This is a genomic window from Nocardioides sp. GY 10113 (assembly GCF_004919105.1).
Taxonomy (GTDB): Bacteria; Actinomycetota; Actinomycetes; order Propionibacteriales; family Nocardioidaceae; genus Nocardioides.
Genome location: NZ_STGK01000011.1, coordinates 1 through 57,358 on the forward strand (window position 1 = coordinate 1; position 57,358 = coordinate 57,358).

General features: G+C 73.8%; 50 protein-coding genes and 2 tRNA genes (1 of these 52 cut by a window edge). 18 read left to right on the forward strand and 34 right to left on the reverse strand.

Annotated elements, in window-relative coordinates:
* Positions 1–129: 129 nt before the first annotated feature.
* Positions 130–1,401: a tyrosine--tRNA ligase gene (tyrS, locus tag E8D34_RS13805; protein WP_136595237.1), complete on the reverse strand. Its 1,272-nt coding sequence runs from the start codon at positions 1,399–1,401 to the stop codon at positions 130–132.
* Between the two features lie 70 nt (positions 1,402–1,471).
* Between tyrS and E8D34_RS13810 the strand changes: the two genes are divergently transcribed.
* Both E8D34_RS13810 and E8D34_RS13815 read left to right on the forward strand, forming a co-directional pair.
* Entirely contained in the window at positions 1,472–2,488 is a 1,017-nt protein-coding gene (locus E8D34_RS13810; RefSeq protein WP_136595238.1) for a serine/threonine-protein kinase, read from the forward strand.
* Between the two features lie 56 nt (positions 2,489–2,544).
* Positions 2,545–4,029, forward strand: coding sequence for a serine/threonine-protein kinase (locus E8D34_RS13815; protein WP_136595239.1), 1,485 nt, complete (start codon positions 2,545–2,547; stop codon positions 4,027–4,029).
* A gap of 34 nt (positions 4,030–4,063) precedes the next feature.
* Here the strand turns inward: E8D34_RS13815 and E8D34_RS13820 are convergent, their stop codons facing one another.
* On the reverse strand, positions 4,064–5,134 hold the full coding sequence (locus tag E8D34_RS13820; RefSeq protein WP_136595240.1) for a DNA adenine methylase: 1,071 nt from the start codon (positions 5,132–5,134) through the stop codon (positions 4,064–4,066).
* A gap of 50 nt (positions 5,135–5,184) precedes the next feature.
* On the opposite strand from E8D34_RS13820, the gene E8D34_RS13825 reads away from it, so the two are divergent.
* Genes E8D34_RS13825 through E8D34_RS13835 form a run of 3 tightly spaced genes read left to right on the forward strand, consistent with a single transcriptional unit; the run spans position 5,185 to position 8,012 of the window.
* Positions 5,185–5,529, forward strand: a complete 345-nt coding sequence (locus tag E8D34_RS13825) for a hypothetical protein (protein ID WP_136595241.1) — start codon at positions 5,185–5,187, stop codon at positions 5,527–5,529.
* A gap of 35 nt (positions 5,530–5,564) precedes the next feature.
* Positions 5,565–7,214, forward strand: coding sequence for a glycoside hydrolase family 43 protein (locus E8D34_RS13830; protein WP_136595242.1), 1,650 nt, complete (start codon positions 5,565–5,567; stop codon positions 7,212–7,214).
* 54 nt (positions 7,215–7,268) lie between these two features.
* A complete protein-coding gene (locus E8D34_RS13835) occupies positions 7,269–8,012 on the forward strand; it encodes a PIG-L deacetylase family protein (protein WP_136595243.1) in 744 nt (247 codons plus the stop codon).
* Positions 8,013–8,055: 43 nt separating this feature from the next.
* Here E8D34_RS13835 and E8D34_RS13840 read toward each other — a convergent pair whose 3' ends face one another.
* The 8 genes from E8D34_RS13840 to E8D34_RS13875 form a co-directional block, all read right to left on the reverse strand.
* A complete protein-coding gene (locus tag E8D34_RS13840; protein WP_136595244.1) occupies positions 8,056–8,778 on the reverse strand; it encodes a PilZ domain-containing protein in 723 nt (240 codons plus the stop codon).
* Between the two features lie 80 nt (positions 8,779–8,858).
* Positions 8,859–9,332, reverse strand: a complete 474-nt coding sequence (locus tag E8D34_RS13845; protein WP_168929437.1) for a VOC family protein — start codon at positions 9,330–9,332, stop codon at positions 8,859–8,861.
* Positions 9,333–9,364: 32 nt separating this feature from the next.
* Positions 9,365–10,438, reverse strand: coding sequence for a low specificity L-threonine aldolase (locus E8D34_RS13850; RefSeq protein ID WP_136595245.1), 1,074 nt, complete (start codon positions 10,436–10,438; stop codon positions 9,365–9,367).
* A 216-nt stretch (positions 10,439–10,654) separates the two neighbouring features.
* Entirely contained in the window at positions 10,655–12,028 is a 1,374-nt protein-coding gene (locus E8D34_RS13855) for a DUF6421 family protein (protein WP_136595246.1), read from the reverse strand.
* An 83-nt stretch (positions 12,029–12,111) separates the two neighbouring features.
* Complete coding sequence (locus E8D34_RS13860; RefSeq protein ID WP_136595247.1) at positions 12,112–13,968, reverse strand: diguanylate cyclase; 1,857 nt, start codon at positions 13,966–13,968, stop codon at positions 12,112–12,114.
* Between the two features lie 229 nt (positions 13,969–14,197).
* Entirely contained in the window at positions 14,198–15,592 is a 1,395-nt protein-coding gene (locus E8D34_RS13865) for an MFS transporter (RefSeq protein ID WP_136595248.1), read from the reverse strand.
* Positions 15,589–16,455: an SDR family NAD(P)-dependent oxidoreductase gene (locus E8D34_RS13870; RefSeq protein WP_136595249.1), complete on the reverse strand. Its 867-nt coding sequence runs from the start codon at positions 16,453–16,455 to the stop codon at positions 15,589–15,591. The genes E8D34_RS13865 and E8D34_RS13870 overlap by 4 nt, the downstream gene beginning before the upstream one ends.
* Positions 16,452–17,825: an FAD-dependent oxidoreductase gene (locus E8D34_RS13875; protein WP_136595250.1), complete on the reverse strand. Its 1,374-nt coding sequence runs from the start codon at positions 17,823–17,825 to the stop codon at positions 16,452–16,454. Before E8D34_RS13875 ends, E8D34_RS13870 begins: the two co-directional genes overlap by 4 nt.
* Positions 17,826–17,962: 137 nt before the next feature.
* On the opposite strand from E8D34_RS13875, the gene E8D34_RS13880 reads away from it, so the two are divergent.
* On the forward strand, positions 17,963–18,631 hold the full coding sequence (locus E8D34_RS13880) for a TetR/AcrR family transcriptional regulator (protein WP_136595251.1): 669 nt from the start codon (positions 17,963–17,965) through the stop codon (positions 18,629–18,631).
* Positions 18,632–18,799: 168 nt separating this feature from the next.
* Here E8D34_RS13880 and E8D34_RS13885 read toward each other — a convergent pair whose 3' ends face one another.
* On the reverse strand, positions 18,800–20,050 hold the full coding sequence (locus E8D34_RS13885; RefSeq protein WP_168929438.1) for a hypothetical protein: 1,251 nt from the start codon (positions 20,048–20,050) through the stop codon (positions 18,800–18,802).
* 458 nt (positions 20,051–20,508) lie between these two features.
* Between E8D34_RS13885 and E8D34_RS13895 the strand changes: the two genes are divergently transcribed.
* The gene (locus E8D34_RS13895) at positions 20,509–23,733 is read left to right on the forward strand and encodes a PKD domain-containing protein (RefSeq protein WP_136595254.1); all 3,225 of its coding nucleotides are present in this window, start codon (positions 20,509–20,511) and stop codon (positions 23,731–23,733) included.
* A 222-nt stretch (positions 23,734–23,955) separates the two neighbouring features.
* Complete coding sequence (locus E8D34_RS13900; RefSeq protein WP_136595255.1) at positions 23,956–24,294, forward strand: hypothetical protein; 339 nt, start codon at positions 23,956–23,958, stop codon at positions 24,292–24,294.
* A 44-nt stretch (positions 24,295–24,338) separates the two neighbouring features.
* Here the strand turns inward: E8D34_RS13900 and E8D34_RS13905 are convergent.
* A tRNA-Ile gene (locus tag E8D34_RS13905) sits at positions 24,339–24,412 on the reverse strand.
* Positions 24,413–24,580: 168 nt separating this feature from the next.
* On the opposite strand from E8D34_RS13905, the gene E8D34_RS13910 reads away from it, so the two are divergent.
* From E8D34_RS13910 to E8D34_RS13925, 4 genes are read left to right on the forward strand one after another with little or no spacing between them, the layout of a single operon-like run.
* Positions 24,581–25,960 (forward strand): glutamate decarboxylase, encoded by a 1,380-nt coding sequence (locus E8D34_RS13910; protein ID WP_136595256.1) that lies wholly within the window; start codon positions 24,581–24,583, stop codon positions 25,958–25,960.
* Positions 25,961–25,970: 10 nt separating this feature from the next.
* Entirely contained in the window at positions 25,971–26,624 is a 654-nt protein-coding gene (locus E8D34_RS13915) for a YrhK family protein (RefSeq protein ID WP_136595257.1), read from the forward strand.
* A gap of 57 nt (positions 26,625–26,681) precedes the next feature.
* On the forward strand, positions 26,682–27,512 hold the full coding sequence (locus tag E8D34_RS13920) for a sterol desaturase family protein (RefSeq protein ID WP_136595258.1): 831 nt from the start codon (positions 26,682–26,684) through the stop codon (positions 27,510–27,512).
* Positions 27,512–28,195: a lysoplasmalogenase gene (locus E8D34_RS13925; RefSeq protein ID WP_136595259.1), complete on the forward strand. Its 684-nt coding sequence runs from the start codon at positions 27,512–27,514 to the stop codon at positions 28,193–28,195. Before E8D34_RS13920 ends, E8D34_RS13925 begins: the two co-directional genes overlap by 1 nt.
* A gap of 8 nt (positions 28,196–28,203) precedes the next feature.
* Here E8D34_RS13925 and E8D34_RS13930 read toward each other — a convergent pair whose 3' ends face one another.
* The 9 genes from E8D34_RS13930 to E8D34_RS13970 all read right to left on the reverse strand — a co-directional run bounded on the left by E8D34_RS13930 (position 28,204) and on the right by E8D34_RS13970 (position 39,321).
* Complete coding sequence (locus tag E8D34_RS13930) at positions 28,204–28,959, reverse strand: flavodoxin family protein (RefSeq protein WP_136595260.1); 756 nt, start codon at positions 28,957–28,959, stop codon at positions 28,204–28,206.
* Between the two features lie 52 nt (positions 28,960–29,011).
* Entirely contained in the window at positions 29,012–30,688 is a 1,677-nt protein-coding gene (locus E8D34_RS13935) for an LCP family protein (RefSeq protein ID WP_136595261.1), read from the reverse strand.
* 180 nt (positions 30,689–30,868) lie between these two features.
* Positions 30,869–32,836, reverse strand: a complete 1,968-nt coding sequence (locus E8D34_RS13940; protein ID WP_136595262.1) for a biotin/lipoyl-binding protein — start codon at positions 32,834–32,836, stop codon at positions 30,869–30,871.
* A complete protein-coding gene (locus E8D34_RS13945; protein ID WP_136595263.1) occupies positions 32,833–33,780 on the reverse strand; it encodes a DUF5666 domain-containing protein in 948 nt (315 codons plus the stop codon). The genes E8D34_RS13940 and E8D34_RS13945 overlap by 4 nt, the downstream gene beginning before the upstream one ends.
* An 89-nt stretch (positions 33,781–33,869) precedes the next feature.
* Complete coding sequence (locus E8D34_RS13950) at positions 33,870–35,096, reverse strand: ABC transporter permease (protein ID WP_136595264.1); 1,227 nt, start codon at positions 35,094–35,096, stop codon at positions 33,870–33,872.
* Positions 35,093–35,845, reverse strand: a complete 753-nt coding sequence (locus E8D34_RS13955; RefSeq protein WP_276606601.1) for an ABC transporter ATP-binding protein — start codon at positions 35,843–35,845, stop codon at positions 35,093–35,095. Before E8D34_RS13955 ends, E8D34_RS13950 begins: the two co-directional genes overlap by 4 nt.
* Positions 35,842–36,996, reverse strand: coding sequence for a biotin/lipoyl-binding protein (locus tag E8D34_RS13960; RefSeq protein WP_240771352.1), 1,155 nt, complete (start codon positions 36,994–36,996; stop codon positions 35,842–35,844). The genes E8D34_RS13955 and E8D34_RS13960 overlap by 4 nt, the downstream gene beginning before the upstream one ends.
* Positions 36,997–37,156: 160 nt before the next feature.
* Positions 37,157–38,614 (reverse strand): HAMP domain-containing sensor histidine kinase, encoded by a 1,458-nt coding sequence (locus tag E8D34_RS13965; RefSeq protein ID WP_240771353.1) that lies wholly within the window; start codon positions 38,612–38,614, stop codon positions 37,157–37,159.
* Positions 38,611–39,321, reverse strand: a complete 711-nt coding sequence (locus E8D34_RS13970; RefSeq protein ID WP_136595265.1) for a response regulator transcription factor — start codon at positions 39,319–39,321, stop codon at positions 38,611–38,613. Before E8D34_RS13970 ends, E8D34_RS13965 begins: the two co-directional genes overlap by 4 nt.
* A 142-nt stretch (positions 39,322–39,463) precedes the next feature.
* Between E8D34_RS13970 and E8D34_RS13975 the strand changes: the two genes are divergently transcribed.
* A complete protein-coding gene (locus E8D34_RS13975) occupies positions 39,464–40,138 on the forward strand; it encodes a hypothetical protein (protein ID WP_136595266.1) in 675 nt (224 codons plus the stop codon).
* A gap of 125 nt (positions 40,139–40,263) precedes the next feature.
* On the opposite strand, the gene E8D34_RS13980 is transcribed toward E8D34_RS13975, so the two are convergent.
* From E8D34_RS13980 to dnaG, 3 genes are all read right to left on the reverse strand, one after another.
* Positions 40,264–40,336: transfer RNA gene (locus E8D34_RS13980), tRNA-Asn, on the reverse strand.
* A gap of 108 nt (positions 40,337–40,444) precedes the next feature.
* A complete protein-coding gene (locus E8D34_RS13985) occupies positions 40,445–40,927 on the reverse strand; it encodes a hypothetical protein (protein WP_136595267.1) in 483 nt (160 codons plus the stop codon).
* A gap of 10 nt (positions 40,928–40,937) precedes the next feature.
* Positions 40,938–42,917, reverse strand: a complete 1,980-nt coding sequence (dnaG, locus tag E8D34_RS13990) for a DNA primase (protein ID WP_136595268.1) — start codon at positions 42,915–42,917, stop codon at positions 40,938–40,940.
* Between the two features lie 145 nt (positions 42,918–43,062).
* On the opposite strand from dnaG, the gene E8D34_RS13995 reads away from it, so the two are divergent.
* Positions 43,063–43,860, forward strand: coding sequence for a L,D-transpeptidase (locus E8D34_RS13995; RefSeq protein WP_240771354.1), 798 nt, complete (start codon positions 43,063–43,065; stop codon positions 43,858–43,860).
* A gap of 90 nt (positions 43,861–43,950) precedes the next feature.
* Positions 43,951–44,898, forward strand: coding sequence for a hypothetical protein (locus E8D34_RS14000; RefSeq protein ID WP_136595270.1), 948 nt, complete (start codon positions 43,951–43,953; stop codon positions 44,896–44,898).
* A 51-nt stretch (positions 44,899–44,949) separates the two neighbouring features.
* On the opposite strand, the gene E8D34_RS14005 is transcribed toward E8D34_RS14000, so the two are convergent.
* From E8D34_RS14005 to E8D34_RS14030, 6 genes are all read right to left on the reverse strand, one after another.
* Positions 44,950–46,227: a deoxyguanosinetriphosphate triphosphohydrolase gene (locus tag E8D34_RS14005; RefSeq protein ID WP_136595271.1), complete on the reverse strand. Its 1,278-nt coding sequence runs from the start codon at positions 46,225–46,227 to the stop codon at positions 44,950–44,952.
* 45 nt (positions 46,228–46,272) lie between these two features.
* Positions 46,273–47,217, reverse strand: coding sequence for an SH3 domain-containing protein (locus E8D34_RS14010; protein WP_136595272.1), 945 nt, complete (start codon positions 47,215–47,217; stop codon positions 46,273–46,275).
* A 133-nt stretch (positions 47,218–47,350) separates the two neighbouring features.
* Complete coding sequence (gene dusB / locus E8D34_RS14015; protein WP_346763611.1) at positions 47,351–48,475, reverse strand: tRNA dihydrouridine synthase DusB; 1,125 nt, start codon at positions 48,473–48,475, stop codon at positions 47,351–47,353.
* A 74-nt stretch (positions 48,476–48,549) separates the two neighbouring features.
* Entirely contained in the window at positions 48,550–49,314 is a 765-nt protein-coding gene (locus E8D34_RS14020) for a hypothetical protein (protein ID WP_136595274.1), read from the reverse strand.
* A gap of 32 nt (positions 49,315–49,346) precedes the next feature.
* Complete coding sequence (locus E8D34_RS14025; protein ID WP_136595275.1) at positions 49,347–50,744, reverse strand: glycine--tRNA ligase; 1,398 nt, start codon at positions 50,742–50,744, stop codon at positions 49,347–49,349.
* 66 nt (positions 50,745–50,810) lie between these two features.
* On the reverse strand, positions 50,811–51,131 hold the full coding sequence (locus tag E8D34_RS14030) for an antibiotic biosynthesis monooxygenase family protein (protein WP_136595276.1): 321 nt from the start codon (positions 51,129–51,131) through the stop codon (positions 50,811–50,813).
* A 65-nt stretch (positions 51,132–51,196) separates the two neighbouring features.
* Here E8D34_RS14030 and E8D34_RS14035 point away from each other — a divergent pair, with 65 nt between their 5' ends.
* From E8D34_RS14035 to E8D34_RS14045, 3 genes are read left to right on the forward strand one after another with little or no spacing between them, the layout of a single operon-like run.
* Positions 51,197–52,141: a metal ABC transporter substrate-binding protein gene (locus tag E8D34_RS14035; protein WP_206056725.1), complete on the forward strand. Its 945-nt coding sequence runs from the start codon at positions 51,197–51,199 to the stop codon at positions 52,139–52,141.
* Entirely contained in the window at positions 52,138–53,010 is an 873-nt protein-coding gene (locus E8D34_RS14040; RefSeq protein ID WP_136595278.1) for an ABC transporter ATP-binding protein, read from the forward strand. Before E8D34_RS14035 ends, E8D34_RS14040 begins: the two co-directional genes overlap by 4 nt.
* Positions 53,007–54,023: a metal ABC transporter permease gene (locus tag E8D34_RS14045; protein WP_136595279.1), complete on the forward strand. Its 1,017-nt coding sequence runs from the start codon at positions 53,007–53,009 to the stop codon at positions 54,021–54,023. The genes E8D34_RS14040 and E8D34_RS14045 overlap by 4 nt, the downstream gene beginning before the upstream one ends.
* 480 nt (positions 54,024–54,503) lie before the next feature.
* On the opposite strand, the gene E8D34_RS14050 is transcribed toward E8D34_RS14045, so the two are convergent.
* From E8D34_RS14050 to E8D34_RS14065, 4 genes are all read right to left on the reverse strand, one after another.
* Positions 54,504–55,256, reverse strand: a complete 753-nt coding sequence (locus tag E8D34_RS14050; RefSeq protein ID WP_136595280.1) for a peptidase — start codon at positions 55,254–55,256, stop codon at positions 54,504–54,506.
* A gap of 87 nt (positions 55,257–55,343) precedes the next feature.
* Positions 55,344–56,096 (reverse strand): isoprenyl transferase, encoded by a 753-nt coding sequence (locus tag E8D34_RS14055; RefSeq protein WP_136595381.1) that lies wholly within the window; start codon positions 56,094–56,096, stop codon positions 55,344–55,346.
* 100 nt (positions 56,097–56,196) lie between these two features.
* A complete protein-coding gene (gene recO, locus E8D34_RS14060; RefSeq protein ID WP_136595281.1) occupies positions 56,197–56,946 on the reverse strand; it encodes a DNA repair protein RecO in 750 nt (249 codons plus the stop codon).
* A gap of 52 nt (positions 56,947–56,998) precedes the next feature.
* A protein-coding gene (locus E8D34_RS14065) for an alpha/beta fold hydrolase (RefSeq protein ID WP_240771355.1) crosses the window boundary here: on the reverse strand, positions 56,999–57,358 show its end. It continues 543 nt past the right edge of the window; only the last 360 of its 903 coding nucleotides appear in the window; the start codon falls outside the window, past its right edge; it ends in the stop codon at positions 56,999–57,001.

The window sequence follows — 57,358 nt, forward strand, 5'->3', positions numbered from 1 at the left end:
TTGCCTCCCGCCGCACCCGGCGACAAAGAGAACATTACGCACACCCACACCCACACACAAATCGAGGGGGCGTGTCCGCGGCCACATGCCGCGGTCACGCCCCCTCGACGGGCTCTGACCTGCGCGTCCTCAGCTGACGCGGACGCCGGCGTACCGCTTCTTGCCGCGGCGCAGCACCAGCCAGGCGCCGCCGATCAGCGCGTCGCCGTCGGGGACCAGCTCCGGGTCCTCGACGCGCACGTTGTTCAGGTAGGCGCCGCCCTCGGCCACCGCGCGCCGCGCCTCGCCCTTCGACTTCGCCAGACCGGTGAGGGTGAGCAGCTCGACGATGTCGGGGACGGCGTCGCGCGGCACGTCGACCACGCCCGTCTCCCCCAGCGCCGCCGCGACGGTCGCCGCCGGCAGCGCGGTGATGTCGCCGCCGCCGAAGAGCGCCTGGGCGGCGGACTTGGCCAGCTCGGTCTCCGCGGCGCCGTGGACGAGCGTGGTCACCTCGTCGGCCAGCACCTTCTGAGCCTCGCGCAGGAACGGCTTCTCCGCGTGCCGGGCCTCGATCGCCTCGATCTCGTCGTGGCCGAGGAAGGTGAACACCCGCAGCAGCTCGCCGACCTTCTCGTCCTCGACGTTGAGCCAGAACTGGTGGAAGGCGTAGGGGGCCATCATCTCGGGGTCGAGCCACAGGGCGCCGCCCTCGGTCTTGCCGTACTTGGTGCCGTCGGCCTTGGTCACCAGCGGCGTCGCGAACGCGTGCGCGGTGCCGCCCGCGGCGCGCCGGATCAGCTCCGCGCCGCCGGTGAGGTTGCCCCACTGGTCGGAGCCGCCGAACTGCAGCGTGACGCCGTGCTCGCGGAACAGGTGCAGGTAGTCCATCGACTGGAGCAGCACGTAGGAGAACTCGGTGTAGCTGATGCCACCGGCCTCCAGCCGTCGACGCACGGTCTCGCGACCGAGCATCCGGTTGACCGGGAAGTGCTTGCCGACGTCGCGCAGGAAGTCGATCGTCGACAGGTTCGCGGTCCAGTCGTAGTTGTTGACGATGGTCGCGGAGTTGTCGCCCTCGAAGGAGACGAACGCGCTCACCTGGCCGCGCAGGCGCTCCACCCAGGACCGCACCGTCTCCGCCGAGTTGAGCGTGCGCTCGCCGGAGTCACGGGGGTCGCCGATCATGCCGGTGGCGCCGCCGACGAGGAGGTACGGCGTGTGGCCGGCGTCCTGCAGGCGGCGCGCGGTGACGAGCTGGAGCAGGTTGCCCATGTGCAGGCTGGGGGCGGTCGGGTCGAAGCCGACATAGAAGCGGACGCTCCCCTCGCTCAGCGCCGCACGCAGCGCCTCGCGGTCGGTGGACTCGGCGATGAGGCCGCGCCACTCCAGGTCGTCGAGGAGGGTCGGGTCGACAGACAACGATCAGCCTTTCACGGGGCGCACGCATACCTTGCGCGCGGTTGGGTAAGCCGGGTCAAGGATAGGGGTGATGCCGCGTATGACGACGATGCGCACGGTCGACGGTCGCTACCGCCTGGAGCGGGAGATCGGCCGCGGAGGATCCGGGCCGGTGTGGCTCGGGTGGGACGAGGTCCTCGGTCGCGAGGTCGCGCTCAAGCGGCTCGGAGCGGCGCCGGGCGCCAGCGACGTCGAGGCGCGCAGGGCCGAGCGGGAGGCACGGATGACGGCCCGCGTGCAGCATGCCCGCGTGGTGACGGTCTTCGACCTGGTGGAGACCGACGAGGATCACTGGCTGGTGATGGAGCACGTCGTCGGCGGCACCCTGAGCCAGCGGATCCGGGAGCGGGGCGCGCTCACCCCGGACGAGGCGGCGCCGCTCCTGGCCGACGTCGCCGAGGCGCTGGCCGCCGCCCACGAGGCGGGGGTCGTGCACCGCGACATCAAGCCCTCCAACATCCTGATCGACGCCGACGGGGCCGCCAAGCTGTCCGACTTCGGCATCGCCAAGGGCGTCACCGACGCGTCGCTGACCCGGACCGGGCTGGTCACCGGCTCGCCGGCGTACCTCTCCCCCGAGGTCGCCGCGGGCGGATCGGCCGTCGCCGCCAGCGACGTGTGGGCCTTCGGCGCCACGCTCTTCCACGTGCTCGCCGGTGTTCCGCCGTACGAGGTGACCGACAGCCTGATGGGCGCGCTGTACAAGATCGTCAACGAGGAGCCGCCGCGGCTGGAGGCCGCCGGGTGGCTCGCGCCGCTGCTGCGATCGACGATGTCGCACGACGCCCAGGCGCGGCCGACGATGGCGCAGGTCGCCGAGTTCCTGCGGGCCGGCGCCGCGCACGCGGCGGCGCCCGCCGCACCGGCGACGACGCCCGACAGCCCCGCTCGGTCCGCGGTCCCCCATCCCGCGGACCTGCCCACGATGGCGACGCCCCCGCCGCCGAAGCACACGCCCCACTCCGCCGGTCAGCACCGCCGCCGACGACGCCCGACGGTCGTCGCCAGGTGGCGCCCGCGGCGGCGGAGCCAGCCGGCCGCCTCGTGATCGCCTGCGCCGGGGATCGGGCCGGTATGGATCGTCCCGTCTAGGCTGGAGCGATCATGGGGATGGTGCGAGTCGGTGGGCGCTACGCGCTCGAGCGCGAGATCGGCCGAGGTGGATCGGGTCCGGTCTGGCTCGGGCGGGACGAGGTGCTCGGCCGCACGGTGGCGCTCAAGCGGATCGGCCTGCCGCCCGGTGCCGAGGACGTCGACGCGGTGCGCGCCGAGCGCGAGGCGCGGCTGGCGGCGCGCGTCAACCACCCGCACGTCGTCGGGATCTACGACCTGTTCGAGACGGACGGCGACCGCTGGCTGGTGATGGAGTACGTCGCCGGGCGAACCCTCACCCAGCAGATCCGGGCCGATGGCGCGCTCGCGCCCGACCGTGCCGCGAGCGTCCTCGCGCCGGTGGCCGAGGCGCTGGCCGCCGCGCACGCGGCCGGGATCGTGCACCGTGACGTCAAGCCGTCCAACATCCTGCTCGGCGAGGACGGCGGCGTGAAGCTGTCCGACTTCGGGATCGCCCGCGCGGTCGCGGACGCCACCCTCACCCAGGCCGGCCTGGTCACCGGGTCGCCGGCCTACCTCGCGCCCGAGGTGGCCGCGGGCGCGAGCGCCTCGCCGGCCAGCGACGTGTGGTCCTTCGGCGCGACGCTCTTCCACCTGCTCGCCGGCACCCCGCCGTACGAGGGCGGCGGCAACGTGATGGGCACGCTCTACCGGATCGTGAACGAGGAGCCACCGCGGCTGCACAGCGCCGGCTGGCTGTCGCCGCTGCTCGAGGCGACGATGACCCGCGACCCGGCTGCCCGGCCCAGCATGGCCGACGTGGCCGCCTACCTGCGGCGCGCCGGCGAGCGGGCGGTTCCGGCGGCGTCCGCGGCCGCGATGCCGCAGTCGACGCCCGGACCGTCCGCCGGCACGACGCCCGAGCCCGCACCCTGGGCGACGTCGGTGCTCCCCACGGTGCCGCCGCCGCCGCGCGGCCCGATGCCCCCGGCCACGGAGCCGGCACCGACCCGGTCGCGGCGACCGGTCGGCGCGATCACCCTCGGGGCCGCCCTGGTGGCCGCCCTCGCGCTGGTCGGCGCGCTGCTGCTGACCGGCGGCGCGGGCGACGACCAGCAACCGACCGCGGGGTCGGGCGCGTCGGCGAGCGCCGGCGGCAGGGTGGCCGGTTCGTCGAGCGAGGAGCCGTCCGAGGAGGACAGCGCGTCGCCCTCCGGCCCGGCCACCGAGGCCACGGAGCCCACGGCCGCCGAGATGGAGCGGTTTGCCCGCACCTACGTCGCCACCGCGGCGGCACGGCCCTCCGCCGGCTTCGCCTACCTGACCAGCGACTACCAGGCGGCCAGCCCCCAGTACCGTGAGTTCTGGGGCGCGGTGCGCGGCCCGCAGATCCGGTCGATCTCCGCCGACCCGGCGGCGATGACGGTGACCTACACCTACGAGTACTCGCTGCGCGGCGCCGGGCGCCGGGTGGAGACGGTCACGCTCGACCTGGTCCAGGACGGCGACCGGCTCCTGATCGACGGCGCCCGCTGACGTCCCGCGTCGGCGTCCCTGCCGACCGGCGTCGTCAGCCGCCCAGGCGCGACTCGGCGGTCCGTGCCGCGGCGGCGCGCACGCGCTCCCGCTCACCGGCCACGAAGACGTACTCCACGTTGCGCAGCCGACCGACCTCGCCGACCCGCGCACCCGACGGCGCGTGGATGCCGATCTGGGCGCCGACGTACCGCTTCCGGTCGAACGCCAGCGTGAGCACCTCCGCGTGCCCGGCCTCGCGCAACATCGCCTCGATCTCGGCCGCGCTCACCCACGCCTCGTCGTTGTAGGAGACGACGACCACCTCCGCCCGCAGTCGACGCAGCAGCTCGGCCAGCGCCCCCGGCATCGCCGCCCGGCTGTTGAAGACGCTGCGGGTGGCGTCGTCGCGCACGTCGATCCGCTTGCAGGCCACCCCGTAGTGCTCCGGCCGGTCCCAGCGGACCAGGGTCTCCCAGATGTGGTAGTTCGAGAAGTAGCGGTGGTGGTTGTACGGCGGGTCGACGTAGGCGAAGTCCGCGTCCGGCAGCCGGCCCACGGTCAGCATCGCGTCACCGCGCTCGGTGCGCCCGCTCCCCGGCAGCAGCGCCGGCCGCAGCAGCCGCAGGTCCCGCAGCGACCGCGGGGCCCACTCCTTGAGGTAGGCCATCTGCATCCCGGTCGTCGAGTCGACGCGGTCGGCGGCCAGCAGCAGGCTGGTGAGCAGGATCGGCCGCAGCGCGCTGCCCGGCGGGTGGTCGCGCTCGATCGCGTCGCGGATCGCGTCGATCCGGCGGCCGTTCGCCGGCCGGAAGAACCGCGCCCGCTCGCAGAACGTGGCGGTGACGTAGCCCTCGACGCCCGGCAGCGCGTCGAGGCGGGCCAGCTCCGCGTCGAGGGCCGCCAGGTCCACCCGCCCGGCGTCGGCGGCCACGTAGCAGTCGCTGAACACCGCCGAGTACGACGCCAGGTCGGTCGCGGTGACCTGCAGCCCGCGCCGCTTGAGCTCCTGCGCCACCCGGGTGGTGCCCGTGAACAGGTCGACGGCCGTGCGGGCGCCCGCCCCGACCGCCAGCTCGGCCAGCACCGGCACCAGCGTGCGCTTGGAGCCGAGGTACTTGATCACGCCGGCAGGCTACGACGCCGGTGAGGTCGGGACCGCCGTACGCTGAGGCCATGAGCTCCAGGTGGTCGCTGTGGTCGGAGAACTCGGTCCTCTCGATCTGCTCGCAGGACTCGTTCCTGTCCATCGGCAGCGCCGCCTCGTGCGCCTCGGTGGCGAGCATCGGCTCCTTCGCCTCGCTCGCCTCGATCGGCTCGGCGATGTCGGTCGGCTCGCTGCTCTCCCACCGGAGCGCCGGCTCCGCGCTGAGCCACCGCAGCGCCGGCTCGGTGCTGTCGTCGGCGTCCGACCACGGCCTGCGCTCGGCCCACGGATCGGGCACCGTGCCCCGCGGGCTGGTCGCCTCGGGCGTGGTGGCCGTGCTGGCCGCCGCCGCGCTGCACCGGGTACTCCGCTGAGCGCCGCCGAGCCGCTGCGTCGGGTCGCGCGCCGGGTGCGCCGACCGGCCCACCGGGCCCGGGAGCGAGCAGGACTCCGGCGCGGCGAGCCCTCGCTGGCCCCGCCGCCGCACCTCACCCCGCGGGCGCCGCTCGCGACCGGTTGGTTCGTCAACCCGATCGCCGAGGGCGCCGATCCGTTCCCGGTGCTCGACGGCGACGGCTACCTGTGGTCCCAGACCGACGGCGACCGTGGGGTGGCCGTCGCCCGATCGGGGTCGCTGGCCGCCGTCGGCGATCGGCGGGTGGTCTGGCGCGCACCCCGTTCGGGACCCACGTCCGCCGAGGTCTGGGCTCCGGAGCTGATCCGGCTGGACGACCGCTGGCACATCTACCTCGCCGCCTCCGACGGCGACAACCGCACCCACCGTGCCTACGTGCTCGTCGCGGACGGCGAGGACCCCCAGGGCTCCTACACCCTGCACGGCCCGCTGCTCACCGGCGACGCCGGCGGCCCGGCGCAGTGGGCGATCGACCTGACGGTGCTCGAGCACGGCGGGCGGCGCTACGCGCTGTGGTCCGGCTGGCCCGACGAGCGCACGCCGGTGCAGCACCTCTACCTCGCGCCGATGTCCTCGCCGACCGCGCTGGCCGGGCCCCGGGTGATGATCAGCAGCCCGACCGACCACGCCTGGGAGCGCGTCGACCCCGCCGACCCCGGCTCCCCCGGGCTGAACGAGGGGCCGCAGGTGCTCCAGCGCGACGGCCGCACGTTCGTGCTCTTCTCGGCCAGCAGCGCCCTGCGTGCGTCGTACGCGATGGGGGTGCTCGAGCTGGTCGGCCCCGACCCGCTCGATCCGGCGGCGTGGCGCAAGCATCCCGAGCCGCTGCTCGCCCCGACCGCCGCCGCGTTCGGAGTCGGTCACGGGACCGTGGTGCGCTCCCCCGACGGTGGGCAGTGGTGGCTGGCGTACCACCGCAAGATCGCCGAGGACACCTCCTTCCGGCGGGTGATGCACGTCCAGCCGATCGCCTGGCGTCACGACGGGGTCCCCGCGCTCGGTCCGCCGGTGCCCTCGGGCGTGCCGCTCCGGCTGCCGGCCGGCACCCCCGCCCCGGCGGGCCGACCGACCCCGGGGCCGCAGGCGTGGCGCTTCGGCGCGGACACCCGGGTCCGGTCCGACTTCGAGTACTACGGCCACCAGCAGCTGCTCGCCGAGGACGGCGACGGCGTCCACCTGGGACGTGTCCCGTCCCGCCCGGTCAACGCCTTCCGCAGCGGCGAGAAGCTGGTGCTGCGCGACCTCGACGTCGCCGACGTACGGGTCACGGCCAGGCTGCGGGTGACGCCCGGCGACGGGGCCGCGGGCGTGCTGGTGCGGGCGACCGCCCCGGCTGTCGGCGCCACCGCGCAGCGCGGCTACCTCGTGGCCTGGGAGCCCGACCGGTCCCGCCTGAGCATCTCGCGCACCGACGGCGCGACCCGTACCGAGCTCGGCTGGCGCACGCTGCCCCGCGCCGGCGACACGGTCACGCTCGACGTCGAGGCGACCGGCGACCGGATCACCGCACGGATCGCCGGGCGGAGCGAGGAGCTCGCGGTCAGCGACCGGCTCTTCGCCCACGGCTCCGCGGGGGTCCAGGTGCTCTCCGGCAGCGTCACCCTGACCGCGATCTCCGTGGCACCGCCCCCACCGACGGGCTGACGCGGCCCCGCCCTCCCTCTCGACGGATCGCCGGCGCGGGTCCATGCTCGGAGGATGGAGACGCCGCCACCACTCCGGCCCCTCGACGAGGACTGGGAGCGCGCGCTGTGCATCGTGGCGCACCCCGACGACCTGGAGTTCGGCGCCGCTGCCGCGGTGGCCCGCTGGACCGGCCAGGGCAAGACCGTGGCGTACTGCATGGTGACCAGCGGCGAGGCCGGCATCGACGGGATGCGGCCCGACGAGTGCCGCGGGGTCCGCGAGGCGGAGGAGATCGCCTCGGCACGCGCCGTCGGCGTGACCGAGGTCGAGTTCCTGCGTCAGCCCGACGGCATCCTCGAGTACGGCGTCCCGCTGCGCCGCGCGCTTGCCGCCGTGGTCCGCCGGCACCGCCCCGAGATCGTGGTCACCGGCAACTTCCGCGACACCTACGGCGAGCGGAACCTCAACCAGGCCGACCACATCGCCGTCGGCCGCGCGGTCCTCGACGCGGTGCGCGACGCCGGCAACCGCTGGGTCTTCCACGAGCAGCTGGCCGACGGCCTCGAGCCCTGGGGCGGCGTGCGCCAGGTGTGGGCCGCTGCCTCACCGCGGGCCGAGCACGCGGTGGACACCACCGCGACCTTCGACGCCGGCGTCGCCTCGCTGGAGGAGCACCGCGCCTACATCGACGGGCTCGGCTGGGAGGACTGGGACCCGCGCGAGTTCCTGGAGGGGATGGCGAGGACCACCGGCACCCGGCTCGGCGTCACGTTCGCCGCGCCCTTCGAGGTCTTCTCGATGGGCTGGCAGGACTGAGCGCGCTGAGCCCGCTGGACCCGCTGAACCCGCTGGGCGCGCGTCAGCGGCGGCGGCCGCGGGCCTGACGCCGCTGCGCCTCGAGCAGGGCGGCCCGCAGCACCCGGTCGCTCGGGTCCGGGCCGGGGAACTCGAGGGCCGCTCCCGAGGTGCCCCCGGGGAAGTCGACCCGGCGGATCACGCGGGCCGGTCGGCGTACCTCACCGGCGTCGAGGTCGATCGCGACCTCGACCTCCTCATCGACTCCGGGCACCTCGTCCCTGAGCCCGACGAGCGCGCCGCCCTCGCCGAGGTCGACGACCCAGCCGCGCTGCACGACGGGCTCGACCGGCTCGGCCTCGCCCTCCTCGGCCGCGTCCTCGGCTGTGGGCCGGCGGGTGAGCGTCAGCTCGGCGCTGAGCGGCACCCGGAAGTAGGAGCGACGCTGGTGGCGCTCCACCGGACCGATCGCGGTGGCGACCCAGACCGGTCCGTAGGGACGCTGCGCCGCGGCGGCGTCGACCGGCACCCGGGCGATGCCCGTCGCGGTGACCCACTCGAGCGCTACCCAGGCGGCTGCGCCCGGTCGGGTCACGGGCAGGCCGTCGGCGCGTTCCGGACGGGCGAGGGTCGCCGTCCAGCGACCCCCGGCCCCGTCCTCGAGGTCCTGGACCTGGCTCCCCAGCTCCTCGGTCGTCCCGTCCTCGCGGCGCACCACCACGGTCACGGCCTGCAGAAGCTCAGGAGCCTCGGTCTGCCCGATCGCCCCACGCGACGTGGACCTCATGTCGGTCCGGATCGGCAGGCTGCGGCCCGACCTGAGCGGTCCGGGCGAGATCGGCGCTGGACGTCACCGATCGCCGAGCGTCACCCCACTCCGGGCTCGTCGACGGGCTCGTCGACGCGCTGGTCGACGCGTTGGTCGACGGTCTCGCCGAACCGCTCCCGCACGAACGCCGCCAGTGCCTCCCGCGACGGCTGGCCCCAGCCGATGCAGAACGGATGCCCGGCGGGGTCGGCGTACACCTGGTGTCCCCCGCCGGCGCCCAGGTCGCCCGCCCGGAGCAGCCGGGCCCCGAGGCGCACCGCCTGCGCGTGCGCCGGAGCCGGGTCCGCGACGTGCAGGTCCAGGTGCACCTGCTGCGGTGCGCCGTCCGGCCAGTCGGGCGGCACGTGGTCCGGGGCCAGCTGGACCCCGATGCGCCACTGGCCGGCGGAGTCGATGACGCAGTGGAACGTCTCGTCCTCGACGACGTGCCCGTCGAGCATCCCCGCCCAGAACGTGCTCTCGGCGGCGAGGTCGGCGGCATCGAGCACGACCACGCTTCGGATCAGGTCCATGACCCGATCCTAGGAAGGACCGCGGGGGTCCGTCAGCGCGAGATCTCCTCGCGGAGCGCCGCGACGAAGGCGTCCACGTCGGCCTCGGTGGTGTCGAAGGAGCACATCCACCGCACGTCGCCGGCGGCCTCGTCCCAGAAGTAGAACCGGTGCCGCTCCTGGAGCCGTCGGCTGACGTCGTGCGGGAGCCGGGCGAAGACGGCGTTCGCCTCGACCGGGTAGAGGATCTCGACCCCGTCGACGGCGGCGACGCCGTCGGCGAGCCGCTGCGCCATCGCGTTGGCCTGGCCCGCCAGGCGGAGCCAGAGGCCGTCGGAGAGGAGCGCCTCGAACTGGACCGAGAGGAAGCGCATCTTGCTCGCCAGCTGCATCGACAGCTTGCGCAGGTGCAGCGGGTGACTGACCTGCGAGGGGTCCATCAGGACGACCGCCTCGGCACCCAGGGCGCCGTTCTTGGTGGCGCCGAAGGAGAGCACGTCGACCCCGGCGTCGGAGGTGAACTCGCGCACCGGCACGCCGAGCGCCGCGGCGGCGTTGGCCAGCCGGGCGCCGTCCATGTGCAGCTTCAGCCCGAGGCCGTGCACGTGGTCGGCCAGCGCCTTCACCTCGTCGGGGGTGTAGAGCGTGCCCAGCTCGGTGGCCTGGGTGATGGAGACGACCTGCGGCATCGCGCGGTGCTCGGTGTCCATGCCCCACGCCTGGCGGTCGACCAGCTCGGGCGTGAGCTTGCCGTCGGGGGTCGCGACCGCATGCAGCTTCAGGCCGGCCACCTGCTCGGGCGCACCGCCCTCGTCGCAGTTGATGTGGGCGGTCTCGGCGCAGATCACCGCGCCCCAGCGGTCGGTCATCGCCTGGAGGGCGAACACGTTGGCGCCGGTCCCGTTGAAGACCGGGTACGCCGCCACGTCGGCGCCGAACAGCCCGGACATCAGCTCCTGCAGGTGTCCGGTGTACGGGTCCTCGCCGTACGAGACCGCGTGGCCGCCGTTGGCGGTGGCCAGCGCGGCGAGCACCTCGGGGTGGACGCCGGCGTAGTTGTCGCTGGCGAACTGCCGCGCGTCGGGGTCGTGACGGCGGTGGGCGGCGGTGGGCGCCTGGTCAGACACAGGTAGATCCGTTTCGTGTCGGCGCCGGCCGGCCGCGCGGGGCGGCCGCGGCGCTGGTGCGGGAACACGTCGATGGTATCGACGGCGGGCGCGCCGGCCTCGTCCGGCCGGAGCGCTCCCATCGTCGCGGGGTCGGCGGAGGCTCTCCGCCGACCCGCGGATGATGGGCACGTCGCGTCTCGCGTCGGCGGGATCCTCCCGCCGGCGCGCCGCGGCTCAGGCCGCGGCGGTGATCCCCCGCGTGCCCTCGACCACGTTCTTGAGCTTCTTCGACAGCGCTTCGTAGAACATGCTCAGCGGGAACTCGTCGGGCAGCACGTCGTCGACGAGCTTCCGGGGCGGCAGCGTCAGGTCGAGCGCGTCACCGCCGCGGGCCCAGGCCGAGGCCGGGTGCGGGCTGAGGTAGCGGCGGACCAGGTCGTAGCCGGCGATCCAGTGCACCAGCTTGGGCCGGTCGATGCCGTCGCGGTAGAGCCGCTCGATGTCGTGGCACAGCGCCGCGGTCGCCCGGGTCGCGCGGTCCCAGTCGATCCGCAGCGCGTTGTCGGTCCAGCGCAGCGCGTCGTTGCGGTGCAGGTAGGCGAAGAGCAGCTGGCCGCCGAGGCCGTCGTAGTTGCGCACGCGGTCGCCGGTCACCGGGAACCGGAAGAGCCGGTCGAACAGGATGGCGTGCTGGACGTCGCGGGCCTGCGCGACGCCCTCGCGCTCCAGCTCGAGCGCGGCGCTGAACGCGGTCAGGTCGCAGCGCAGCTCCTCCAGCCCGTACATCCAGTAGGGCTGGCGCTGCTTGATCATGAACGGGTCGAACGGCAGGTCGCCGTGGCTGTGCGCGCGGTCGTGGATCAGGTCCCACAGCACGAAGGCGTCCTGGCACCGCTGCTGGTCCTCCAGCAGCGTGCTGACGTCCTCGGGGAGCTCCAGGCCGAGCAGGTCGACGGCGGCCTGGCTCACCTGACGGAAGCGGGCCGCCTCCCGGTCGCAGAAGATCGCGCCCCAGCTGAACCGCTCGGGCACCTCCCGCACCGCCACCGTCTCGGGGAAGAGCACCGCGGAGTTGGTGTCGTAGCCGGGGGTGAAGTCCTCGAAGGTGATCCCGCAGAAGAGCGGGTTGTCGAAGCGCTCGGCCTCGATCTGCGCCAGCCAGTCCGGCCAGACCATCCGGAAGACCACGGCCTCCAGGTTGCGGTCGGGGTTGCCGTTCTGGGTGTACATCGGGAAGACCGCCAGGTGCTCGCGCCCATCGGTCCGGTCGCGGGCGGGCTGGAACGCGAGCAGGGAGTCCAGGAAGTCCGGTACGCCGAAGCCGGCGGCCGCCCAGCGGCGCAGGTCGGCGACCAGGGCGCGGTGGTAGTCGGCGTCGTGCGGCATCGCCGGTCCCAGCTCGAGGACGGCCTCGACGATCGACTCGACGAGGGCGGTCGCACGGGTCGTGCTCGCCCCGGCCAGCTCGGTGTCCAGCGACCCGTCGGGCCGCTGCCAACCGCGGAGCTCCTCGACGGCGCCCTTCAGGCGCAGCCAGGCCGGCATCGCGACCACGGGACCACGAGATTCCTTCACGCTCTGGGGCGCCAGGCCAAGACTTTTCTGCATGCGGCCTATTAGACCGCAAGATCTTCACCACCTCAAGGTGACGGCACCCGCGCTCCGCCGGCGCCGTCGAGGCGAGCGGAGCCTTACGCCACGGGCGCTGCCGCAGCCCGCTCGACGCGGTTGCGGCCGGCGCGCTTGGCCTCGTACAGAGCGCGGTCCGCCTCCTCCAGCAACGCCGCGGAGTCCGCGTCGTCACCGAGCTCGGCGACGCCGACCGACAGCGTCACCGTCGGGTCCGTGGCCCAGGCGAAGCTCTCCGCCACCCGCCGGCGCAGCCGCTCGACCACCTCGGCGGCATCCGCCTCGTCGGTCTCCGGCATCAGCACGCACAGCTCCTCGCCGCCGTACCGGTAGGCGGTGTCGACGTCCCTGATCTCCTCGACCACCAGACCCGCGACGTCCTGGAGGACCTCGTCGCCCCGCGCGTGCCCGTAGGTGTCGTTGATGCGCTTGAAGTGGTCCAGGTCGATCAGCGCGAGCGCCAACGGCCGGCGGTAGCGCGCCGCCCGCGCGACGTTGGTGGCCAGGTCCGCATCGAACTGGCGACGGTTGCCCAGCCCGGTCAGGGCGTCCCGGCGGGAGCGCTCCTCGACCTCCCCGTGGAGACGGGCCGCCTGCAGCGCGCTCGCGCCCTGGAGGATGAAGGCGTCCAGGAGGTCGAGGTCGAGATAGGTCCCCTGCGCGGCTTCGAGGGTCAGCACGCCGATCACCCGGGCGCCGATCACCATCGGGATCGCGACGCCTCGCTGGGGAAGATCCAGCCCGCCGGCGGCACGACGCTCGTCCAGGGGGATCGCGCGGCCGTAGCGGGCGGCGCGTCCCACTGCGCCGACCCCGACCTCGACCGCATCCGCGGCGCCGGTCGCGTCGTCGCCCACCAGCTCGGCGACATCCAGCGCGACGCCGGCGTCCGCCCCGTCCGGGTCGTAGCGGACCAGCACGTGCCGCTCGTGCTGGTGAAGCCAGAGCTCGACGCGCACCGCGCCGGAGAGCTCCTCCACCGCGCCGATCAGCCTGCTGCTGGTGTAGCGCAGGCTGAGCGACTCCGACAGCTCCCGACTCAGGTCCAGGACGTGGTGCAGACGGTCGCTGCGTCGGACCAGCTCCTGCTCCCGGTCGGTCGCGGTCTGCGCGCGCTCCGCCAGCGCGCTCGTCATCGCGGAGACGCCCGCCGCTAGCCCGCGCAGCTCCCGGACGGGCGACGCGGTGGCGACCCGCCCGGACAGGTCGCCGCGGGCGACCCGCTCCACGGCCGCGGTCAGCTCCGAGACCGGCGCGACCACCTGTCGAGCCACTCGGCGCCGTCCCCAGGAGAGGGCCACGATCGAGAGGAGTCCGACCAGCAGCACCGCGACCGTGCTGAGACCGAGGACGGCCCAGAACCGCCCGGTGCCGGCATCGAGCTGGGTGGCGATGTCCTGGCGCAGGCGCGCGTCGGCGTCCTGGTAGGCCGCGAACACGCGGTCCCCGTCGAGCAGAGCCACGCTCAGCTCGTCGATGCTGCCGACGCCCTCGGCGCGCACCCGCTCGACGGCGGGGGCCGCCCACCCCTCGTGCCAGGCACGCTGCCGCTCGGTGAGCGCCAGGAACTCGGGCAGCAGCTCGCCCTCCCGGCCCAACGCGACCACCAGGTCGTCGTCGGCCGCGGCGACCCGCTGCACGCCGTCCAGGTACGGCGTCAGGAAGGTCTCGTCACCGGTGGCCAGGAAGGCGCGCAGCGCCGCCCGCTCCTCCAGCATCGCGTCGTGCGCGTCGCGCGCCGCGTCCGCGGCTCGCTCCAGCTGGATCAGCTGGGGGTGCAGGCCGACGGCGAGCACGAGGATGACCAGCGACCGGATCGCCATGGCGAGCAGGATGCCGACCACACCGGGCACCACCGCGCGGCGCAGGGCCCGGCGCAGGGAGACCGTGCGGGCGGGTGGGCGGGTGGGCTCGGCCATGACTTCCTCCTTGGACGTCGTCACGCAACACGTCCAGGACGCGTCGCCGGTCCGTCCCCCCGAGCGGACGGCGAAGCTGGCGAGGAGGTCCGAGCACCGCCCCGCTCGTCGCGAAGGCTAGCCGGTCGTCCGTCGCAGCCACCCTGCAGGACCCGGGGGTCCCGTCCTGGGGGGTCGTTGTCCCGTGACATCCGCCACGGCGCCGCCGGGACGGCGGCGCCGGGCGGTCTCAGTCGCGCGAGGCCGCGCCCTCGTCCAGCCGGCAGCGGCGCTGGAACACCATCGCGATCGCCATCAGCGCCGCGGGCAGCAGGGTGAACCCCCAGACCAGGGCGCGCAGCGCCGAGTCGGACTGCGCGACGTGCTCGTCGGCGGTGCTCGACACGAAGCCGCCGACCGCCAGCGCAGCGGCGTACACGTAGGGACCGAGGGCTGTGCCGGTGGCCTCGGTGGCCGTCCAGACCCCGGTGTAGGCGCCGGCTCGGGAGTGGCCCCGCGCCTGACCGGCCGCGACCGCGTCCGGCACCATCGAGAAGGCGAGCAGCTGCAGCCCGGCGAAGGCCGAGCCGAGCACGACCACCACGAGCGCGGTCGCCGCGACGCCGAGCGTCGCCCCCGCCAGCAGGGCCAACGACCCGGCGATGAACGCCGCCTGGCAGATCAGCAGGCCGCGCTGCTTGCCGATCCGACGCGAGATCACCATCCAGGCCGGGCCGGCGAGCACGGCCGGCCCGAGGAAGGCCCCCATGAAGAGCGCCGTCAGGCCGGTGTCGTCGAAGACGTAGTCGGCGTAGTAGGGCACGCCGGCCAGGAACAGGTGGGTGGTGGTGCCGGTGAAGAGGTAGGACAGCACCAGTGCCCGGAAGTCCCGGTCCGCCCAGGCGAGCGCGAGGTCGGCCCGCGTGGAGTGCGTCGCCCCGGCCTCCGGGGCGCGGAAGCCCGCGACGTCGGTCAGCCGCCGTACCCCGATCAGGGCGATCGCCGCCGACGCGACCATCACCACGCAGAGCACGGCCGCCATCCGGGCGTAGTCCGACCGCTGCTCCCCCTCCACCAGCGCCGGGGCCGCGATGCCCGCGCCCAGCAGCCCCAGGGTGAGGAACAGCATCCGGAACATGAAGACCCGGGTGCGCTCGTGGTACCCGACCCGCAGGTCCGACGGCGTGGTCAGGTACGGCACCTGGAAGGTCGCGAAGAGCAGGTTGCCGACGATGAACCAGCCGCCGACCCACACCGCCGCCGCGCCGCCGGTCAGGCCCGTGGGGACGGTGAACATGGCGACCATCGCGGCGCCGAGGAGCACGCCGCCACGCATCATCCGACGCCGGTGCCCGACCCGGCGGGCCTCCGCGTCCGACCGCGACCCGAGCACCGGGTGGACCACGACGTCGACGATCTTCGGCAGCAGCAGCGTGAGGCCGGCCAGGAAGGCGGGCACGCCGAGGGTGTCGGTGAGGAAGTAGAGGAGCAGCAGGCCGGGCACCGTCACCCACACGCCCATCCCGAGCGAGCCGGCGGCGTAGGTGGACAGCACCCCGACGCCCGGACGGCGACCGGTCTCCGTGGACCCGATGATGCCGGAGTCCTCCGGAGCCGCAGCGCCCGTGGCGCCTGTGGCGCTCATCGGTCGGCCTCGTGACGCTCGATCACGCCGGCGGCGAGGTCGGCGTCCTGGAACGCACCGGACAGCACACGGGAGGCGAGCGTGCGGCCCACCACCCGGTCGGTGAGCGCCGGCAGGTGCCGGGACAGGAAGAACTCGAGCGCGCCCTTGCGGGTGGTCGTCACGTCGCGGCGCGGCCGGCGGGCCAGGGCGGCGAGCACCAGCGCGTCCACCACGCCCTCGAGCGGCTCGTACGTGCTCATCCCCTCCAGCGAGAGGCCGGCCGCCGCCGTCGAGTCGTGGATCGGGCTGCGCACGGCGGAGGGGTAGACGCAGGTCACGCCCACGTGGGTGCCAAGCTCGATGCGGAGCGCGTCGGCGTAGGCGACCATGGCGCGCTTCGAGGCGCCGTACGCCGCCGCCAGCGGGAGCTGGAGGACGGCCATCCGCGAGGCGACCATCACGACGCGGCCACGCGCGGCGACCAGCGCCGGCACGCAGGCCGCGGTGACCCGCCAGGCGCCGAGCAGGTTGATCTCCAGCTGGCGGCGGACCTCCGCACCGGGCGCCAGCTCGGCGGGCGCCGGCCCGCCGATGCCGGCGTTGTTGACCAGGACGTCGAGGCCGCCGAGGGCGGCCAGCGCCTTGCCGACGCCCTCCTCGACGGCCGCGTCGTCGGTGATGTCGCAGGCGATCGTCTCGAACGGCTCGTCGCCGGTCGGCGCGAGGTCGAGTCCGACCACGATCGCGCCCTGGCGGACCAGTCGCTCGCCGAGCGCGCGACCGATGGTGCCGGAGGCACCCGTGATCAGGATGCGCTGCCCGGCGGCGTCGCGCAGGCCGCGCCCGAGCAGGCGGGGGCGGCGGTCTGGGGTCGTGCTCATGCGGTGATCTCCTGGCGGATGGGGCTGAAGGTCGGGGCACCGGCGGCCGCGCGCCGCACGCCGGCCTCGGTCTCGCGCGGCAGGTCCGCGACGTAGGCGTCGAAGTCGATGCGCATCATCGGCCGCTTCACCGCGCCCCACCGGGCCACGGCCGCCGCGTGCGCCCGGTCCACCGAGGCACGCTGCTGGCTCGGCTCCGGCAGCGCGTAACGGCCGCCGAGGTACGCCGCGGCGAGCTTGGCCTGGGCCTCGACGACGGGCAGCGCGGCTCCGGTGGACTGCATCAGGCCGACGAACGCCAGGGTCGGGTCGTCGAGGTGGAAGACCCGCCGGTACAGCGGCATCGCCTCCGGGTCCTCGCCCAGCCAGTCGGAGGAGAGGAACGGGATGGTGACCCGGTAGCCGGTCGCCCAGACGATGACGTCGACGCGGTCGCGGCGCCCGTCGGTGAAGACCACCTCGTCGCCGTCGAAGCGCTCGATGCCCGGCCGCGCCTCCACCTCGCCGTGCGTGAGGCGGTGCAGGATCGTGTCGCTGATCGTCGGGTGGTTCTGGAAGAGCCCGCCCGAGGGCGCCGGCAGGCCGTAGCTCTCCGGCGTGCCGACCGCGACCCGCAGCATCGTCTCCGCAATCCGCTGGCGCACCCGCCAGGGCAGGGAGGCGAGCAGCGCGCCGGTCGCGTCCGCGGGCCGACCGAACAGGTACTTCGGGACGACGTGGACGCCGTGGCGCGCGGAGAGGAGCACCGGCGCGCCGGCGACCTGCGAGGCGTCCACGGCGATGTCCATCGCCGAGTTGCCCATGCCGACGACCAGCACCCGGCGGCCGCGGAAGGGCTCGGTGTTGCGGTAGTCGTGGGCGTGCATCTGCGTGCCGGAGAACGTGCCCGGGTAGGCCGGCGAGGGCCAGCGGGGGTCCCAGTTGTGACCGTTGGCGACGACCACCGCGTCGTAGGTCTCCACGTCGCGGGCGCCGGTGTCGGCGGTCGTGGCGACGTGCCAGCCGTGGTCCAGTCGCTGGACGTCGTCGACCGTCGTGCCGAACCGGATGTGGCGACGGACGCCGAAGGCGTCGGCGTAGTCGGCGAGGTAACCGGCGATGCGCGCGGCCGACGGGTAGTCGGGCCAGTCGGCGGGCATCGGGTAGTCGGCGAACTGGGTGCGCCCCTTGCTCGTGTTCAGGTGCAGGCTGTCGTAGGCCGGCGAGAGACCGCTCGCGTTGCCCTGGACCCAGAGGCCGCCGGGCTGGTCCCCCTTCTCGAAGACCGTGACGTCGACACCCTCGTCGAGCAGCGCCTTGGCGGCCGTGAGCCCGGCCGCGCCGGCGCCGATGACGGCCACCCGACGGGTGGGCGTGGCAGACGGGTTCATCCGCGATTCCTCCCTCGCTCCTTGTGAGACTCGTCTCATTCAATCGCATGATGGAGAGGTGTTACAAGTCACTGAGCCGAAATCTTCCATCCATCGTTCGATTGATCCCATCGGCGGGCTGCACTAGCCTGCCGCCCATGCCGACGACCGAGGGACCCGCCGGGAAGGCCACCGGGACGACCGCCGGGGAAGCCACCGGGAGCCGCGAGCGCATCCTGGCCGCGGCGACCCTGCTCTTCGCCGAGCACGGGTACGAGGCGACCAGCACGCGCGCCATCGGCGAGGCCGTCGGCCTCAACATCGCCACCGTCGCCTACCACGTCGGCACCAAGCCCGACCTCTACCGCGAGGTGATGCGGCGTGCCCACCTCGCGCAGCGCGAGGTGGTGATCGGCGCGCTCGACGAGCTCCGCTCGGCCGGGCCGACCCCCGAGGAGACCCGGGCGGCGCTGCTCCGCTTCGTCGACGCCTACCTGGACTTCTGCCTCGCCCACCCCGAGGTCCCCGCGCTGTGGATGCGCCGCTGGCTCTCCGACGCGGAGGTTGCCGGCGAGGTCGAGGCGGAGTACGCCGGTCCCCTGGCCGGCGAGGTCGGGGCGATCGCGCGCGACCTGCTGGACCGGGCCGGCATGGCTGACGACCTCGACGTCGAGCTGCTCGTCTACACCATCGTGTGGACCTGCCACTCGTTCAGCCGCGGCGGCGTCGTCTCGGCGGCCGGGCAGCGGGTCAGCACCACCGACCTGGCGATGCTGGGGCGGTTCCGCCGCCACCTGCATGCGCTGGTCACCGGCCTGATCGGCTGAGACGCGCCGCTTCCCGCGTCGGCGGGCGACCCGGGACCGGGCCGGGCTCAGCCGCCGTCGACCTCGTCCGGTCCGCGCGACCCGACTGACACGGGCCGACCAGCGGCCGGTGCGCGAAACGCCTCGGCCGGCCACCGCAGCACGCGGTAGCCGGCCGAGGCGGTCTGGTCAGCGACCGTAGATGCGGAGCGCGGCGACCCGGATGCTCGAGGACCTCCAGGTGGTGGGCACGGTGCCCCACAGCTTGGCGTTGGTCCCGTTGTTCACCTGCAGCGTGACGCGCGGGTACCAGTGGGTGCCGGCCTGGAACTGCGACCAGGAGCCGGTGCCGTTCTGCTTCTCGAAGATCTCCTTCGTGATCGAGCCGGCGAGCTCGCCGTCGACCCACAGCGAGACCGCGGCCTTGGTGAACTCGTAGCGGTAGCGGCGCAGGCCGTTGTAGGTGCCGTTCGACCTCGGCTCGATGCCGTGGGCCTTCGAGCCCTGGTTGTACGGCGAGGTGCCGGTGCGGATCAGCGTCGCCTTGGACTCGTACCTGCCGGGCCCGGCGTCGCCGTTGCCGGCGTTGGAGCCGATGTACTCCAGCAGGTCCATCTCGCCGTTCGCGCCGGCGGTCAGCGGGCGGAACCAGAACGCGTGGCCGAGGCCGGCGCCGGTGCCCTGCAGGTCGATGTCGACCTCGATCGCGCCCACGTCGGGCACGTCGATGCCGCGCATCTGGACGTCCGCGGAGTAGATGGTGGAGGTGCTGCTGGCCCGCTCGGCGGTGACGGTCAGGCCGTTCGCGCCGTAGCTGGCCTGCTCCTTGCGGTTGAAGGACTGGTCGGTGTTGGTGCGCACCCCGTTCGTGTACCGGGTGCCGACGGGCTCCTTCGTCAGGTCGACGTCGCGGACCAGGCTCCAGCCGGTCGTCCCCCCGTAGCCGGCGCCGGTGACCGACTCGGTGCTGCCGCCCCCGGCGCTCGCCGTGGTGGTCGACGCCGACGTCGCCGTGGTGGTCGGCGCCGACGTCGCGGTCACGGAGGCGTCGGTCGTCTCCGGCGCGCGCGTCGTGGTCGCGTCCGACGGCGAGGGCGTGGCGGTGGTCGCGGTGACCGTCGGCTTCGGGTGCCTCTTCTCCCACCTGGTGGTCACCCGGTCGGCGGCGCGGCGGGAGGCCTGCCGGCAGGCCTGCTGCTTGGCCCTCGTCGTCGCCCGCTTGGTGGCGTTGCGCTGCGCCGCCTTCCTGGCGGCGTTGCGCTTGGCCTTCTTGCAGGCCTTCTTCTTGGCCGTGGCCACCTTCGCGGTGAGGATCTTCGCCGCCTGGGCGTCGGACGTCGTCGTGGTCGCCGCGGCGAGGGTCGCCGCCTCGGTGCCCACGACCACGCCCGCTCCGAGCGCGAGGACAGCCGCCACCGCGGCGACGACCCTGCCACCCACCGGGTATCGGCGGGCGTTCCCTGCTGACCTGCTGTTCATGAAGCTCCCTCTAGGTACACATCCGTCCCGCTCCCTCCCCGGAGCGGGACGGCGATCGACGCTAGGTGGGCCTCACATCGGCTCAAATTTTGACAATCTGAGAGTGAGTCGCCTCAGCGATCCGGCACGCCAAGGAGGTCTCGGCGGCCCCCGGGACCGGAATGCGGCGGCCACCAGCACAGACGCGCGACGAGGCTCGGTGGCCTCGCGACGACCCGCACGGGCGATGTACTCCATCTGAGGTACGGGACAGGGTGACTGAACGCACACCTCCCCGAGGAGCCCTGGCTCAGGCCGGTGGCAGGTCAGGCGACGTACCCAATGGCGGGCATGTCTCGGCTGGTAGCGGCGTTGTTCGATGACCGCGAACCACCCCGACCGTCGCGGTGGGGCTCCCCACGACGTCACCGGGTGGATCCATGCTCCCCTCCCCACGCACCGCACCGGCCCGAATTCTCCTCGCGCTGGCCCTGCTCCTCTGCTCCACTCCGGCGCTGCTCGCGCAGCCGGCCCAGGCGGCCACGCTCTTCGTGGCACCGACCCCGGTCACCGGCTACCAGGTGGACGGCACCGTCTACACGACCCTGATCGTCGGCAACACCGTCTACGTGGGCGGGCAGTTCAAGCACGCCGTCGCCCCCGACGGGACGCTCGTGCCGCGGGCGAACCTGGCGGCGTTCAGCATGACCGACGGGTCGCTCGTGACCTCCTTCCGCGCCGACGCGTCCACCACCGTCCGCGCGCTGGCCACCGACGGCGCCGCGCTCTACGTCGGCGGCGCTTTCCGGACGTTCGCCGGCGCGACCCGCAGCTACCTGGCGAAGGTCAACCTGGTCACCGGCGCGCTCGACGACGCATTCGCGCCGGCCGCCGATGCCTCGGTGCGGGCGCTGCTCTTCTACGAGGGTGCGCTCTACGTCGGCGGCAACTTCACCTCGATCGACGGCACCGCCCGCTCCCGGTTGGCCAAGCTCGACCCGGGCACCGGGGCCGGCGTCGCCGGGTTCGCGGCGACACCGAACAGCGCGGTCTACGGGCTCGCGATGAGCCCGGCCGGCGACACCCTCTACGCGGTCGGCAACTTCGGCACCTTCGGCGGCGCCAGCCGCAACGGCATGGCCGCCGCGAACCCCGTTACCGGCGCGGTCACGCCGCTCGTCTTCGCCAACGCCGCCAAGCCGTCGTTCCAGGTCGAGGTCAACGAGGACGGCAGCAGGCTTTTCGCCGCCGGCGGCTCGGCCACGAACGCCACCGCCGCGTGGAACACCGCCACCGGCACCCGCGTCTGGCGCAACGTCACCGACGGCGACAACCAGGCGCTCGCCTACTACCGCGGGGAGGTGTACTTCGGCTTCCACGACGGCTTCCAGGGCGACACCTCGCTCAAGCTGCTCGCCGCCGATGCCAGCACCGGCGCCATCGACCCGACGTTCCGCCCCTCCTTCGACCAGTTCTGGGGCGCGTGGACCGTCGACGTCTCCGAGAAGGGGCTGATCGTCGGCGGCGACTTCACCTCCGTCGACGGCCTGCCGACGCAAGGCTTCGCCCGCTTCCCGGCCACCGCGGCCCCGCCCCCGACGCCACCGGCGACGGTCACCCTCCTCGGCCCCAACACCGCCTGGTCCTACTGGGACCAGGGCACCACGCCGACCGGCTGGAACACCCCCGGCTTCGACGCGTCCGCGTGGCCCACGGGCATCCCGCGCCTGGGCTACGGCGACACCTTCGACACCACGATCCTGGGCTACGGGCCGTCGGCGTCGAGCAAGTACCTCTCCTACTACTTCCGCGCCTCGTTCACCCTGAGCGCGATCCCCGAGGGCCTCGGCCTGCTGCTCTCCTCCGACGACGGCGCCGTGGTCTACCTCAACGGCACCGAGGTGGCCCGGGACAACATGCCGAGCGGGACCATCACCGGCGACACCCGGGCCCTGTCCGACCGCTCCGGCGGTGCCGAGACCGCGCTGGCCGGCTTCGCGCTGGACCCCGCGCTGCTGACCACCGGCACCAACACCCTGGCGATCGAGGTGCACCAGTCCTCCCGCGGCTCCTCCGACATGGGGCTGGACGTCGAGCTGGACGCGCAGAGCTCCGCGACCACGACGACCAACCAGTCCCCCACGGCTGAGTTCGCCGCGACCGTCGACGGCCTCGACGTCGCCTTCGACGGCTCGGCCTCCACCGACCCCGACGGGACCATCGCCTACTACTCATGGGACTTCGGCGACGGCACGACGGGCACGGGCGTCGCCCCGACCCACACCTACGCGACCGGCGGCACCTACGACGTCACGCTCAGCGTCCTGGACGACGACGGGGCGCTCGACACCGTGGCGCACCCGGTCACCACGGTCTCCCCCACGCAGACCGTCATCGCCAACGGCGCCGCCTGGCGCTGGAAGTACGACGCCGCGGCACTGCCCGCGGGCTGGAACACCCCCGGGTTCGACGCCACGGCCTGGAGCCTCGGCAACGCGCCACTCGGCTTCGGTGCGACGTCGGTGATCACCGGCATCGACACCTTCGCCAGCACCAGCGACCGGCCACGGGCGGCGTACTTCACCAAGGCCTTCACCGTCGCGAACCCCTCCCGGGTCAGCCAGCTGATCCTCGACACCGTCGCCAACGACGGCGTGGTCGTCTACGTCAACGGCACCGAGGTCGGCCGCGCCAACATGCCGACCGGCACGATCACCCCGAACAGCTTCGCCACCAGCGCGCCCCGGGTCGCGGCCGCCCCCGCCGTCCGGATCAACGCCGACCCCGGCCTGCTGGTCGCAGGGACCAACGTCATCTCCGCGGAGACGCACCTGAACTACCGGGGCACGCCCGATCTCACCTTCGACCTGACCGCCACGGTGCTCACGGGCAACGCGCGTCCGACGGCCGCGTTCACCTCGAGCGCCGGCCAACTGCAGGCCACCTTCGACGCCGGCGGCTCCGGCGACGCCGACGGCAGCATCGACTCCTACGCCTGGGACTTCGGCGACGGGGCCTCCGGCGCCGGCGTCACGTCCAGTCACACCTACGCCAGCCCGGGCAGCTATCCCGTCACGCTCACCGTGACCGACAACGACGGCGCGATCGCCACCGTGCAGCAGACCGTCACCGTCGCGACCGCGGACCCGACCGTGATCCCCTTCGGATCGACCTGGCGCTGGCGCTACCTGTCCACCGCTCCTCCGGTCGCGTGGACCGGGAACGGCTTCGACGACTCGACCTGGGGCTCCGGCGCCGGCCCCCTCGGCTTCGGCGACAGCACCGTCGCCACCAACCTCGACTCGTTCGCGACCACCTCGCAGCGCCCCCTGGCCATGCAGTTCCGCCGTACCTTCCAGGTCGTCGGCGCCTCGAAGGCGACGTCGCTGACGCTCACCACCTGGGCCGACGACGGCGTCGTGGTCTACGTCAACGGCACCGAGGTGGGCCGCGCGAACCTGCCGAGCGGCACCGTCTCGTCCACCACCTACGCCTCCTCCGCCCGCTCCACCACCGCGGCGCGCGGAGACCTGGTGACGATCACGGTGCCGACCAGCCTGCTGGTCGACGGCACCAACACGGTCAGCGCGGAGACCCACCTCAACTACCGGGCGACCGCCAACGCCACCTTCGACCTGCGGGCCGTGCTAGAGACGGCGCCGTAGCGGCGCGGATCCCCCGGAGCGGACCGAACCGCGCCAGTGGGCCGGGCGGGGCTCGAACCCACGGACCCAAGGATGATGAGCGATGGACCGGCGCTCTCAGCCGGTCTCACCTACGCTCAGGTGAGCGTAGAACGGGGCCGGGTCACCGGGCTCCGCTCCTCCCGGCTTCGCAGCTGTCCCCGCGGATCTGGGGGTCGGACTGGGGGACGAAGGAGTGTGGCGATGACAGAGGCGACCATCGGCGGCAGGCGCTCCAGGTTCGTCGGGAGTGCCACCGCTCCCGGCGTCGTGATCGACACCTGGGAGGACCTGGAGGTTCGGGAGAGCGATCCGCACCGGACCGGACTGGTGCTCACCTTCCAGACGGGCCACGACCTGATGGACGGCGACACCGGGGAGCCCAACCCGCACGTCCCGGACGCCCGCATCTTCGCGATGGCGTACGACGACACGCCCAGCGACGACCCCGCGGTCAGGTTTCAGGCCGCGTACCGCCAGGAGCGGGCGCGGGCGGCCGAACGACTCGGCGGGCCCGTCCAGCTCGAGCAGGTGTGGCCCTGACCGGCCGACGGGCGCCGGCCCGCGCCTTCCGCGGGTCAGCCTCGTAGGGCGGGTGGGGCTCGAACCCACGACCCAAGGATTATGAGTCCTCTGCTCTAACCGACTGAGCTACCGCCCCGCGCAACAGCGGACGGACCGTGGCCCACGCTGCGCGGGTCGAGGGTACCGGCGGATGTCCGGGCCCTCCCAACGGGCCCGCGTGGTTGTGGTCGCCCCCGGTCGAGGGCTTGAATGCTGGGAGGGCCCGCGCCCGCGGTCCGTCCGGCCCAACCCACCTGGGGAACCCATGGTCCACCGGCACGAGCACAACGACGACGCGGTGGCCCCGGCCTACGCCGGACGCTTCACCGCGCAGGAGATCCCGAAGAACCGCCTGCCCGACGCGGAGGTCACGCCGATGGCGGCGTACCGGCTGATCCACGACGAGCTGCTCCTCGACGGGAGCTCGCGGCTCAACATGGCCACCTTCGTGACCACGTGGATGGAGCCGGAGGCGCAGGTGCTGATGGCCGAGTCCTTCGACAAGAACATGATCGACAAGGACGAGTACCCCTCGACCGCGGAGATCGAGCGGCGCTGCGTCAACATCGTGGCCGACCTGTTCCACGCCCCGACCGACGGAGAGTCCAACGCGATCGGCGTCTCGACGATCGGCTCCAGCGAGGCCGTGATGCTCGGCGGGCTCGCCATGAAGTGGCGCTGGCGCCAGCGCCGCGAGGCCGCCGGGCTGCCGACCGACCGGCCGAACCTGGTGCTCGGGTCGAACGTCCAGGTGGTGTGGGAGAAGTTCTGCCGCTACTGGGACGTCGAGCCGCGCTACGTCCCTGTCGCCCACGACCGGTACGTCGTCGACCCCGACGACGTGATCGCCCGCGTGGACGAGAACACCATCGGCGTGATCCCGATCCTGGGCACCACCTACACCGGAGAGTTTGAGCCGATCGGCGAGATCCACGACCGCGTGGTCGCGTGGAACGCCGAGCACGGCGGCGACGTGCCGCTGCACATCGACGCCGCGAGCGGCGGGTTCGTGGCGCCGTTCATCCACCCGCACCTGGAGTGGGACTTCCGGCTGCCGCAGGTGAAGTCGATCAACGTCTCCGGGCACAAGTACGGACTGACCTACCCGGGCATCGGCTTCGTGGTGTGGCGGGCGGCCGAGGAGCTGCCCGAGGAGCTGATCTTCCGCGTCAACTACCTCGGCGGCGACATGCCGACCTTCACGCTCAACTTCTCCCGGCCGGGCAACCAGCTGGTCGGCCAGTACTACAACTTCGTCCGGCTGGGCCGCCACGGCTACACCCGGATCATGGAGACGCTGCGCGACATCGCCGTCGGCCTCGCCGGCGGGATCGCCGACCTCGGCCGCTTCACGGTGGTCAGCGACGGCAGCGACATCCCGGTGGTCACCTTCCGGATGGCCGACGAGACCACCCCCTACACGGTCTTCCATGTCTCCGACGAACTGCGCAAGGGCGGCTGGCAGGTGCCGGCGTACACCATGCCGGCCGACGCCACCGACGTCGCGGTGCTGCGGATCGTGGTCCGGGAGGGGTTCAGCAAGGACCTCGGCGAGCGCCTGCTCGACGCCCTGCGCGAGGCCGTCGCGGCCCTGGACGCGGCGCCCCCGGCACGTCCGGCGCCGGCCGGGTTCAGCCACACCTGAGGGCACCGCCGTGCGCTGGCGCCGGGCAGTGGGCTGGCAGCCCGCCAGCCTCGCCTGGCGGGTGGCGGCGCTGTTCCTCGCGGGCTCCTCCCTCTTCGCGCTCGGCTCCTTCCCGGCGTACGCCGGGCGGGTGGACGGCCGGGCGCTCGGCATCACCTTCGTGGTCGGCGCCGTGCTGTTCACCGCCGCGGCCGCCAGCCAGCTGGTCCAGGTCTCCGGCGGGATCCGGGTCTGGGCGCCGCAGGCGCGCGACGCGGTGTGGGCCGCGTGCTGGGTCCAGCTGGCGGGCACGCTGCTGTTCAACGTGAACACCATCGACGCGATGGTGACCACCTTCGACGTGCAACAGGTCAACCGCCTGGTGTGGGCGCCCGACTTCCTCGGCTCGATCGCGTTCCTCATCGCCAGTCACCTGGCCTGGCTGGCCGTCCGCGGGCGGCCCTGGCCGGTGCGGCGCGAGGACCCGGAGTGGTGGGCCGCCGTGCTCAACTACGTCGGCTCGGTCTTCTTCATGGCCTCCGCGATCGGCGCCTTCACCCTGGAGACCACGGGCGAGCCGGTCAACCTCGCCCTGGTCAACGGCGGAACGTTCCTCGGCGCCGTCTGCTTCTGGCTCGGCGCGTGGGCGGTGCTGCCGACACCGCGCCGGCAACCTGTGCCCTGACGCTCGGCGCGGTGTGACCTCCGTTACTCTTCGGTCACTTCGAGACGAGAGGGGGCGATGGTGCCCGCACTGCCCGACGTGGTGATGTGGTCGATCCCGGGATTCATCCTGCTGATCCTGGTGGAGGTGGTGTCGTACCGGTTCCACGGTGACGACGACGAGCTGGGCTACGAGCCCCGCGACACCAGCACCAGCCTGGCCATGGGGCTCGGCAGCATCGCGTTCGACATCATGTGGAAGATCCCGATCCTCGCGATCTACGTGCTCGTCTACGAGCTGACGCCGCTGCGGATCGAGCTGACCTGGTGGACCTTCCCGCTGCTGCTGCTCGCTCAGGACTTCTTCTACTACTGGTCCCACCGCGGTCACCACGTGATCCGGATCCTGTGGGCCTCCCACGTCGTGCACCACTCCAGCCAGCGGTTCAACCTCTCCACGGCACTGCGCCAGACCTGGACCGGCTTCAGCTCGTTCGTCTTCTACCTGCCGATGATCGCGCTGGGCGTGCACCCCGGCGTGCTGGCCTTCTGCCAGTCGATCAACCTCGTCTACCAGTTCTGGATCCACACCGAGCGCGTCGACCGGTTGCCCCGACCGTTCGAGCTCCTGCTCAACACGCCGTCCCACCACCGGGTCCACCACGCGTCCCAGGGCAGCTACCTGGACCGGAACTACGGCGGCATCCTCATCGTCTGGGACCGGCTCTTCGGCTCGTTCGCGCCCGAGGTCGAGCGCTGCCAGTACGGCCTCACCAAGAACATCGACACCTACAACCCGCTCAAGGTGGCCTTCCACGAGTACGGCGCGATCGCCCGCGACGTGCGGGCGGCCAAGGGGCTGCGGGTCCGGCTCGCGCTGCTGATCCGGCGTCCGGGGTGGAGCGCGTGATGCGCCGGCACGCGCTGACGGCGTACGCCGTGGTGGCGGTGGCCAACGTGGTCGGCAACCTGCTCGACGACCCGTGGCTGGCGCACCTGACCAAGCCGCTGCTGGTGCCGCTGCTGCTGGCGGTCCTGCTGCTGGGCGTGACCGACCGCGGCTCGCGGCTGGTCCGGGCGGCCACCGTCGCGCTGGTGTTCTGCTGGCTCGGCGACCTGGCGCTGATGGGCGGCGACGACTGGTTCCTGGTCGGACTCGGCGCGTTCCTGCTCGGCCAGGTCGGCTACTGCACCGCGTTCGCGACCACGTGGTCGCGCAACCCGATCCGCGACCGGAAGGCGGTGGCGCTCCCCTACCTCGCCTGGTGGGCACTGCTGCTGGTCGCGCTCGGCCCCGACCTCGGCGGGCTGATCGCGCCGGTCGCCGTCTACGGCGCCGTGCTGTGCACGATGGCTGCGCTCGCCCTGGGCGTGCACCGGCTGACCGCTGTCGGCGCGGTCTCGTTCGTGCTCTCCGACAGCCTGATCGCCGCGACCTCGCTGTCGGACCGGTTCGCCTTCGACGCCTCCGGCGCCGCGGTGATGGCGACGTACACGCTCGGGCAGGCGCTGATCGTGCTCGGCGTGATCGCGGCGGCCTCGACGGAGACCACCGCGAGGGCCGCGGCCGACGGGGAGCCGGCGGCCCGCTGAGGAGGTGATCAGCCGCGGTACTCCGGGTTCGGGTGGTCCGGGTCCGACAGGTCCCAGTTGCGGGTGTCGTTGCCGTAGGCGGGCACGCCGCCGGCGTCCTTAAGGCGCCGCGCGGCGTGCAGCATGTTCCAGGCCGCGAAGACCGTGTTCCGGGTCGTCCAGTGGTTGCGGGCGCCCCGACCGTCGTCGAGGTACGACGGCCCCGGGCCGGCCTCGCCGTTCCAGTAGGCGTCCACCTGCGGCGGGATCGTGAACCCGATGTGCGACAGCGCGTAGAGCATCTGCGCAGCGCAGTGCTTGCCGCCGTCCTCGTTGCCCGTGATCACCACCCCGCCGACCTTGCCGTAGTAGGACCACTGGCCGTTGGCGTTGACGTCGCCGGACCACCCGTAGAGGCGCTCGATCATCAGCCGGGTCATCGACGACTGGTCGCCGAGCCAGATCGGGGTGGCCAGCACGACGATGTCGGCCGGTTCGACCAGCGACCGGTAGAGGTCCGGGAAGTCGTCGCGCTCCCAGCCGTGCTCACGCATGTCCGGCTGGACGCCCGGCGGGATCACGTGGTCGACGGTGCGGATCTCGTCGACCCGGGCACCCACGCCCTCGAGGACGAGGCGGGTGATCGCGAGCAATCCGTCGGTGTGGCTGGTCTCCGGTGAGCGTTTGAGGGTGCCGTTGATCAGCACCACCTTGAGGTCGGTGTAGTCGACCGTGTTCGCGGCGATCTCGGCGTCGAGGAACGCCTGGACGGAGGTGGGCAGCATGACTCACCGTACGGCGGCCGGGCACCGCCGCGACACCCCCGAGGCGACGTCGTCAGCGGTAGGCGGCGTCGCGCGCGAGCGCGTCCTCGACCGTCTCGCCGGTCGGGTTGTAGGCGCAGACGTCGACCGGGTCCTCGGCCACCTTCTGCTCCGCGCCGGTCCCCTCGCTCGTCCCCTCGCCGTCGCCCGAGCCCGCGCCGGCCTTGCGCTTGCGCGGCGCCAGGGCGCTCTGGACGGTCTCGTGGATGTAGTCGAAGTCCGGGTTGGCGGAGCTGAACTCCGCCGAGGACCTGAAGACCACGGACTTCATCTTGCCGCCCTTGACCCGCAGCGCGAGGTCGGCGAACGCGGGGCCGAGCTGGCGCGGGATGTCGGTGTAGACGATCTCCTTGCCGGCCCGGACCAGGTCCAGGTAGCGCAGCAGCAGGCTGCCGGGGTCGGCGGACTCCACGAGGGCGTCGACCATGCAGCGCTGCCGGTCCATCCGCTGGTAGTCGTCGGATCCCCAGCGACCGCGGGAGTACCAGAGCGCATGGAAGCCGTCGAGGTGCTGGTCGGCCCCCGGCTCCAGGTAGTCCCACGGCGGGACACCGGCCGAGGAGTCGCCGCCGATCGCGATCGGCTGGTTGATGTTGACCGTGACGCCGCCCATCGCGTCGACGACCTGCTTGAAGCCGTCGAGGTTGACCAGGACGTAGTAGTCGACGGGGATCCCGAGGGTGCCCTCGACGGCCAGCTTGATCGCGTCGGCACCCTCGTTCGAGCTGTTGCCGAGGATCCCGGGGTGCGCCGCGGGCACGTTGCGGTAGATCGCGTTCAGCATGTAGTTGCCGTCCGCGGGGTCGCCGTTGGTGAACCCGTAGGGGTACGCGTCGGCCAGCGGGCTGCCCTCCGGGAACCGCGCCCCCGAGAGGTTGCGGGGCAGGCTGAAGGTGACGGCCTTGCCGGTCCTGGTGTCGATGCTGAGCAGGATGACGCTGTCGGTCCGCACGCCGTCCCGGCCGTCGCCGCCGTCGCCGCCGAGCAGCAGCACGCTGACCCGGTCGCGGCCCTCCCAGGGGTTCTCGTCCGGCAGGTCGGGCGCGGTGGCCGTGCCGTTGCCGTCGAAGACGGAGCTGACCAGGTCCGCGGTGGCCAGCGCGTACTGGGCCGCGCGCAGCACCGGGGCCGCGACGACCAGGCAGATCAACAGCACCGAGACGTTGCCGACAACGGTGTGCCAGCGCGGCCGTTCGCGGGGGCGCAGCAGGCGGTACGACGTCCACACCACGCCGACCCAGAGCGCCAGGAGCGTGCCGAGGACGACGGCGGCGATCTTCAGCGCGGTCGGGTCGAACGCGACGTCGATGGCTCGGTGCCAGTCACGGCCGAAGTACCAGCCGGCCAGCCCCATCACGCTCGCCCAACCGGCGAGCACGACCCACCCGGCCGCGCGACGGCCGGTGTAGAAGTAGCCGGAGCCGGGCACCACGGCACCCAGGAACGTCATGCCGAGGGTGCCGCCGAGCCCCTGCACGCGCCGCTGCCGCGGGCGCCGCGCCCGCCGACCGCCCTTGGCGCGAGCGGTCGCGGTGTCCGGGTCCAGGGCCACGACCTCGTCGGGCCGCAGCGCCCGGCGCCCACCCCTGACCTCCTGGTGCCGCATCCGACGTCGGTCGGCCCGCGACACCCGCACCGAGCGCGACGCACGTCGGGCACCGCCGGGGCGGGGACGCTCGTCGTCGGTCATCGATTCCTCAGGGCAGGGCAGGGTGGGGTGGTCCGTGCGCGGCCCCCCGCCGCACCGAGTCAACGTGGACGCGTGGTCACACCGTCGACCCGCGCCGGGTACGAGGGTACCTATCATCCGTCTCGGTTTCCGCATCCTGCGGGGGTTGCCTGCACCACCTCCCGCGCGGGCGACGACCGGTCAGCCGCGTCGGCCGACGCCGGCGCCACCCCCGCCGAGCCCGCCGCCGGCACCACCCCCGAAGCCGCCCCCGAAGCCGCTGCCGAGGCCCCCGCGACGCTGCCACGAGGAGTCGTCCGCGCTCGGCAGGTCGGCGGCGAGATCGGCGAGGACGACCTGCTGCCCCGCCTCGACCCCGTCGAGGACCTCGACGGTCGAGGTCCCGACGACGCCCGTCGTGACCTCGACCCGGGCCGCCGTACCGGCCTCGAGCACGGTGACCACGCCGTCGCTGACAGCGGAGACTGGCACGGTCACCGCGTCGGCCGCGGTGCCGATCAGCACGGAGGCGGAGACCGGCATCCCGAGCGCCGGCACCCGGTCGGCCGCATCCAGCGTCACCGCGACCGGGTACGACGCGGAGTCGCTGCCCGCGGTCGAGTCGCTGGTGGCCGGCAGGTGCTCGATCCGGGAGATCACCCCGGTCATCGGTGCCTCGGCGCCGGGCGGGGTCACGTCGACCTCCTGGCCGAGCGCGAGCCGCCGGGCCTGGGCCTCGGTCGCCGCGATCTCGACGGTGGTCAGCCCGCTGCCGACGAGCACCGCGACCTGCTGGCCGGCGGAGACGTCGGCGCCCTCCTCGACGTCGATCTCGACGACCCGGCCCCGGGCGGGCGCCGTGATCGTCGCCCCGCCCAGCGCGACCCGAGCGGCGACCAGGTCGGCACGGGCGGCATCGATCCGTGCCTGGTCACGGGCGAGGGTGGCCGCCGTGACGGTGGCGCCGCGACTCGGCGAGCCCAGCGTGGTGGTGCCGCCGGCGTCCGCGGCGTCCGAGGGGTCGGTGGAGCCCGTCGCCGCCTGGCCGCTCGCCTGGCCGCTTTCCTGGCCGCCCGCCTGGCCGCCCGTCTGGCCGCTCGTCTGGCCGCCCGGCTGGGTGTCGGGCTGGGTGTCGGGCTGAGCGTCAGCCGGCGCGCCGGCGGCGTCCTGGGCGTCCACCGCCTCGCCGAGGGTTCCGACGCCGGTCGTCAGGGTCTGCCCGAGGTCGGTGAGCGCGGCCTGGAGCGCCTCCTGCGCGATGGCCACCCGCGCCTGGGCGGACTGCACCGCGTGCAGCGCCTGGGTGCACTCGGTGCTGAGGCCGGCCGGGTCGTCGGCGTCGTCGGCGTCGCCCGCGTCGCCCGCGTCGCCCGCGCCGCCGCCGTCACCCGCGTCGCCCGCGCCGCCGCCGTCACCCGCGCCGTCGGGGTCACCGGAGTCGTCCGCGTCACCGGGGTCGACCGCGCAGGCCGCCTCCTGCGCCATCAGCGCCTCGTCCGCCGTGGTGAGCGCGCCGGTGACCGTCGAGGCCGCGTCGGTCACGGCGGTCTGCTGCGCGGCCAGCGTCGCGAGCAGCTCCTGCAGCGCCGCCGCGCCCGAGCCACCGTCACCGCCGGACTGCGCCGTACCGGCGTCGCCGTCATCCGGCGCCGCGGGGACGCTCGAGCCGCCCGGTCCACCGGTCCCGCCCGCAGCATCCGTGCCGCCACGCGACCCGGTCGACCCGGTCGACCCGGTCGGCCCGGACGCGGCGGTCGCGGCCGCGGTGACGGCGGCAACCTGCGCCTCCTGGTCCTGCTCCAGCTGGGCCCGTGCGGCCGCCAGGTCGGCGCGCGCGTCGGTGACGGCCGCGTCGAGCGCGGTCCGGTCGAGGCGCACCAGCACCTGGCCCTCGCGCACCCTCTCCCCCGTCGCGACCGCCACCTCGACCACGGTCCCCGACGCCGCGGCGCTCAGGTCCGCGCGTCCGGTGGCGGCGATGGTGCCGGTCAGCGCCAGGCGCTGCTCGACGTCGCCGCGAGTGGCCGTGGCGAGCCGGTACGACGGGGTGTCCGCGCTCACCGCGCCGTACCCGGCCCACGCGGCGCCGCCGACGGCGAGCACCGCGACGGGCGCGACCAGCCGGCGGCGTACGGCGACGCCGCGCCAACGCCTGCTCCTCGCCGTCACCGGGCGGTCCCGCCCCGGCGACCGCTGCCGCCGGAGCCGCCCGTGCAGTCACCGTCCACGGCATCGCTGACCGAGATCCGGTCGGCCGTCACGGCACCGGTCTCGTCGGTCTCCCCCGAGGCGACCACGCAGCGGCCGACCGCGAGCGCCTGGCGCGTCGCCGCGGCCTGGCGGGTGTAGGTGGTGTCGTCGGTGACGGTGACGGTCACCTCGGCGGTGCTGTCCGCGCCGGGCACGATGGCGGCCACGGTGAAGCCCCGTCCGGAGACGGCGGTGACCTGGCCCGCCGTACCGAACCCACCGCGGCCCCCACCCTGCATCGCTCCGGGCCGCTCGGTGGGCATGCCCTCCGGCAGGTCCGTGGGCAGGTCGGCCGGCATCCCGCTGGGGCGCTCACCGTCGGGGCCGCCCGGGCCACCCATGCCGCGGCCACCGCCGACCGTGCAGTCGCCGGCGTCGTCGGCGGCGGTGATGCTGACGCTCGCCGCGGCGACCGGGGCGCCGGCGGCATCGGATCCGTCCGTGCCGCCGGCGTCGTCCGCGCGCACCACCACGCAGCTGCCGACCTCGACGTCGCCGAGGACGGCGGCCACCCGGTCGGTGACGATGGCGCCGTCGCCGACGGTGACCGCGACCTGGCCGGTCTGCTGGCTCTGGACCTGGAGGACGTCACCGTCGACCGCTGCGATCAGACCCGCGGCGCCCGGCATCCGACCGACGGCCTCACCCTGCCGCCCGCCCTGTAGCCCACCCTGTCGCCCGCCCTGTCGCCCGCCCTGCTGGTCGTCGCCGGCCACCGCGCCTGCGCCGGAGGCCGCGGCGTCCTCTGAGCCGCAGCCGCCGGCCAGCGCGGCCAGCACCGCGAGGCCGGCGGTCAGCGTCGCCAGGCGGCCGGCGCGCGAGGGGCGAGGGGTGCCGGAGGTCGCGACAGGGGTGATGGACATGGGTGCTCCTTGGGCGGAAGGGAAGGGAGAGGAAGAGCGGGGGCTTCGGCGGCTGGTCGATGGGCCGCGCAGGCTCATCGCCACGCGGGTCACTCGCTGCGCAGGGCGTCGATCGGCGTCAGCCGGGCGGCACGGCTGGCCGGGTAGACGCCGAAGCCGAGGCCGAGCGCCAGCGCCGTGCCGAGCGCCGCGACGGTGGCCAGCGCCGAGAGCGAGACCGGCTGGTCGATCAGGCCGGGCAGCACCCGGGCGCCGACGACGCCGACCAGCACGCCGAGCACTCCGCCGGACAGGCCGAGCAGCGAGGCCTCGACGAGGAACTGCCGCCGGATCACCGCCGGTGCCGCGCCGAGCGCCTTGCGCAGGCCGATCTCACGGATCCGCTCGGTGACCGAGACCAGCATGATGTTCATGACCCCGATGCCGCCGACCAGCAGCGAGATCGCGGCCACGCCGGCCAGCAGCACCGTCATCGTGCGGTTCATCTCGTTGGCCGTGGCCACCAGGGACTCCTGGGTGGAGATGCTGAAGTCGGCGTCGGCGGAGCTGAGCCCGTGCCGGGTGAGCAGCACCGCCTCGACCTCCTGGTACGCCGCCGAGAGCGTGCCCTCGTCCGCGGCCGCCACGTAGATCGTGGAGACCGCGTCGTCGGCGGAGCCGGTGATCGCCTTCGCGGCTCCGATCGGCAGCACCACCAGGTCGTCCTCGGAGGTGCCGCTGGCGGAGGCACCGGAGGAGGACAGCACCCCGACCACGGTGACCGCGGAGCCCGCCACGCTGACGGTCTGCCCGATCGGGTCCGACCCGCCGAACAGCTCGCTGGCGGTGTCCGGGCCGAGCACCGCGACCGGCGCCGCGGAGGCGACCTCGGCCTCGGTGAAGAAGCGCCCGCTCCCCAGCTCCCGAGCCCGTACGGCGGTCCAGGCCGTGGTGGTGCCGACCACCGTGGACGTCCAGTTGGTCTCGCCGTTGACCAGCGACAGCATCGTCGAGGTGGTGGGCGCGACCGCGGCCACGTCGGGCGCCGCCGTACGGTCGCCGAGCGCGCTCGCGTCCGCCAGCGTCAGCGTCGAGGCGGAGCCGAAGCCGCCACGCCGGCCCGAGGAGTCGGTGCTGCTGCCGGGCGAGACGATCAGCAGGTTGGAACCGAGCGCGTCGATCTGGTCCTCGACCTGCCGCTGGGCGCCCTGCCCCAGTCCCACGGTGAGGATCACCGAGGAGATGCCGATCACGATGCCGAGCACGGTCAGCACCGAGCGCATACGGCGGGCGCGGATCGCCGCGGTCCCGGTGCGCAGGGTCTCCCACCAGCTCATCGCGAGGCCCCCGGGGAGCCGACGGGGCCGACGGAGCCGACGGGGCGTGCGGTCGGGTGGTCCTCGGTGATCAGGCCGTCACGGATCACCAGGTTGCGCGCGGCACGAGCGGCCACCTCGTGCTCGTGGGTGATCAGCACGATGGTGCGCCCCGAGGCGTGGAGCTCGTCGAGGAGCGCCAGCACGTCCCGGGTGGAGGCGGAGTCCAGGTTGCCGGTCGGCTCGTCGGCGAGCACCAGGTCCGGCTCGGTGACCAGCGCCCGCGCCACCGCGACCCGCTGCTGCTGGCCGCCGGAGAGCTCACCCGGGCGGTTCTCCACCCGGTCGCCCAGGCCGACCCGCTCGAGCGCGGCCACGGCACGCTCGCGTCGCTCGTGGCGCGGAACCCCCGCGTAGACCAGGGGCAGCTCGACGTTGCGCCAGGCGGGCATCGCGGCGAGCAGGTGGAACTGCTGGAAGACGAAGCCGATCCGGCGGTTGCGGACCCCGGCCAGCTGGGGCTCGGTCATCGCGGAGGTGTCCTCGCCGGCCAGGTGGTAGGTACCCTCGGTGGGCAGGTCGAGGCAGCCGAGCAGGTTCATCAGCGTCGACTTGCCCGAGCCCGAGGGACCGACCACGGCGACGTACTCCCCCGCGTCGATGCGCATGTCGATGCCGCGCAGCGCCTCGAACTCGATCGCGCCGGAACGATAGGTCTTGCGCACCCCGGCGATGTCGATGATCGGCGCGGCCGCGGCGCGCGCCGTCACTGGCCACCGCCCGGGAACTCGACGCCGGCGGGGAGGTCGCCGCCCGGGTCCGGCGGGGTGCCGCCGCCGGGGAAGCCGCCCCGCTGGCCGCCCTCCCCGGTGCCGCGGCGGCCACCGCCGGTGCCGCCGCCGGGTCCCGCGAAGCCCGGGACCTGGACGACGTCGCCCTCGCTCACCCCGGAGACGACCTCGGTGGTCATGCCGAGCGCCTGGCCCACCTCGATGGGGGTCCGGACCGGCTCGCCGTCGACCAGCAGGTCGACGTAGGTGCCCTGATCGTCGCTCTGCACCGCACGGGTCGCCACGGTGAGCACGTCGGGGGTCTGCTTGACGGTGATCGTGGCGTCGGCCGAGGTGCCGGCGTACAGGTCGTCGCGGGTCCCGGTGACCTCGATGGTGACCGGGAAGACGGCCGCGCCCGACGAGCTCGTCTCCGCGATGGCGCCGACCTCGGCGACCGTGCCGTAGACGACGTCGTCGACGCCGGTGACCGTGATCCGGGCCTGGAGGCCGGTGCGGACCCGCTCCACCTCGGCGGCGCCGACCGTCGCGTCGACCACGTAGCGGCCGACGGAGACCAGCGAGACGGCGCCGGTGCCGCTGGCTCCCGAGGAGCTGCTCGAGCCCATCGAGGAGCCTCCCGAGGAGCCGACGCTGTCGCCGACCCCGACCTCGACCGCCGCGACGGTGCCGCGCATCGTCGCGCACAGCACTGCGTCGGCGACGTCCGCGCGCGCCTGGGCCAGGGCGCTGCGGGCCGCGACGACCGCCGCCCGGTCGGCAGCGACCTGGGTGTCGGACGCATCGGCGGCCTGGTCCTCCTCGAGCTGGGCCTGCGCGGCGGTGAGCGAGCTGACCGCCGCGGTCCGCGCCGCGACCAGCGCCGCGTCGTCGATCGCGGCCAGCCGGTCGCCCTTGCGGACGCGGTCACCCGGCTCGACGTACACCGCGGTCACGATGCCGCCGACCTCGAAGTCCAGGTCGTCGGTGTCCGCCGCGGCGACGGTGCCGCTGGCGCTCACCGTCTCGGTCACGGTCTCCAGGGTGACGGTGGCGGTGGCGGTCGTGGTGGCCGCGGCGGTGCCGTCACGGAGCAGCAGCCAGGCGCCGGAGGTGGCCGCGAGCGCCACGGCGAGGACCAGGACCGCCACCAGTGCCCGGCGACGCCGGGGACCTCGGGGGCGGAGCGTGCGAAGCAGCGTCGATGGACTCACAGGCGCAGACACTCTCGTCGCCTGCTGTGCCCTCACTCTGGGAAACCTGTGAGGACACTGTGACTCACGGGAAGCGAGGGATGACGCCCCTCCGGGCTCAGGTCGTGGCGGGGCGCGGGCCGCGCGGCAGCGCGACGGCGATCCGGGTCTCGCCCGGCACGCTGTCCAGGGTCACCGTGCCGCCGTGCGCGCTGACGATCGCCTTCACCAGCGAGAGCCCCAGACCGGCCCCGCCCTCACGGTGCCGCGCGGCGTCGCCGCGGGTGAACCGCTCGAAGGCGGTGCCCACCAGGTCGGGCGGGAACCCCGGCCCGTCGTCGCGCACCTCGAAGCCGTGCGGCGAGACGCCGACGGTGACCGTCGTCCCCGCGGGCGTGTACTTGCGCGCGTTGGTCAGCAGGTTGGTCAGCACCTGGTGCAGGCGCAGCTGGTCGCCGACGATCTCGACCGGACCTCCCTCCGGCAGCTCGACCCGCCAGTGGTGGTCGGGGGCGAGCACCCGGGCGTCGGTGACGGCCTCGACGGCCAGTCGGGTCAGGTCGACCGGCTCGCGCAGCAGCGGCCGGCCGGCGTCGAGCCGGGCCAGCAGCAGCAGGTCCTCCACGAGTGCCGTCATCCGCGCCGACTCCTCCTCGACCTTGGCCAGCGCGGTCCGCGTGGTCTCCGGGTCCTCGCGGCGCCGCGCCAGCTCGGTGTAGCCGGCGATCGTGGTCAGCGGGGTGCGCAGCTCGTGGGAGGCGTCCGCGACGAACTGGCGCACCTGCTGCTCGCTGCGGTGCCGCGCCTCCAGGGAGGACTCCACGTGGTCGAGCAGCACGTTCAGGGCCGCCCCGACCTGACCTGTCTCGGTGCGCGGATCGGTCAGGCGCTCGGGAACCCGCTCCGAGATGTCGATCGCGCCCGAGGCCAGCGGCAGCTCGGCGACGGCGTGGGCGGTGCGGGCGACCTCGTTGAGCGGCCGCAGCTGCCGCCGTACGACGACGGTGCCGGCGGTGCCCGCGACCAGCACGCCGAGCAGCGCCAGCGCCGCCTCCCAGCGGACCAGTGACGTCACGGCGGCGTCGACGTCGGTGAGCGGCAGCCCGACGACGAGGTCGCAGCCGTCGGCGACGGTCTCGGCGTGGATCCGGTAGCTGCCGTGCCCGTCGACCTGCACCTCGCGGGCGCCGTCGTCGACGGCCTCGGCGACCGACGCCAGCGCCTCGGCGCTGAGCGGGTCGTCGGTCGGACCGGAGCCGCTGTCGACCAGGACGAACCCGCTCTGGCTGCACTCCCCCACCAGCGCGGCCAGGGTGCCGACCCGCTGGCCGCGGAAGTCCATGGCGCGGCCGGCACCGGTGCGCGGATCACGGAACCCCGGTCCCGGCCCGGTGGCGCGGGTCAGCGCGTCGACCACCTCGGTGTCGAGCCGCCCGGTGAGGTAGTCGCGCATCGCCACGGTGGTGGCGGCCGCGACGAGCGCCGAGACGACCGCGACCAGCGCCACCGCGGTGATCACCAGGCGGGTGGTCAGGGTCCGCGGGACCAGTCGCTGCCAGCGGGAGTGGCCGCTCACGCCGGCGGCTTCAGGACGTAGCCCGCCCCGCGCATGGTGTGGATCATCGGCTCACGACCGGCGTCGATCTTCTTGCGCAGGTAGGAGATGTACAGCTCGACCACGTTGGCCTGCCCCCCGAAGTCGTAGTTCCAGACGCGGTCGAGGATCTGGGCCTTGCTGAGCACCCGCCGCGGGTTGCGCATCAGGAAGCGCAGCAGCTCGAACTCGGTGGCGGTCAGCGTGATCTCCTCGCCATCGCGGAAGACCTCGTGGCTGTCCTCGTCGAGCGTCAGGTCACCGACCACCAGGGTCGAGGACGCCCGCTCCGCGGCCACCCCGGCCCGCCTCACCAGGGCCCGCAACCGGGCCACGACCTCCTCCAGCGAGAACGGCTTGGTCACGTAGTCGTCGCCGCCGGCGGTCAGGCCCGCCACCCGGTCCTCGACCGCGTCGCGGGCGGTGAGGAACAGCACCGGGACGCTCGGCATCGTGGCCCGCACCCGGCGCATCACCTCGAGGCCGTCGAAGTCGGGCAGCATCAGGTCCAGCACGATCACGTCCGGGTCGAGGCTCCTGGCGCCCGCGACCGCCTGCGAGCCCGTCTGCGCCGTCTCGACGGTCCACCCCTCGTAGCGCAGCGCCATGGCGAGCAGCTCGGCGATGTTGAGCTCGTCGTCGACGACGAGGGCACGCAGCGGCGTGCCGTCCTGCCGGGCGTCGTTCATGTGCTCACTCTCTCTGCACCGGCTGTGGGCTTCCTGTGCGCTCACCTGTGTGTTCCCTGTGAGCCATCCTCCACGATCGGCTCACGGACGGTCCACAGGTTCGTCCCAGGATCGCCACAGCGCCGGATCGCACCATGGCCGCATGACCGAGAAGAGTTCCGGCCGGCCGTCGCAGCCCGGCCAGCCCGCACAGGACGTCCCCGACGAGGCACTCACCCAGCCCGTGCAGCCCGCATCCGCGCAGCGCCCCGCCCCCGCACCCCCGGAGGCGCCCGAGGCGGCCACGCCGGCGGGCACGCCGGCGGGCACTCCGGCGAGCGCTCCGGCGGGCGCGGCGGAGGCCGCAGGCCCGGCGGCCGCGGAGGCGGCGGGCCCGGAGGCGGCGGCTCCGATGCACGCCCCCGGCGCCCCGAGCGGCGACGCAGCGCCCGTGCCGCCGGTCGCCGCAGCCGCTGGGTACGCCGGCCCGCCCCCGCCGCCCGCGGCGCCGGCGCCGCCGCGCCTGCGCGACCGTGTCTTCCGGCTCCGGTCGCTGGTCGGGGTCGGCGTGGCCGGCGTGATCCTCGGTGCGGGCGGCGGCGCGGCGGTGACCTACGCGGTCGCCGACGACGACGGCCGCCCCGAGCGCGGCGTCGGCGGCCCGGCCTTCGGCGACCGCGGCCCCGGAGGCCCCGGAGGCCAGCGCGGTGACCGCGACTTCGGCCAGGGCCTCGACCGTGACCGTCAGTGGCGGGGCCAGGGTCTGGGCGAGGGGCAGGCGCCCCCGGCGCAGCCGGACCAGGACGGGGTGGACGGCTCCGACAGCCCCTCGGACTGAGTGCTCTCGGGGTCGTCCGCGCCGAACGAGGCGGGCGGCTCCACCGGCTCCTGCGCGGCGCCGACGTCACCGTGAAACGGCGAGATCCCGCCCGACTGACCGTCGTGGCGGGATCTCGTACCCGGCTCCCCCGGTTGGACTCGAACCAACAACCCTGCGATTAACAGTCGCATGCTCTGCCAGTTGAGCTACGGGGGATCAGCGGCGATTCCTCATCGCCGCGGCCCGCAAACAGTAACAACTGAGGCGTCCAGGGAAGAAATCGGGGCCCCTCACCGGCCCCGTCGCCCCACCGACCCGGTCCGGCTACTCGCCGAGGTCCGAGCGCGCCTGCGCCAGCGCCGCCTCCACCCGCTCCCGGACCAGCGGGTCGCCGGGCTCCACGCCCTCGTCGTACTCGACGAACCAGGCGACCGCGGCGCGCGAGGACGGCGCACGGCGCGCGATCACCCGCGCGCCGCGCTGGCCCCGCACCGCGACGTGCCGCTGCAGCACGATGCTGGCGCTGACCCGCTCCCGGACCAGCTGGAGCAGCAGGGCCGGCGCCTCGAGCCGGCGCACGTGGACGGGCTGGGGCTCGCCCCACTGCCCCACCTCGCGGACCCGCAGCAGCCCGGAGTCGTCGTCCCACTCGGCGGCGGCGACCTCCTCCCACGGCAGCCGGTCCGGCAGGTAGAGCGCGTGCCGCGACCCCGCGACCACCCCGCCCGCGGAGGGCGCCCAGGCGAGGATCCGCTCGCCGCGCGCGGCCGGCAGCACCGGTCGCCGGCGCGCCCGCCACGCCCTCACCGCCACGTCCTCACTGCGACCCGACGATGCGGTCGCGCAGCAGCCGCCGGTGCTGCTCCAGCGCGGCGAGGTCGGCGAAGAGCTGCTGGTACTCCCCCGCCTGCTCCACCGGGTTGGTCCGCTGCAGCTTCGACTTCACGTCCTCGATCCGCCGCTGGGTGCTCAGCTCCAGGAGGCGGAAGACGTGCCCGGCGACGTAGCCGGCGTCGATCTCCTTGGCCGATCGGATCGGCTCGACGGCGAGCTCGGTCACCATCGACGCCACCGCCGGTTCGGTCGCGGCGGCGTGCAGCGTGGCCGCCCAGGCGGCGTCGCCGCTGCCGGCAGCCGGTCCGCCGGCCGCGGCGACCGCGGCCCACACGCCGGCGTACGTCGGGTGGGTGAAGTCGTCGGGGTGGATCTCGGCGGTGGTCCGCCCGATCGCCATCGGGTGCTGCAGCACCAGCTTGAGCGTCTCCCGCTCGATCCCGAAGCGCGGGTCCCGCGCATCCGGTACGACGGCCCGCGGCTGCTCCGCCGCCCTGGCCGCCCCGGCCGCCTCGCCCCGGGGCGCCTCGCCGGCGCCGCCCGGCTGGCGGCCGCCCGTCCGATCACCGACCCGCTGGGCCGGTCGCTCTCCCGGCCGTCCACCCGGGCGCCCGCCGCCGTCGCCCTGCCGGTCGACGCGCCCCGCGGCCCGGCGCACCTCGGCCCGGGCCTCGTCGGGGTCGGCGCCGATCATCCCGGCGAGCTCGCGGGCGAAGGCGTCGACCTTGGACCGGTCGCGGACGCTGGCCACCAGGCGTGCGCCCTCACGCAGCGCGTCGACCCGACCGTCGGCCCGGTCGAGGTCGAACCGCTTGATCACGCTCTCCAGCGCGAACCGGTAGAGCGGTCGGCGCCCGGCGATCAGCTCGCGCACCGCCTCCTCCCCGGCGTTGATGCGCAGCTCGCAGGGGTCCTGGCCGGCGGGCGCGACGGCGATGTAGGTCTGGGAGACGAAGCGCTGGTCGCCCTGGAACGCCTTGAGCGCGGCCTTCTGGCCGGCGGCGTCGCCGTCGAAGGTGAAGATCACCTCGCCCCGGGTGCCCTCGTGGTCGTCGAGGAAGCGGCGCAGCAGGCGCGCGTGGTCGTCGCCGAACGCCGTGCCGCAGGTGGCCACCGCGGTGCCGACGCCGGAGAGGTGGCAGGCCATCACGTCGGTGTAGCCCTCCACGATCACCGCCTGGGCGGAGCGCGCCATCTCCCGGCGGGCGAGGTCGATCCCGTAGAGCACCTGGCTCTTCTTGTAGATCGGCGTCTCGGGGGTGTTGAGGTACTTGGCCTCGATCTTGTCGTCGTCGTGGATGCGGCGCGCGCCGAAGCCGATGGTGTCCGAGGCGCTGTCCCGGATCGGCCACACCAGGCGACCGCGGAACCGGTCGTAGTGGGAGCGCCCCATCGCGACCAGTCCGGCGGCGATCACCTCCTCGGAGGTGAACTTGCGATCGCGCAGGTGGCGCCAGAGCGCCTCCCCCTCGCGCGGCGCGTAGCCGACCCCGAACCGGGCGGCGGCCGCCTGGTCGAAGCCGCGCTCGTCCAGGAAGCGTCGTGCCTCGATCGCCTCCGGTCCGCGCAGCTGGTCGGCGTAGAACTCCTGGGCGATCGCGTGCGCCTCGACCAGGCGACGCCGCTGCGGGCCGCGCGGGCGGTCGTCGGGGCCGCCCTCCTCGCGGCGCAGCTGCACGCCGACCTTGTCGGCGAGGCGCTCCACCGCCTCGGCGAAGGTCAGCCCGTCTATCTTCATGAGGAAGGTGATGACGTCGCCGCCCTCCCCGCACCCGAAGCAGTGGAAGAAGCCGCGGCTCGGCGTGACGTGGAACGACGGCGACTTCTCGTCGTGGAAGGGGCACAGCCCCTTCTGCGACCCACCGCCGGCGTTCCGGAGCGTGACGTAGGACGACACCACGTCGTCGATCCGGGCCTTCTCCCGGACCGTCGCGATGTCCTCGTCACGAATCCGGCCAGCCATGCGGCGATCCTACTGAGCACCCCCTGCCCGGCCGTCAGCTGTTGCGGGTTCCTCGTGACCACTGCGATGTCCCGTCGTTGGAGGAAGTGACGGGACGACGTGAACGCACCGCACAATCTGGGGAGCGACGGGCATGGGGGCAGGTGTGAGCGAGCCGGAGCGCGGCCACCGCGCGACGTCGCTGGTCGTCGCGATCCTGGCCTGCGCCGCGCTGGTCGTCACCCTCCGCGCCTGCGGCGACGACGACCCGACGCCGACCTCGTCCGGCGGCGCGGTCGCCGTCGACCTGCACCGGCTACGGGCCAGCACCACCGACACCGCCTTCAAGGCCGCGCCCCTCGACCCGCACCCCGACCGACCCACGTCAGGGCTGGTGGTCCACCCGCGCCGCATGACGGCCGTGCACGACGCCCCCGCCGGCACCCCGTTCGCCAAGGTCGGGCCGCGCCAGTTCGGCGACACCTGGCTGCCGGTGATCGCCGAGCGGCGCGGCTGGGTGCGGGTGCTGCTGCCCTCGCGCCCCAACGGCTCGACCGGCTGGCTGGCTCGCGCCGGGCTGCAGCGGGCACACAGTCGGTTCCAGATCAGCGTCCACCTCGGCAGCCGCACCCTGACCCTGTCCGAGGACGGCGTGGCGACGCAGACCTGGTCCGTCGCCGTCGGGGCCGGCGCGACCCCCACACCCACCGGGCGGACCTTCCTGCTCGGCCAGCTCGTCGACCAGCAGCAGTCCTTCTCGCCGCTGATCCTCCCGCTCGGCGCCCACAGCCCGACGCTGGACACCTACGGCGGCGGCGCCGGCACCGTCGCCATCCACGGTTGGACCGACCCCAGCGTCTTCGGGCGGGCCGTGAGTCACGGCTGCATCCGCGTGCCCGACGACGCGCTCTCGGCACTGAGCAGGGTGCCGGTCGGCAGCCCCGTCCTCATCGACGACGCCTGACCGACCATCCGACCACCCGGCCCCACCCGACCTCCCAGACCCACCCCAGACCCACCGACCCACACCAGCCGCAGAACCAGAGGGGACCACATGAAGACCACCCGCATCGCCGCGGGCGCGAGCACCGCCGCACTGCTGGCCGCAGCCGGCCTGACCATCGCTGTCGTCGGCGGCAGCGGCTCGGCCGGCGCCGCGACCGGATCGGCGTCCGCCACCGGCCTCACCCTCCGGATCGGCCACCACGTCCTCGTCGACAAGCCGGCCGTGACCTGGACCGGCGGCTCGGAGGTCTCGGACGCCGCGCTCGACCTCGACACCCACGGCGTGTACGCCGGCGTGCTCAACGTCGCCGCCGGCTCGGGCACCGCGAGCGCCAGCCTGACCGACGTCAGCGTCGGCTCCGACCTGTTCTCCGGCCTGGAGAGGCTGCAGCGGATCTTCACCCAGCTCCACCCGGTGTGCGGTGCGCTCGCCCGGGTGGACGCGACGGCCGTCGAGCGGAAGGCGACCGGCCTCCACGGACTCCTCGACACCGACCTGCTCGAGACCGTGCTGAACCCGAAGGGCGCCCACCCCACCGACGTGCTCGACCTCGGGAAGGTGACCTCGATCGACCTCTCGCAGCTCACCGCGGACGACCTGTACGGGACGTGCGCCGTCGAGACGGCCGACACCCCGCTGTTCGGCTTCTCGACGCTGAAGACCGAGTGCGTCGACGGGGCCGGGACCGTGAAGATCGCCGACCTCACGATCGCCGGCACCTACCACGACATCGACGTCGACGACCCGAACACCGGCCTCGGGATCCCCGGGCTGCTGACGCTCGAGGTCAACCACCAGCGCGCCAACCCCGACGGCTCGCTCACCGTGGACGGCCTCTACGTGAACGTGGCCGACGAGGTCGAGCTCGCGGTCTCCACCGCCACGTGCGGGGCTCGGGCCGCCGCCCCGCCGGCACCGCCCGCGCCCGCCGGCACCCCGCCGCCGGCCCCTGTCCCGACCTCGGCGGTCACCACCCACGCCCCGGTCACCGGCTGACCGTCCGCCCGCCCCACCGGACCCGGGGTCGGGCCGCCGCGCCTCCGTGCGTCAGGCTCGGCCCCGGACCCAGGTCCGGTGCCACGCGACCGCGCTCGCGTCGGTCAGCGAGGCGACCTGGTCGACGACCACCCGCAGCCGGGCGGCGTCGTCGCCGGCCAGCGCCCAGTCGGCCGCGAACGGGGCCTCGAGCGCATCGGGGCGTCCCCGCAGGAAGGCGACCAGCTCGGCGAGCAGCTCGCGCTGACGCTCCTGGATCGCCACCCGCCCCTCGCCCTGCATCACGTAGTGGGCCGCCAGCCCCTTGAGCACGGTGATCTCCGCGCGGGTCTCCTCGGGCACGACCAGGTCCGCGGCGTACCGGACGAACGGGCCGTCCGCGGCCGCGAACGTCGCCTGCTGCGCGGCGCCGCAGAACCGGCCGATCAGGTCGCTGGTGACGTTCTTGAGGGCCGCGAGACCGGCCCGCCCGCCGTCGTACGGGGTCGCGGGCCAGCTGCCGACGGCGCGCAGCCGCGCGAGGGCAGCGTCCAGCTGGTCGTCGCTCGCGTCGGGCGCGTACCAGGCGCGGATCGTCGCCCACACCGCCGCGGAGTCGATCCGGGTGAGGTCGATCGTGCCGGCGACCGTACCGTCCTCGACGTCGTGGACCGAGTAGGCCACGTCGTCGGCGAGGTCCATCACCTGGGCCTCCACGCAGCGCCGGTGCGACGGGGCGCCGCGACGCAGCCAGGCGAAGGCGGGCAGGTCGTCGGCGTACACCCCGAACTTGGAGCCCGCCACGGGGACCCCGTCGGCGTGCACGCCGCCGGCGACCGGTGCCTCCGTGGCCGGCCACGGGTACTTGGTGCACGCGTCGAGGGTGGCTCGGGTGAGGTTCAGCCCGACCGAGCGCCCGTCGGCGTCGGCGGTCTTGGACTCCAGCCGCACCAGCAGGCGCAGCGTCTGGGCGTTGCCCTCGAACCCGCCGCACTCGGCGGCGAGCTCGTTCAGCGCACGCTCGCCGTTGTGGCCGAACGGCGGGTGGCCGAGGTCGTGCGCCAGCGCCGCCGTCTCGGTGATGTCGGGGTGGGTGCCCAGGGCCCGGGAGAGGTCGCGGGCGATCTGGGCGACCTCGAGGCTGTGGGTCAGCCGGTTGCGGACGAAGTCGTCGCTCTGCGGTCCGACCACCTGGGTCTTGGCGGCCAGCCGGCGGAACGACGCGGCGTGCACCACGCGGGCGCGGTCCCGCTCGAACGGCAGCCGCTCGGGCGCGTCGACGCGCTTCGGCGGCTCGGCCACCAGCCGTTCGCGCGCCTGCGCGTCGTAGCGCTCCTCGACCCCGTCCACGGGCGCGACCCTACCGAGTGCCGGGCACGGGGCCCGGCAGCCCGGTCAGTACGTCGCGACGTGCACGTGGTCGTAGTGGTTGGCGGTGGCCGACCCGCGGTCGGACATCGCCCGCCACCCCTCGCCGGAGCGCTCCTGGGTCCAGATCCGCTGGCGCCAGATGATGTCGTAGAGGTTCAGCTCGGAGGCGTGGGCGCGCAGGAACTCCGCGATCGCGGTGCCGAGCTCGACGTCGCTGGTCATCACGTCGATGGCCCGACCGGTGGTGTGCTCGCCGTGGGGGTCGAGACCCCCGTAGCTGGTGATCTGCGGGAAGGCGTTGCAGACGGCGCGGTAGACGGCGACGGCACTGCTGGTGAGCCCGCTCTCGACGGAGCCGTCGGGGCAGGGGGCGGTGGAGAGACCGGCTGCGGCGGCGACCTCGGCGACCGGCTTCTCCGCTGCCAGGTACCCGGCGGTGACCCAGCGGACCTCGTCGTCGTAGACGATCTCCTCGCGCTCGCCGTAGGAGCGCCCCGTCACGGTGACCTTGGTGCCCGCGTCGACGACGCCGGTCCGGGTGGCCGCGTCGTCGGGCCGGGTCCACAGGTTGAGGTCCTCGGTGGTCCACATCGGCTGGTCGGCCGCCGCCACGGCGGCCGCCACGGCCTGGGTGGTGAGCAGCTTCTCGACCGCGCTGAGGGGTCGCAGGGCCGGGCGGCTGTCGGAGCGGGACAGGGAGACCCGCCTGCCGGTCGACGCCTCGGCCTTGGCCTGGTCCGTCTCCTCGGTGTCGGCGGTGCCCCGCTCCTGCTCGGACGCCGCCAGGGCGTCGGCGAGGTCGGCGGCGGGGGCTCGGTTCTGGTCGACGGCCACGATCGTGCCGCCGGAACCGGCGCCGAGGACGCCGATCGAGACGGCGGTACCGGTCGCCAGGGCGGCCAACGGGCCTGCGATGAAGGCGGCACGGGGCTTGCGTCGCGCGGTTTCCCGCTTGTGGCTAGAGGCCACGCGCTGATTCCTTTGCTCTCGCGGTCAGGACGTGCCACGAGAACCCCGATGTCCCCATGACAAGGTCAGCACCATAAGCACACCCGCCCCGTGAAACGCCAATCGGGCGTTCAGGTTACGGACGTGTAACGAATCACCCGCCGGTGGTCTCGTCGACGTCCTCGGTGAGGTGGAAGTCGGTGCCGTCGGTGTCGTCGAGCCACCCCTCGGGCAGCGCGATCCGGTCCCGCGGCGACCCCTGGCGCCCGCGCGGGGCGCCCAGCTCCGAGGCCGGGAACGGCTCGTCGGGGTCCAGCCCGTCGAGCAGGCCGCGCAGGCTCTCCAGGCTGCTGACCAGCCCCAACGAGCGCCGCAGCTCACCGCCCGCCGCGAAGCCCTTGAGGTACCAGGTCACGTGCTTGCGGAACTCCTTGCAGCCGCGCTCCTCCCCCATGTGCTCGCTGAGCAGCTCGGCGTGGCGATACATCATCGCCGCCACCTCGCCCAGGGTCGGGAGCGCCGTCGTGTCCTTGCCGGCGAAGGCATCGGCGAGATCACGGAACAACCACGGACGCCCCAGGCAGCCGCGTCCCACGACGACCCCTGCCGCGCCCGTCTGCTCCACCATCCGGAGCGCGTCCGACGCCTCCCAGATGTCGCCGTTGCCGAGGACCGGGATGTCGACGTGCTCGACCAGCGCGCCGATCGCCTCCCAGTCCGCCTCGCCCGAGTAGGCCTGGGCCACGGTCCGCCCGTGCAGGGCGATCGCGGCACAGCCGCTCTCCTGGGCGATCCGACCGGCGTCGAGGTAGGTCAGGTGGTCCGCGTCGAGCCCCTTGCGGGTCTTCATCGTCACCGGTACGCCGTACGGCGCGGCGGCCTGCACCGTCGCCTCGAGGATCCGCGCCAGCAGCCCCCGCTTCCACGGCAGCGCCCCGCCGCCGCCCTTGCGGGTCACCTTGGGGACCGGGCAGCCGAAGTTGAGGTCGATGTGCGCGACGCCGTACTCCTCGCAGAGGATCGCCGCGGCCTTGCCCATGTAGGCCGGGTCGGTGCCGTAGAGCTGGACCGAGCGCACGTCCTCGGCCTCGTCGAAGACGAGCATCCGCTTGGTGCCCTCGTCGCCCTCCACCAGACCGCGGCTGGTGATCATCTCGCAGACGTAGAGTCCGGCTCCGAACTCGGCGCACAGGCGCCGGTAGGCGGCGTTCGTGATCCCCGCCATCGGCGCCAGGACGACCGGGGTGGGCACCTCGAGGGTGCCGAGCGTCAGCGTCACTGGTGGTTCGATTCCTTCGTGCTCGTGTCGTGCTCGTGTCGTGCGCGCCCGTGCGCGCCGGCCTGTGGCTCCCGCTACCGCTTCGCCGGCGGCTGGCCCTTCCACACGATCGGCGCCACCCCGTCCGGGGGCGGGAACACGACCGCGTCGAACCTCCGCCCCGGCGAGAGCAGGTAGACGAGGCACACGGAGGCGCTGTCTCCCTGGCGGAACGGCTTCGGCAGCGTAGCGCCGGGACACGGCTCGAACACCTTCTCGCGGAACCGTTGGGCCTCGACCAGCGTGCCCTCGTCGTCCCGGGCCCAGAGCAGGACGTCGGTGCCGCCCAGGTTCCGCCGCAGCGGGTTGACCGCGCGAGCACGGACGAAGAACGGCGTCAGCCTCGCGGTGGCCTTGTCGATCTTCCACCCCCGGAAGGACCTCGCGAAGGTGGTCCGCTCCACGCTCATGACCCGCAGCTGCAGCACCGCGACCTCACCCTTGCGCGGGCGCCAGGCCACCGTCGCCTTCCGCCCGAGGTACAGCCGGGTGCCGGGGTCGGTCAGCGTGACCGACGCCGGCACCGGGAGGTAGGGCTCCGGGTCGGCGGACCCCGTCTCGGACTCCGAGCCCGACTCCGAGCCCGACTCGGTGTCCGACGCCGTCTCCGACGCCGAGCCCGAGCCCGTGTCGGAGGTCGCGTCGGACGACGCGCCCGGGGAGCCCGCGTCGTCGTCGTCGCCGGAGCCGCCGCACGCGCCGAGCGCCAGCGCTGCCACGAGGCCGAGAGCGACCAGACCGCTCCGCGTCCGGGCCGTGCCCGGACGCCGACCCGAGAACGTGGCGGCGACCCTGCTCACCCCGCCATTCTGACAGGTCGGGCGAACCGGGCTCAGCAGCCGGCGAGTCGCTCCGCGAAGAAGCCGGTCAGCCGGTCCAGCGAGACCCGCTCCTGCGACATCGTGTCGCGCTCGCGGACGGTGACCGCGTGGTCCTCGAGCGTGTCGAAGTCCACGGTCACGCAGTACGGCGTGCCGATCTCGTCCTGGCGGCGGTAGCGGCGCCCGATCGCGCCGGAGTCGTCGAAGTCGACGTTCCAGTTGCGGCGCAGCTCGGTGGCGACGTCCTTCGCCTTGGGCGAGAGGTCGGCGTTGCGGGAGAGCGGGAGCACCGCCGCCTTGACCGGCGCCAGGCGCGGGTCCAGGCGCAGCACGGTCCGCTTGTCCACGCCGCCCTTGGTGTTGGGCGCCTCGTCCTCGTGGTAGGCGTCGACCAGGAAGGTCATCAGCGACCGCGACAGGCCGGCTGCCGGCTCGATGACGTACGGCGTGTAGCGCTCGTTGGCGGCCTGGTCGTAGTACCGCAGGTCGGCCCCGGAGGCCTCGGCGTGCGTGGAGAGGTCGAAGTCGGTGCGGTTGGCGATGCCCTCGAGCTCACCCCACTCCGAGCCGGCGAAGTTGAACCGGTACTCGATGTCGACGGTGCGCTTGGAGTAGTGGGAGAGCTTCTCCTTGGCGTGCTCGTAGTGGCGCAGGTTGTCCGGGTTGATGCCCAGGTCCGTGTACCAGCGGGTGCGCTCGTCGATCCAGTACTGGTGCCACTCCTCGTCCTCGCCCGGCTTGACGAAGAACTCCATCTCCATCTGCTCGAACTCGCGGGTGCGGAAGATGAAGTTGCCCGGCGTGATCTCGTTGCGGAAGCTCTTGCCGATCTGGGCGATGCCGAACGGGGGCTTCATCCGCTGGCTGGTGACCACGTTGGCGAAGTTGAGGAAGATGCCCTGCGCGGTCTCGGGCCGCAGGTAGTGCAGGCCGGACTCGTCCTCGATGACGCCGAGGTAGGTCTTGAGCAGGCCGGAGAACTGCCGCGGCTCGGTCCACGCGCCGCGGGTTCCGCAGTTGGCGCAGGCGATCTCCGTCAGCGCCACGGTGTCGGGGTCGTCGATGCCCTTCTTCTCCGCGTACGCCTCCTGGAGGTGGTCGGCGCGGAACCGCTTGTGGCAGGACTGGCACTCGGTGAGCGGGTCGGTGAAGGTCGCGACGTGGCCGCTGGCCTCCCAGGTCTGGCGCGGCAGGATCACGCTGGAGTCGAGGCCGACCACGTCCTCGCGAGCGCGCACCATCGCGTTCCACCACTGGCGCTTGATGTTGTCCTTGAGCTCGACGCCCAGCGGGCCGTAGTCCCAGGCGGAGCGCGTGCCTCCGTAGATCTCGCCGCAGGGGTAGACGAATCCTCGGCGCTTGGCGAGGGAGACGACCTGGTCGACGACGGACGGCGGCGGCTTGGCCACGGTGGTTCCTTTCTGGGGACGCCCGGCCGGCTGCCGGGCGTACTGTCGCGAACGTGTTGCGAGGGTTCAGGTTACGCGGGGCAGGGCGGTGTTCAGCACGGTGTCCGGCCCCACCAGCTCGTAGGCGCTCGGCTCGTCGATCGCGCGGCTCAGGACCGGCACGGCGCCGGCCTTGACGTCGTACGACGAGAGGGCCCGCCGGTAGGCGCCGACGCTCTCCCAGCGGGTGCTGAGCACCCACAGGTCCGGGTCGTCCAGGCTGCGGCCGAGGCGACCCTCGAGGTAGCCCGGACAGGCCGCGAGGAGCGCGTGGGCCTCCTCCAGGTCTGCCCTGATCCGGTCTCCGGCGAGAGCATCGGCGGCGCGGAACCGGTTGACGACGAGCACGGGCTCCACGGTATCGGTCGGGTGCAGAATTGACCCACCGCCCCTCCTAGTTGAGAATGATTCTCATGCGCTTCGGTATCGTCGTCCCGGCACTCACGGCCCTCGCCCTGACCTCCGCCGGCTGCGCCGCGTTCCAGGAGGAGAGCGCCAGCACCGACGACGGCGTGCAGATCGCGGCGGCGTTCTATCCCCTGGCGTACGCCTCCGACCGCGTCGCCGGCGACCTGGCCGACGTCGAGCTGCTCACCCAGCCCGGGACCGAGCCGCACGACCTCGAGCTCACCGTGAAGGAGACCGCGCAGCTGACCCTGGCCGACCTGGTGGTCTACCAGGGCGGCTTCCAGGCCGCCGTCGACGCCGCCACCGAGCAGAACGCGACCGGCGCGACCCTCGACGTCGCCGAGGTGGTCGACCTCCTCACCACCGACGAGGAGGCGCACGACGACCACGACGGCGAGGACCACGACGAGGATGACGGGCACGACCACGGCGACGTCGACCCCCACTTCTGGCTCGACCCGCTGCGGATGGCCGAGGTCGGCGACGCCGTCGCCGACCAGCTCGCCGAGATCGACCCCGACCACGCCGACGAGTACGCCGCCAACGCCGCCGCGCTCCGCGACGACCTGACCGCGCTCGACGAGGAGTACGCCGACGGACTGGCCTCCTGCGAGCGCGACACCGTCGTGGTCTCGCACGACGCGTTCAGCTACCTGGAGAAGTACGGTGTCCACGTGGCCGCGATCGCAGGGCTCTCCCCCGACGCCGAGCCGACCCCTGCCGACCTCGCCGAGCTGCACGACCTGATCCGCACCGACGGCATCACCACGGTGTTCAGCGAGACGCTCGCGCCGAAGCAGCTCGCCGAGAGCCTGGCCCGCGGCACCGGCGTCGAGACCGCCGTCCTCGACCCGCTCGAGGGGCTGACCGAGGAGACCTCGGACGAGGACTACCTGAGCCTGATGCGGACCAACCTCGAGGCGCTGCGGGCCGCGAACGGCTGCGCATGAGCCTGCCGCCCGCGCCGAGCGCCGACGCCGCAGGTACCGCCGCGCCGTCCGAGGCCGTCGCGACCGAGAACGCCTCGGTGGTGCTCGGCGGCCGACCGATCCTCCGCGGCGTCACCCTCACCGTCCGCTCCGGCGACTTCGTGGCGCTGATGGGCGCCAACGGCTCTGGGAAGTCCACGCTGGTCCGGACCCTGCTGGGCCTCTACCCGACCGCCGGGGGCAGGGTGCGGATGCTCGGCGATCCGCTCGAGGAGTTCGACGACTGGCGCCGGGTCGGCTTCGTGCCCCAGCGCGCCACCGCCGGCTCCGGCATCCCCGCGTCGGTGTGGGAGGTGGTCGCCGCCGGTCGCCTGACCCACCGCGGCCTCTTCCGCCGTCTCGGCCGGGCCGACCGGGCAGCCATCGACGAGGCGCTCGAGGTCGTCGGCCTGGCCGACCGCCGCCGCGACACCGTCAGCCAGCTCTCCGGCGGCCAGCAGCAGCGGGTGCTCATCGCCCGCGCGCTCGCCGGCGAGCCGGAGGTCTTCTTCCTCGACGAGCCGACCGCCGGCGTCGACCTGCCCAACCAGCAGGTCCTGGCCGACACCCTGGCCCGGCTGAAGGAGCGCGGCGCCACGATCGTGCTGGTCGCCCACGAGCTCGGACCGCTGGCGCCGTTGGTCGACCGCTCCGTGGTGATGCGCGACGGCCGGGTCGCCTACGACGGCCCGCCGCTGGCCGACCACGAGGTCCACTCGCCGCTCTTCGCCGAGACCCACGCCCACCATCACCACCCCGGCGCTCCGGGCTACGCCTCCCGCGCCGACCACGTGCCCCAGGTCTCCTCGCCGATCGACCGACCGGCCGGACCGAACGAGGAGACCCGATGAGCGTCGGAGAGCTCTTCGGCCTGCAGTTCATGCAGCTCGCGCTGATCGCCGCGCTGTTCACCGGCGTCGCGGCGCCGGCGGTCGGGACCTTCCTGGTGCAGCGCCGCCTCGCGCTGATGGGCGACGGCATCGGCCACGTCGCCGTCACCGGCGTCGCCGTCGGGCTGGTCTTCAACACCTCACCCACCTGGACCGCAGTGCTGGTGGCGACCGCCGGTGCGGTGACCATCGAGCTGATCCGCGAGCGCGGCAGCACCAACGGCGACGTCGCGCTCGCCCTGCTGTTCTACGGCGGCCTCGCCGGCGGCATCCTGATCAGCGGCATCGGCGGGCAGAGCGCCAGCAAGCTCCAGCAGTACCTGTTCGGCGCCATCACCGCACTGTCGCCCGGCGACGTGGTGGTCACCATGGCGCTCGCGGCCGGCGTGCTGCTGCTCACCGTCGGGCTGGCACCCCAGCTCTTCGCGGTCGCCCAGGACCAGGAGTTCGCCCGGGTGGCCGGCCTGCGGGTGCGGTTCTACAACCTCCTGATCGCCGTGCTCGCCGCGGTCAGCGTGACCGTGGCGATGCGCACCGTCGGCCTGCTGCTGGTCTCGGCCCTGATGGTGGTGCCGGTGGCGACCGCCCAGCAGCTCACCCGCTCCTTCCGCGGCACCTTCGTGCTCGCGATGGGGCTCGGCACCCTGGCCTCGGTGGGTGGCCTGGTGATCGCCGCCCTCGCCTCCTACAGCGCCTCGGTCTCGCCGGGCCCGGCGATCGTCATCACGGCGCTGGCCTGCTACCTGCTGGCCTGGCCGGTCGGCGTACTGCTGCGCCGGCGGGCCCGCCTGCGCGAGCCGTTCGCCCCCGCGGCCGGTGTGGTCGACGAGGACGACCACGAGCCGATCGACGAGCACCCCCACCAGCACGGGCCCCGCTGCGGACACCTGGCGGTGCCCCACGAGGACCACGTCGACTACGTCCACGACGGCCACCGCCACGCGCCGCACGGCGAGCACTACGACGAGCACTAGTGTCGAGATCCGGCGAAGCCTGACGAGCCCGCCAGCCGGAACATCGACGGCCTGCACCCGACCCGGCGGTGTCGGCACACCAGCCGCCCTGGTTGCTCCGTGGAGCGCCCCCGTCCCGGGACGTTCACCGGACGGGCCTACCGGTGACGTCGACCATTACGGAACGTGTCGCCGGGCCGAACGGGCGACGCTCGCCGCTGGGGGTTCGGCTTACGGGGTGTGCTCGTGCGGGCGCGTGAGGTGGGTCGTGTGCCCGAGAACCCGCTATGCCGGGGTGTGGGGCACACAACCCGGCTCCGGGTCTGCGCCGCCGTGCGGAGGGCCCATAAACACCCCGGCCCCCCGGATGCCGATCGGCTCGCGGATCGCGCCAGTGCAGGATCCGCCGGTGGAACGCCAGGAACCTCGCACCCGTCGACTGAACGTCCACCCAGCCTGTAGATCTTGACGGTGACCAGCCCGTCGGCCACGCCGGCGGCGTCAGCAGGCGACGCTGCCCAGCCTCGCCAGGCCCGCGAGGTCGCCGGGTCCGTACGTCGTGCGGTCGCCGGTGTACTCGTACATCAGCTCCCCGCGGTCGTCCACGTGGTCGAGGCCGACGACGTGCGCCAGCTCGTGGTCGACGATCGCCTGAGCCTCGTCCGTCCCTCGCCCCTCGAGCGACGCGAACAGGTCGCGGTCGAGGATCACCTGCCCGGTCACGTAGCGCATCCGCCCGCCGAAGCCGACGGCCGTGCTGCCCCCGATGCCCGCCACCCTGCCGGCGAGCTCGGGATACTCCTCCGGCGTCGCCCACGCGATCAGCACCGGCCCGCGGCCGGCCAGACCCGGGCGCGAGTCGACGTCGCGCTCGTCGGTCAGACCGACCCGGACGAACCGCAGCCCGGTCGCGGCGCCGGTGCGCGCGAGGCCCGTGTCGACCAGCTCGTCGTAGTTCGCGGGCGCTCCGTCGGGGTTGACCACCACCTCGATCTGCCGACAGGGGTTGTACGCGACGGGCTCGTCACTGCCCCGTTGGGTCTGTAGGAACCGGTAGCTGCCGGCACCCTCCACGCTCCCGGCCGCCGGGCCCAGCCGGCCGCCCTCGATCCCCGCGATGCGACGCAGGTTCCGGATGCTGCTCTCGGGGTCGAGCGCGACGACGCCGGCGAGCAGCAGCCCGATGACGAGCAGGCCCGGCAACAGCGCGCCCCGCTGGCGCCGGGGGCGGGGGTCGGAGGGCGGCGGGAGCACGGGGCCATGATGACCGACCCGGCCCGACGGCGCGCCCGGATCAGCCGCCCGGATCAGCCGCCCGGATCAGCCGTGCGGACGGCAGCGTCAGGCGCTGCCGTAGCGCCGGTCGCGCCGCGCGTACTCGTCGATCGCCTGCCACAGGTGGCGCCGGTCCACGTCGGGCCACAGCACGTCGCTGAAGACGAACTCCGAGTAGGCCGCCTGGTAGAGCATGAAGTTGGAGAGCCGCTGCTCCCCCGACGTACGCCAGATCAGGTCGGCGTCGGGCAGCTCGGGAACGTAGAGGTAGCGGCCCAGGGTGCGCTCGTCGACGCGGTCGGGGTTGACCTTCCCGGCCGCCACGTCCTTGGCCAGCGCCCGGGCCGCATCGCCCAGCTCGGAGCGGCCGCCGTAGTTGACGCACATGGTCAGCGTCAGCACGTCGTTGTCCCGGGTCAGCTCCTCGGCGACCTTCAGCTCCTTGATCACCGAGGTCCACAGCCGCGGCGCCCGACCCGCCCAGCGCACCCGCACGCCGAGCTCGTGCATCTCGTCGCGCCGCCGCCGGATCACGTCCCGGTTGAAGCCCATCAGGAACTTCACCTCCTCGGGGCTGCGCGACCAGTTCTCGGTGGAGAACGCGTAGGCCGAGATCGCCTTGACGCCGATCTCGATCGCGCCCTCGACGACGTCGAAGAGCGAGGACTCCCCCTCCTCGTGGCCCTTGGTGCGCGGCAGCCCGCGCTCCTGTGCCCAGCGCCCGTTGCCGTCCATCACGATCGCCACGTGCTGTGGCACCAGCTCCGCGGGGACCGCCGGCGGCCGGGCTCCGGAGGGGTGCGGGGCGGGCGGGCGGATCTCGCGCCGCTCGGGCGCCGGGGCGTCACCCTTGGACCGGGTACGACGGAGGGAACGACTCACGGCTGCAGCCTAGTGAGCGGCTGACCCGCGGACGCAGTCAGCGCTCGACGTAGGCCAGCGACCGCAGCCCGCGCTCGAGCTGCCACTGCACGAACGCCGCCACCAGACCGCTGGCCTCACGCGCGTGGCGAGCCTCGGCGGCCTCGACGACCAGCCAGTCACCGGCCAGCAGACCGCCGAGCAGCCGCAGCGTCTCCGGCGCCGGCGTCGCGGATCCCGGGATCCGGCAGGTCGAGCAGAGCACGCCGCCCATGGACGGGTTGAACCACCGGTGGTGCCCCAGCTCGCCGGTGGCCAGCACGGGCGGCCGGCCGCAGTGGGCGCAGTCGACGAAGGTGGGCGCGTAGCCGGCGATCGCCAGGGCGCGCAGCAGGTAGGAGTCGAGCACGTGGCCCGGCGCCCGCTCCCCGCTCGCCATCGCCCGCAGCGCCGCGGCCAGCAGGCCGAACTGCTGCACGGCCGGCTCCCGCTCCTCGACCACCAGCCGCTCGGCGGTCTCGAGCATCACGGTGCCGGCGGTGTAGCGGTCGTAGTCGAAGCCGATCTCGGCGCCGAACGCGGCGCGGGTCTCGGCCTGGGTCACCGTGTCGAGGTTGCGCCCCTGCGCCAGCTGCAGGTCGACGTGGGTGAACGGCTCGAGCCGCGAGCCCCAGCGCGAGCTGGTCCGTCGTACGCCGCGGGCGACCGCGCGGATCCGGCCGTTCTGCCGGGTCAGCATCGTGATGATGCGGTCGGCCTCACCCAGCTTGTGGGTGCGCAGCACGATCGCCTCGTCACGGTAGAGCACTCCCCCATTCTGCCGTCGGGGTCCGACAGCGCCGCGGCGGCGCGCCCGGCGCTCAGGCGCCGGCGTCGGGCCCCGAGGGGTCCGGCGCGGCCCGGCGGGACCGTCGGATCCCCCGCGGGGGCTTGCCGCACTCCAGCGCGAACCGGGTGACGAGCAGGTCCAGCCGCTCCGGCGAGCGCCGCCACTCAAGCGGCGCGGCGACCTCGAGGGTCGCGCCGGGCAGCTGGTCGGCCAGCGACTCGGCATCGGAGGCGGGGTGCAGCGGGTCGCGCGGCCGGGCCACCACCAGCGCGGGCACCGCGATCGAGCGCCGCTCGTCGTACGACGGTCCCAGACGTCCGAAGAGGACGCCGTGGACGAGCGCCGCGAGCGGTCCCGGGCGCTGGTCCAGCGCGTCGATGGTGCGACGGAC

What these genes read in the sequence shown, in the direction of transcription:
- E8D34_RS13810 (WP_136595238.1), top strand. Translation starts at nt 1,472, where the DNA reads ATGCCGCGTATGACGACGATGCGCACGGTCGACGGTCGCTACCGCCTG.
- E8D34_RS13815 (WP_136595239.1), top strand. Translation starts at nt 2,545, where the DNA reads ATGGGGATGGTGCGAGTCGGTGGGCGCTACGCGCTCGAGCGCGAGATC.
- E8D34_RS13825 (WP_136595241.1), top strand. Translation starts at nt 5,185, where the DNA reads ATGAGCTCCAGGTGGTCGCTGTGGTCGGAGAACTCGGTCCTCTCGATC.
- E8D34_RS13835 (WP_136595243.1), top strand. Translation starts at nt 7,269, where the DNA reads ATGGAGACGCCGCCACCACTCCGGCCCCTCGACGAGGACTGGGAGCGC.
- E8D34_RS13840 (WP_136595244.1), bottom strand. Translation starts at nt 8,778, where the DNA reads ATGAGGTCCACGTCGCGTGGGGCGATCGGGCAGACCGAGGCTCCTGAG.
- E8D34_RS13845 (WP_168929437.1), bottom strand. Translation starts at nt 9,332, where the DNA reads ATGGACCTGATCCGAAGCGTGGTCGTGCTCGATGCCGCCGACCTCGCC.
- E8D34_RS13855 (WP_136595246.1), bottom strand. Translation starts at nt 12,028, where the DNA reads ATGCAGAAAAGTCTTGGCCTGGCGCCCCAGAGCGTGAAGGAATCTCGT.
- E8D34_RS13860 (WP_136595247.1), bottom strand. Translation starts at nt 13,968, where the DNA reads ATGGCCGAGCCCACCCGCCCACCCGCCCGCACGGTCTCCCTGCGCCGG.
- E8D34_RS13865 (WP_136595248.1), bottom strand. Translation starts at nt 15,592, where the DNA reads ATGAGCGCCACAGGCGCCACGGGCGCTGCGGCTCCGGAGGACTCCGGC.
- E8D34_RS13870 (WP_136595249.1), bottom strand. Translation starts at nt 16,455, where the DNA reads ATGAGCACGACCCCAGACCGCCGCCCCCGCCTGCTCGGGCGCGGCCTG.
- E8D34_RS13875 (WP_136595250.1), bottom strand. Translation starts at nt 17,825, where the DNA reads ATGAACCCGTCTGCCACGCCCACCCGTCGGGTGGCCGTCATCGGCGCC.
- E8D34_RS13880 (WP_136595251.1), top strand. Translation starts at nt 17,963, where the DNA reads ATGCCGACGACCGAGGGACCCGCCGGGAAGGCCACCGGGACGACCGCC.
- E8D34_RS13895 (WP_136595254.1), top strand. Translation starts at nt 20,509, where the DNA reads ATGCTCCCCTCCCCACGCACCGCACCGGCCCGAATTCTCCTCGCGCTG.
- E8D34_RS13900 (WP_136595255.1), top strand. Translation starts at nt 23,956, where the DNA reads ATGACAGAGGCGACCATCGGCGGCAGGCGCTCCAGGTTCGTCGGGAGT.
- E8D34_RS13910 (WP_136595256.1), top strand. Translation starts at nt 24,581, where the DNA reads ATGGTCCACCGGCACGAGCACAACGACGACGCGGTGGCCCCGGCCTAC.
- E8D34_RS13920 (WP_136595258.1), top strand. Translation starts at nt 26,682, where the DNA reads ATGGTGCCCGCACTGCCCGACGTGGTGATGTGGTCGATCCCGGGATTC.
- E8D34_RS13925 (WP_136595259.1), top strand. Translation starts at nt 27,512, where the DNA reads ATGCGCCGGCACGCGCTGACGGCGTACGCCGTGGTGGCGGTGGCCAAC.
- E8D34_RS13930 (WP_136595260.1), bottom strand. Translation starts at nt 28,959, where the DNA reads ATGCTGCCCACCTCCGTCCAGGCGTTCCTCGACGCCGAGATCGCCGCG.
- E8D34_RS13935 (WP_136595261.1), bottom strand. Translation starts at nt 30,688, where the DNA reads ATGACCGACGACGAGCGTCCCCGCCCCGGCGGTGCCCGACGTGCGTCG.
- E8D34_RS13945 (WP_136595263.1), bottom strand. Translation starts at nt 33,780, where the DNA reads ATGTCCATCACCCCTGTCGCGACCTCCGGCACCCCTCGCCCCTCGCGC.
- E8D34_RS13950 (WP_136595264.1), bottom strand. Translation starts at nt 35,096, where the DNA reads ATGAGCTGGTGGGAGACCCTGCGCACCGGGACCGCGGCGATCCGCGCC.
- E8D34_RS13970 (WP_136595265.1), bottom strand. Translation starts at nt 39,321, where the DNA reads ATGAACGACGCCCGGCAGGACGGCACGCCGCTGCGTGCCCTCGTCGTC.
- E8D34_RS13975 (WP_136595266.1), top strand. Translation starts at nt 39,464, where the DNA reads ATGACCGAGAAGAGTTCCGGCCGGCCGTCGCAGCCCGGCCAGCCCGCA.
- dnaG (WP_136595268.1), bottom strand. Translation starts at nt 42,917, where the DNA reads ATGGCTGGCCGGATTCGTGACGAGGACATCGCGACGGTCCGGGAGAAG.
- E8D34_RS14000 (WP_136595270.1), top strand. Translation starts at nt 43,951, where the DNA reads ATGAAGACCACCCGCATCGCCGCGGGCGCGAGCACCGCCGCACTGCTG.
- E8D34_RS14035 (WP_206056725.1), top strand. Translation starts at nt 51,197, where the DNA reads ATGCGCTTCGGTATCGTCGTCCCGGCACTCACGGCCCTCGCCCTGACC.
- E8D34_RS14040 (WP_136595278.1), top strand. Translation starts at nt 52,138, where the DNA reads ATGAGCCTGCCGCCCGCGCCGAGCGCCGACGCCGCAGGTACCGCCGCG.
- E8D34_RS14045 (WP_136595279.1), top strand. Translation starts at nt 53,007, where the DNA reads ATGAGCGTCGGAGAGCTCTTCGGCCTGCAGTTCATGCAGCTCGCGCTG.